Annotated in this window: 34 protein-coding genes, 7 tRNA genes and 2 other annotated features; of the genes, 3 read left to right on the forward strand and 38 right to left on the reverse strand. The window is 44.9% G+C overall.

Going from position 1 to position 43,822, the window contains the following annotated elements:
- The first annotated feature begins 550 nt into the window (after nt 1–550).
- Nucleotides 551–1,525, forward strand: coding sequence for a tryptophan--tRNA ligase (gene trpS, locus VB077_RS06545; RefSeq protein ID WP_323414425.1), 975 nt, complete (start codon nt 551–553; stop codon nt 1,523–1,525).
- Between the two features lie 147 nt (nt 1,526–1,672).
- On the opposite strand, the gene tyrS is transcribed toward trpS, so the two are convergent.
- Nucleotides 1,673–2,938 (reverse strand): tyrosine--tRNA ligase, encoded by a 1,266-nt coding sequence (gene tyrS, locus VB077_RS06550; protein ID WP_323414426.1) that lies wholly within the window; start codon nt 2,936–2,938, stop codon nt 1,673–1,675.
- Nucleotides 2,939–3,197: 259 nt separating this feature from the next.
- On the opposite strand from tyrS, the gene VB077_RS06555 reads away from it, so the two are divergent.
- On the forward strand, nt 3,198–5,834 hold the full coding sequence (locus tag VB077_RS06555; RefSeq protein ID WP_323414427.1) for a PBP1A family penicillin-binding protein: 2,637 nt from the start codon (nt 3,198–3,200) through the stop codon (nt 5,832–5,834).
- A 452-nt stretch (nt 5,835–6,286) separates the two neighbouring features.
- On the opposite strand, the gene VB077_RS06560 is transcribed toward VB077_RS06555, so the two are convergent.
- The 27 genes from VB077_RS06560 to VB077_RS06690 all read right to left on the reverse strand — a co-directional run bounded on the left by VB077_RS06560 (nt 6,287) and on the right by VB077_RS06690 (nt 30,872).
- Entirely contained in the window at nt 6,287–8,665 is a 2,379-nt protein-coding gene (locus VB077_RS06560; RefSeq protein ID WP_323414428.1) for an endonuclease MutS2, read from the reverse strand.
- Between the two features lie 32 nt (nt 8,666–8,697).
- Complete coding sequence (locus VB077_RS06565; RefSeq protein WP_323414429.1) at nt 8,698–11,280, reverse strand: DUF3656 domain-containing U32 family peptidase; 2,583 nt, start codon at nt 11,278–11,280, stop codon at nt 8,698–8,700.
- A 17-nt stretch (nt 11,281–11,297) separates the two neighbouring features.
- Nucleotides 11,298–12,188 (reverse strand): metalloenzyme, encoded by an 891-nt coding sequence (locus VB077_RS06570; protein ID WP_323414430.1) that lies wholly within the window; start codon nt 12,186–12,188, stop codon nt 11,298–11,300.
- Between the two features lie 391 nt (nt 12,189–12,579).
- A complete protein-coding gene (locus tag VB077_RS06575; protein ID WP_323414431.1) occupies nt 12,580–12,837 on the reverse strand; it encodes a cell division protein ZapA in 258 nt (85 codons plus the stop codon).
- A 50-nt stretch (nt 12,838–12,887) separates the two neighbouring features.
- Nucleotides 12,888–15,290 (reverse strand): phenylalanine--tRNA ligase subunit beta, encoded by a 2,403-nt coding sequence (gene pheT / locus VB077_RS06580; RefSeq protein WP_323414432.1) that lies wholly within the window; start codon nt 15,288–15,290, stop codon nt 12,888–12,890.
- Nucleotides 15,291–15,301: 11 nt separating this feature from the next.
- Nucleotides 15,302–16,324 carry a phenylalanine--tRNA ligase subunit alpha gene (gene pheS, locus VB077_RS06585; RefSeq protein WP_323414433.1) on the reverse strand — a complete coding sequence of 341 codons (1,023 nt, stop codon included), beginning with the start codon at nt 16,322–16,324 and terminating at the stop codon, nt 15,302–15,304.
- Between the two features lie 431 nt (nt 16,325–16,755).
- On the reverse strand, nt 16,756–17,544 hold the full coding sequence (locus tag VB077_RS06590; protein ID WP_323414434.1) for an RNA methyltransferase: 789 nt from the start codon (nt 17,542–17,544) through the stop codon (nt 16,756–16,758).
- Nucleotides 17,545–17,613: 69 nt separating this feature from the next.
- On the reverse strand, nt 17,614–17,976 hold the full coding sequence (gene rplT, locus VB077_RS06595) for a 50S ribosomal protein L20 (RefSeq protein WP_323414435.1): 363 nt from the start codon (nt 17,974–17,976) through the stop codon (nt 17,614–17,616).
- A gap of 28 nt (nt 17,977–18,004) precedes the next feature.
- Complete coding sequence (rpmI, locus tag VB077_RS06600) at nt 18,005–18,202, reverse strand: 50S ribosomal protein L35 (RefSeq protein ID WP_323414436.1); 198 nt, start codon at nt 18,200–18,202, stop codon at nt 18,005–18,007.
- Between the two features lie 21 nt (nt 18,203–18,223).
- Nucleotides 18,224–18,739, reverse strand: coding sequence for a translation initiation factor IF-3 (gene infC, locus VB077_RS06605; protein WP_323414458.1), 516 nt, complete (start codon nt 18,737–18,739; stop codon nt 18,224–18,226).
- Between the two features lie 40 nt (nt 18,740–18,779).
- Nucleotides 18,780–18,920, reverse strand: a sequence feature (ribosomal protein L20 leader region).
- Between the two features lie 86 nt (nt 18,921–19,006).
- Nucleotides 19,007–20,929, reverse strand: coding sequence for a threonine--tRNA ligase (gene thrS / locus VB077_RS06610; protein ID WP_323414437.1), 1,923 nt, complete (start codon nt 20,927–20,929; stop codon nt 19,007–19,009).
- 39 nt (nt 20,930–20,968) lie between these two features.
- Nucleotides 20,969–21,199: a binding site (T-box leader), on the reverse strand.
- 30 nt (nt 21,200–21,229) lie between these two features.
- The gene (gene ytxC, locus VB077_RS06615) at nt 21,230–22,105 is read right to left on the reverse strand and encodes a putative sporulation protein YtxC (protein WP_323414438.1); all 876 of its coding nucleotides are present in this window, start codon (nt 22,103–22,105) and stop codon (nt 21,230–21,232) included.
- A gap of 326 nt (nt 22,106–22,431) precedes the next feature.
- The gene (speE, locus tag VB077_RS06620) at nt 22,432–23,286 is read right to left on the reverse strand and encodes a polyamine aminopropyltransferase (protein WP_323414439.1); all 855 of its coding nucleotides are present in this window, start codon (nt 23,284–23,286) and stop codon (nt 22,432–22,434) included.
- A gap of 3 nt (nt 23,287–23,289) precedes the next feature.
- Nucleotides 23,290–24,741, reverse strand: coding sequence for an aminotransferase class I/II-fold pyridoxal phosphate-dependent enzyme (locus VB077_RS06625; RefSeq protein ID WP_323414440.1), 1,452 nt, complete (start codon nt 24,739–24,741; stop codon nt 23,290–23,292).
- Between the two features lie 210 nt (nt 24,742–24,951).
- Nucleotides 24,952–25,176 (reverse strand): hypothetical protein, encoded by a 225-nt coding sequence (locus tag VB077_RS06630; protein WP_323414441.1) that lies wholly within the window; start codon nt 25,174–25,176, stop codon nt 24,952–24,954.
- Nucleotides 25,177–25,354: 178 nt separating this feature from the next.
- The gene (locus VB077_RS06635) at nt 25,355–26,170 is read right to left on the reverse strand and encodes a hypothetical protein (RefSeq protein ID WP_323414442.1); all 816 of its coding nucleotides are present in this window, start codon (nt 26,168–26,170) and stop codon (nt 25,355–25,357) included.
- Between the two features lie 209 nt (nt 26,171–26,379).
- Nucleotides 26,380–26,456 (reverse strand) — tRNA-Val (locus tag VB077_RS06640).
- Nucleotides 26,457–26,461: 5 nt separating this feature from the next.
- Nucleotides 26,462–26,550 (reverse strand) — tRNA-Leu (locus VB077_RS06645).
- A gap of 15 nt (nt 26,551–26,565) precedes the next feature.
- Nucleotides 26,566–26,639 (reverse strand) — tRNA-Cys (locus VB077_RS06650).
- A gap of 8 nt (nt 26,640–26,647) precedes the next feature.
- Nucleotides 26,648–26,722 (reverse strand) — tRNA-Gly (locus VB077_RS06655).
- A gap of 3 nt (nt 26,723–26,725) precedes the next feature.
- Nucleotides 26,726–26,801: transfer RNA gene (locus VB077_RS06660), tRNA-Phe, on the reverse strand.
- Between the two features lie 5 nt (nt 26,802–26,806).
- Nucleotides 26,807–26,882: transfer RNA gene (locus tag VB077_RS06665), tRNA-Asp, on the reverse strand.
- A 14-nt stretch (nt 26,883–26,896) separates the two neighbouring features.
- Nucleotides 26,897–26,972 (reverse strand) — tRNA-Val (locus VB077_RS06670).
- 94 nt (nt 26,973–27,066) lie between these two features.
- Nucleotides 27,067–27,954, reverse strand: a complete 888-nt coding sequence (speB, locus tag VB077_RS06675) for an agmatinase (RefSeq protein WP_323414443.1) — start codon at nt 27,952–27,954, stop codon at nt 27,067–27,069.
- Nucleotides 27,955–28,145: 191 nt separating this feature from the next.
- Complete coding sequence (locus tag VB077_RS06680; RefSeq protein WP_323414444.1) at nt 28,146–29,426, reverse strand: glycosyltransferase family 2 protein; 1,281 nt, start codon at nt 29,424–29,426, stop codon at nt 28,146–28,148.
- Nucleotides 29,427–29,561: 135 nt separating this feature from the next.
- On the reverse strand, nt 29,562–29,879 hold the full coding sequence (locus VB077_RS06685; RefSeq protein ID WP_323414445.1) for a hypothetical protein: 318 nt from the start codon (nt 29,877–29,879) through the stop codon (nt 29,562–29,564).
- Between the two features lie 336 nt (nt 29,880–30,215).
- Nucleotides 30,216–30,872 carry a TVP38/TMEM64 family protein gene (locus VB077_RS06690; protein WP_323414446.1) on the reverse strand — a complete coding sequence of 219 codons (657 nt, stop codon included), beginning with the start codon at nt 30,870–30,872 and terminating at the stop codon, nt 30,216–30,218.
- A gap of 333 nt (nt 30,873–31,205) precedes the next feature.
- Between VB077_RS06690 and VB077_RS06695 the strand changes: the two genes are divergently transcribed.
- Nucleotides 31,206–31,580, forward strand: coding sequence for a hypothetical protein (locus VB077_RS06695; protein WP_323414447.1), 375 nt, complete (start codon nt 31,206–31,208; stop codon nt 31,578–31,580).
- A 13-nt stretch (nt 31,581–31,593) separates the two neighbouring features.
- Here the strand turns inward: VB077_RS06695 and VB077_RS06700 are convergent, their stop codons facing one another.
- The 10 genes from VB077_RS06700 to VB077_RS06745 all read right to left on the reverse strand — a co-directional run bounded on the left by VB077_RS06700 (nt 31,594) and on the right by VB077_RS06745 (nt 43,659).
- Complete coding sequence (locus VB077_RS06700; RefSeq protein WP_416337037.1) at nt 31,594–32,385, reverse strand: prepilin peptidase; 792 nt, start codon at nt 32,383–32,385, stop codon at nt 31,594–31,596.
- A 162-nt stretch (nt 32,386–32,547) separates the two neighbouring features.
- A complete protein-coding gene (locus tag VB077_RS06705) occupies nt 32,548–35,979 on the reverse strand; it encodes a DUF5057 domain-containing protein (RefSeq protein WP_323414449.1) in 3,432 nt (1,143 codons plus the stop codon).
- Nucleotides 35,927–38,392 carry a DUF2572 family protein gene (locus tag VB077_RS06710; RefSeq protein ID WP_323414450.1) on the reverse strand — a complete coding sequence of 822 codons (2,466 nt, stop codon included), beginning with the start codon at nt 38,390–38,392 and terminating at the stop codon, nt 35,927–35,929. Before VB077_RS06710 ends, VB077_RS06705 begins: the two co-directional genes overlap by 53 nt.
- Before the next feature lie 23 nt (nt 38,393–38,415).
- Nucleotides 38,416–39,243: a type II secretion system protein gene (locus VB077_RS06715; protein ID WP_323414451.1), complete on the reverse strand. Its 828-nt coding sequence runs from the start codon at nt 39,241–39,243 to the stop codon at nt 38,416–38,418.
- A 5-nt stretch (nt 39,244–39,248) separates the two neighbouring features.
- The gene (locus VB077_RS06720; protein ID WP_323414452.1) at nt 39,249–40,583 is read right to left on the reverse strand and encodes a hypothetical protein; all 1,335 of its coding nucleotides are present in this window, start codon (nt 40,581–40,583) and stop codon (nt 39,249–39,251) included.
- A gap of 10 nt (nt 40,584–40,593) precedes the next feature.
- The gene (locus VB077_RS06725) at nt 40,594–41,145 is read right to left on the reverse strand and encodes a PilN domain-containing protein (RefSeq protein WP_323414453.1); all 552 of its coding nucleotides are present in this window, start codon (nt 41,143–41,145) and stop codon (nt 40,594–40,596) included.
- A 1-nt stretch (nt 41,146) separates the two neighbouring features.
- The gene (pilM, locus tag VB077_RS06730) at nt 41,147–42,160 is read right to left on the reverse strand and encodes a type IV pilus assembly protein PilM (protein ID WP_323414454.1); all 1,014 of its coding nucleotides are present in this window, start codon (nt 42,158–42,160) and stop codon (nt 41,147–41,149) included.
- A gap of 88 nt (nt 42,161–42,248) precedes the next feature.
- A complete protein-coding gene (locus tag VB077_RS06735) occupies nt 42,249–42,827 on the reverse strand; it encodes a DUF4860 domain-containing protein (RefSeq protein ID WP_323414455.1) in 579 nt (192 codons plus the stop codon).
- On the reverse strand, nt 42,793–43,176 hold the full coding sequence (locus VB077_RS06740; protein ID WP_323414456.1) for a type II secretion system protein: 384 nt from the start codon (nt 43,174–43,176) through the stop codon (nt 42,793–42,795). Before VB077_RS06740 ends, VB077_RS06735 begins: the two co-directional genes overlap by 35 nt.
- A 78-nt stretch (nt 43,177–43,254) precedes the next feature.
- Complete coding sequence (locus tag VB077_RS06745; protein WP_323414457.1) at nt 43,255–43,659, reverse strand: type II secretion system protein; 405 nt, start codon at nt 43,657–43,659, stop codon at nt 43,255–43,257.
- Nucleotides 43,660–43,822: the final 163 nt, after the last annotated feature.

Raw genomic sequence — 43,822 nt, forward strand, 5'->3', positions numbered from 1 at the left:
CCGCCAGCGTTCGTCCTGAGCCAGGATCAAACTCTCCATAAATTTTATGAAGAAAATTTGATTGCTCAAATTGTCTTTTACTCATTGACGAGTCATTGGCTGTTCCTTGTTGTTTAGTTTTCAAAGACCATAAGACTAAACTTGGTTTTTGTTTGCCGCAGTTACCCGCGACAGTTATTTATTCTAGCAGATTAACTCTTGCGAGTCAAGTGCTTTTTTCGCTTCCGAACTTCGTTTAAAAGTTTATCCGTTTCTCTCAAAGCTCATCGGCGAGGAGTTTTAGATTAACATTTTTCCTCTCTCGAGTCAACTGTTAATTTTATCCCCCGTGCGCTTGCCTGCATCTTAGCTGGCTTTAGGATATCTGTCCCTCGGCGCTCAATAAGAGTACCATAGGCTAGGACATAATGTCAACATAAATTTCATTATGTCGATTTTTAATCTTTTTTCAATATTTCCTTTATAGAAAAGGGTAAAAGCTGTTAAAATAAGTAACAGATATCTAGTGAAAACAATCTTCTACTATGGATATTTTAAGGAGTGTTTAGTTTTGCGTATTCTATCCGGAATTCAACCCTCGGGCAATCTACATCTTGGTAATTATTTCGCAATGATTAAACGTATGATTGATTACCAGGAAAAGAGCGACCTTTTCTGTTTTATTGCTAACTATCATGCTTTAACATCTGTAAGCGATCCAAATCTTCTTCGTCAAAAAACACTTGATGCCGCTATTGATTTCCTCTCTCTCGGACTTGATCCGAATAAATCACATTTCTGGGTACAGTCTGACCTGTCAGAGGTTCATGAACTGAGTTGGCTTTTATCGAATGTTACAAGTGTGGGACTCTTGGAACGCAGCCATGCCTATAAAGATAAAACTGCCAAAGGTATTGTTGCCTCACACGGCCTGTTTGCATATCCCGTTCTGATGGCGGCGGATATCCTTATCTTTGGTTCTAATAAAGTACCGGTTGGCAAAGATCAAAAGCAACACGTTGAAATCGCACGGGATATTGCCATGCGCTTCAATCATACCTTTGGAGAGACTTTTGTTATCCCTGATGCCGATATCGAAGCTGATATTGCCACCATTCCGGGAATTGACGGGCAAAAAATGTCTAAGTCCTACGGGAATGCCATTGAAATTTTCACTGATGAAAAAACACTGCGTCAGCGGGTGATGTCGATTAAAACGGATTCAACACCGGTTGACGAACCTAAACCGATCCAAGATAATCCGCTTTTTGAGATTTATTCTTTATTTCTTGATGAAAAGGGAAAACAAGAATTGAAAGAACGTTTTGAAACACCGGGATTACGTTATGGGGATGTAAAGAAGGAACTTTTCAGCGTCATTTGGGAATATTTTGCCCCCTATCGCGAAAAACGCGCTCAATATGTTCAAAATAAGGCTGATGTCATCGATATTCTTAAAATAGGGGCTGATAAAACGCGCGTAGTCGCCCAGGAATACTTAACTAAAGCACGCAACAATATCGGTCTTAATTACGCGAATTACTAATCCTCAATTCAAAAACTTTATACTATCAACCGATAAAATTCATACTTGCGATAGTATAGCAAAGGGGTTGGCCCAGACTGATAATTTCAGATCTAGGGACAACCCCTTTGTTTATTTGTTTATCATTTTATGATTTTATGATTTTCGCTAATTTGTGATTTTCACTAAAAAGTAGTTTTTCTTACCCCTTCGAATGACAAGGAATCTCTCATCCAGCTTGTCTAATTGGGCAACAGTAGAGGACGAATCCGAATGGCGAACCCCATTAATATAGATCGCTCCGCTTTCAATGGATTCACGCGCTTGTCGTTTGGATGAGACCGCCCCGACTTGAATTAAGAGATCTACCAGCGAAACTTCCTGATCGCTGATTGTTGTTGAAGGAACGTCACTAAATCCTTCCTCAACTTCAGCACCACTGAGGTTCTCTAGTCCGCCTGTAAAAAGGGCTTGGGAAATCTTCTCGGCGCGTTCCCTGGCTTCTTGACCATGCACAAGCTCTGTCATTTCCCGGGCTAAGACGCGCTGCGCATTTCTTTTCTCCGGTTGAGTCACAACTTCTTCCTCTAATCCTTTAATTTCGTCAAGGGGCAAGAAGGTAAAGAACTTAAGGTATTTAACGACATCTCGGTCGTCCGCATTTAACCAAAACTGATAGAATTTATAAGGGGAGGTCTTTTCCGGATCAAGCCAAACTGCACCTGACTCAGTTTTTCCGAATTTTGTCCCATCGCTCTTCGTGACAAGAGGAACGGTTAAGCCATGAACCTGTTTATCCTCACCTACTGATCTCCGGCGAATTAAGTCTGTCCCTGAGGTGATATTCCCCCATTGATCTTGACCGCCGACTTGTAATTCACAATCATAAAGCTCATTTAACTTTAAAAAATCATAGGATTGAAGAATCATATAACTAAATTCCGTAAATGAGAGTCCGCGGTCCATTCTTGATTCAACGGATTCTTTAGCAAGCATCATTCCTACAGAGAAGTTTTTGCCTACATCGCGGAGAAACTCAATCACATTCATTGAACCCAGCCACTCGTAGTTATTAGCTAAGATTGCCGGATTTTCAGAACTATCAAAGTCCAAGAACTTCGATAACTGGGCCTTAATTTTATTTGACCACTCTTCAACCGTTTCTTTGGGATTAAGAGTTCGTTCATTAAGCTTTCCGCTTGGATCGCCAATCAAACCCGTAGCTCCCCCCACTAAAGCAATCGGGTGGTGACCCGCTAATTGAAACCGGCGCAATACTAAAATGGGGAGCAAATGTCCTATATGTAAACTATCCGCCGTTGGATCAAACCCGCAATAAAGTGTTGTAGGTGTATCTAAACGCTTTCTAAGCATTTCCTCATCCGTATGTTGGTAGATCAGCCCTCGGTTTTTTAAATCATCCAAAATGTGCATATTTCCTGCTCCTCCTTCTTTTCAAGTCCGTATTTCTATATATTATACTTATATATCCACTTTATAGCAACCTCAGGCCCTTTCTCGGTCCTTTCTCAGAGCTGCATAGAATATTTGGCTTAAAACACGCTGACGATGAATAATACTAAGTCGGATAGTTTTATGGATAGTTTTATGGTTTAAACAAAGTATGTTATAATTCAACGTGATAAAATACACTTTATTTTAACGAATGGGTAGATTTATAGGAGGTAACGAGATGGCATCCCCAAGGAAACCCACCAGAACCAGGTCATCACGAAAAAAGCGCCGCGTATCAAAATGGCGTGTCTTTCTTCTGACCGCGGGTTCGATTCTTGCAATAGCCTTATCCGCACTCTTAATCTTTGTAATTGTAGCTATTGTGAAAACTCCAAAATGGGACCCTGCTGCCTTAACGAATCAAAAAGAATCCTCAATTGTTTATGACAAAGACGGCGAACAGATTGCCGTCCTTCATGCCGATGAAAATCGCCAGATGGTAGAATCATCGGAAATTCCCGATCGAGTAAAAGAAACCTTTGTCGCAGTTGAAGATAAACGCTTTTACAATCACTTTGGGGTGGATCCTATCCGGATTATTGGCTCGGCGATTGTCGATCTTAAATCCGGATCCGCCAAACAAGGAGCAAGTACCATCACCATTCAGCTTGCAAGAAATGCTTTCATTGAAAACCCTACCGAAAAGTCGTTAACGCGCAAGATTCAAGAAGCTGCTCTTGCTATCCAATTGGAGCATGAATACACCAAAGATGAAATCCTCACCTTTTATCTTAATCGAATTTACTTTGGTGAATCTTCTTTTGGGATTCAAGCCGCCGCTAAGACCTATTTTGGCAAAGATGACCTCACGAAGCTTACTCCTGATGAGATCGCGCTGCTTGCGGGTCTGCCTCAGGCTCCCAGCGGTTATGACCCTTATGTTCATCCGGAAGCCGCGGCAAATCGCCGAGCCATTGTCCTTGGCGTCATGAAAGACGCCCAAATTATCACGTCGGAGGAATATAACAAATATAAGGACGCCCCTTTTGCTTATGTTGATAAGGTAAAAGAACATCGATCCTTAACCAAAAATACATCAGCAGTAAGCTCGGGTTACAAATTCCCGTATTTTGTCGACTACGTTGTTCAAGAGCTTCAAGGAGAAAACTACGGACTCTCCCCGGATCAAATTTATAATGGTGGATTAAGAATCTATACTACCGTAGACTCAAAAATCCAAGAAGCTGCCGAAGCTGCTTTTGCAGACCCTGCCAATTTCCCCAAAAGTGTAGATAGCACTCCTGTCCAAGGTGCGATGACTGTACTTGACCCCACGACCGGGGCAATACGCGCGATCATCGGCGGACGTGAGCACACAACAGCTCTGGGCTTCAACCGTGCAACCCAGGGTACCCGGCAGCCCGGTTCAACGATTAAACCGTTAGTCGTCTATGCTCCTGCCTTGGAAAAAGGCGGCTACTTTACCGGAACTGTTCTTGATGATATGCCTGTCAGTTACAATGCCGGCAATGGAACGACTTGGTCACCGGTCGATTTCGATACCGAAAGTTCGGGATGGAAGGGCCGAATCACCATGCGTTATGCCGTTGAGAACTCGGTCAATGTATATGCCGTTAAGCTTATGAACTTAATCGGAGTCGATACCGGCTGGGAATTCGGCAAAAAGCTGGGTCTCCCGTTAGAAAATAATGACCGTGTTCTCAGCCTGGCCCTAGGAACCCCCGAAGTCTCACCTTTAGATATGGCCTCAGCTTACGGTACTTTTGCCAACAACGGTGTTCGGGTGACTTCTCATGCCATTGAAAAAATTCAGGATACCAATGGTAAAAACCTTATTACCCCTCAAATAACGCAAGAACGCGTAATGAAGGAAACCACGGCCTATCTGATTAACGACCTGCTCCGGAGTGTTGTCACTAACGGTACAGGTACGCGAGCCCAGATTGGAAATTGGGCAGTAGCCGGCAAAACCGGAACAACTTCACTTGATCCGGTTAAATACGGCAACAAAACAGGAAGTCCGGATGCTTGGTTCGCAGGCTATACCCCTAATTATGTCGGAGTCGTATGGATGGGTTACGATGAAGATCCCGACGGGAAACACTATCTCCACAATGTCTTTGGAGGAAGTTACCCCGCCCAAATCTGGAAAAAAGTCATGACTGCCGCTCTTGAGGACAAACCTGTTCAAACCGCTTTCAATCGGCCTCCCGGAATTGTCAGCGGAGCAATCGATACAAAATCCGGCCTCTTACCCAGCAGCTTGACTCCAAGCCAGTTTATCCGGACAGAACTTGCGGCTCAAGGAAATTTCCCGACTCAAGTCAGTGATGTCTGGGTAGAAAAGGAAATCGATGCTGACCATCCCACCTATCTCGCCGGTTCCAAAACCCGCAATAAAGTCAGTAAGGTCTTTCTTAATATTACCGATCGCAATCCTTCGCTAACCTGGCCAAGCGATGAGGCCCCTTATCGACCGCCTTTTGAAGTTTACGCAGGGGGCGGCGGTGAGGATACCGGCGGCGATCCCGCTACAGACCCCAGGCTGCCTATTCCGACTCTGGGACCTGTCTCTTATGACAGTTCGAAGGCAACCGCCAGTATGGCCGTCTCCTACCCTTCGGGCAGTGAATCACTCTCTTTGGTCCTTTATGTCAAGTTCCCCGGACAAGCAAACTTTCAAGTGTTTAATCCCCAAGCTCAGCCGGGGAAATCCGATTTGATTACCGTTCCTCTGGGGAAAGTGGGTGAAACACTTCCGGGTGAGTATATTTTCAAAGCCGCCTTTAAAGACCCCAAAACCTCGAAGTATTCGGAAACCTCCCCAGTTGCCAGACTTACCATAAAGGATTAAGGTCATAAATCACCTAAAATCAAAAAAGGGCTGTCGCAAAACAGCCCTTTTTTCGTGCGCAAAAGACCCAAAAGCGTAGTTTCGCGCATAGAAGTGAACGATTCGCGGAGGGACGTGCAGGTGAACAAAGCTTTCGTAGCGTAGCTCAGCCAGTGGTTCACATCAGGTATTGCCCAGAGGTTTGGCACGAAAGTGTCCAGTGGACATTTTCGCCCAAGGCGGCATTCCACAAATGATTCTTATCCGCCGCAGGTAGCTGCTACGAAGGCGGAGTGAACCGACGGCACATGGACGTGCCTAGAGCAGAGTCTCCAAGGATGGAAAAAGACTCTGCCAGTCCCGGAGCGCCAAAGTACGTGAGTCTCCGGTGGAGATTCACGCCCGAAGGTACGGATATGCGCGAAACTACACGACCATAGGTTTTGCGACAGTCCTCTTCTTGACCATTCATTCTATTTTAAATCTACGACAGTAACCCCCAGATCACCTTCTCCATGCTGACCCAGGCGGAACGATTGAACATGAGGATGACCCTTTAAAAAGTCCTGAATCCCGGCGCGCAAGGCTCCGGTTCCTTTGCCGTGAATAATATAAACGAGACCTACTCCGGTTAAAACCGCATCATCCAGGTACTTATCCAACGCTTCGGTCGCTTCTTCAACCATCATCCCCCGCAGATCAATTTCGCTCCGAACATTTTCCGCTTTGCTCTTGCCGATTCGGCCCTGTCCAAATGTCTCCGCGCGTTGCGGCATACTCACCTTGTCCTCTTTCACGAGACGCACCTCACTCAAGGGGACATTTAATTTCATTACACCCACTTGAACCAGAATTTCCCCGCTCACCGAAGGAAGTTTAAGAACATGCCCTTTTTGGCGAAGTTTAGTCAGATAAAGCGTTTGACCCAGCATAATTTCCTCCGGTCTTAACCCGCCGCCCGAACTCGTTCCGGCCGTTCTTTCCTGAGCACCCACCTTACTTGATAATTGTTTGATTTTTTGGCGGGTCCGTTCAATCGCATGCTGATCCTTATGCTCTTCCTTGAGCGCCTGTTTAAGCTCATCAATCAAGCCCTCTGCTTCACGGCGCGTTTGGCGCAGAAGCTCTGTTGCTTCATCCTGAGTCTTTGCCAATCGTTCTTGGTAATCTTCCTCAAGCCTTAATGATTTCTCTTTCAGTTTACTGCTTTCCAGTTCAATAGAATGACGTTCTTCCTGGATACGGCTCTTTTCACGTTCAATATCGCGTTGGGTATCCTCCAGATTATCAATCAAATCGGCCACTTGCATATCCCGCTCCGTGACAAATGATTTTGCCTTTTCAAGCACAGCGGCGCCAAGCCCAAGACGTCCTGCGATATAGAATGCATTGCTTTTTCCCGGGATACCGATCAAAAGCCGATAGGTCGGACGCAATGTCTCAATATCGAATTCGACGGAAGCATTCTCAACCCTCGGCGTATTATAGGCAAAAGTCTTGAGCGCCCCATAGTGGGTTGTGGCAATGATCCGGCAGCCCCTTTCATGGAGTTCGGTAATGATCGACATCGCCAGAGCCGCCCCTTCTGTAGGATCTGTCCCTGCTCCGATTTCATCTAAAAGGATTAAAGAGCGGCTGTCCGCTTCTTGGACAATCTCAACGATATTCTTCATATGACCGCTAAAGGTACTTAAAGATTGCTCGACACTCTGTTCATCCCCAATATCCACGAAAATCCGGGTGAAAATTCCCATGCGTGAATTCGCCTCGGCCGGAATGTGTAACCCTGATTGAGCCATCGCTGCCAGTAAACCGACCGTTCTTAAGGCGACAGTCTTCCCTCCCGTATTGGGACCTGTGATGATCACCGTATCAAAGCTCTTCCCTAATTCAATATTTAAAGGGACAACCTCACCGCTGAGCAAGGGATGACGGGCTTGGACAAGCTTAATTTCCTGGCGGTCGGTAAGTTCCGGAGCTCCGGCATTCATACTTTCACTGAGATGTGATTTAGCCACAATAAAATCGACTTGAGCCAGACCTTCATGAACATCAGCAATCCGCTCCGCTTCCCCCTCGACCTGCGCCGAGAGCTGCAGAAGAATCCGTTGTACTTCACGCTGTTCCTTCAAGATGACTTCCCTTAATTCATTCCCCATGTTCACCACGGCCATCGGCTCAATGTAGAGTGTAGCCCCGCTGGCCGATTGATCATGGACAATTCCGGCAAACGCCTGACGGTATTCCTGCTTAATGGGGACCACGTAGCGATCAGAGCGCTGGGTTATGATCGGATCCTGCAGGATTTTTTGATGAGAGGGATTGCGGATAATTCCTTCTAAAGAATCCCGGATCCGCTGCTGCAAACGCATAATCGACCGCCTATTTTCCATCAGTTGGGGTGAGGCTTGATCGGCGACAAACCCATCCTCCGTAATACAGCGGCTGATTTCATCCTCAACAGCCTTCGGAGAATCCATGCTTAGAGCAATCTCTTGAAGGTGGGGTGCCTCCGTCTTACCCTCAAGAAGGCTCTGTTTAACCTGGCGAGCTGCTTTAAGGGTATCCCGAATCTGTAAAAACTCTTCCGGAATCAATGTTCCTCCCCGAAGACAACGTTCTAATAAGGGGCGCACTTCTTTGGCTCCGCGCACGGAAAATAAAGGATTAACCCTTAGCAAGGCTCTCCCCTCATCCGTTTCCGCGAGTGCATCCCTCACCTGAGCCTGAGTATCATAAGGACTTAGTGCTTCTGCGATTTCGCGGGCACGGGGCAATAGACAATACCCCGCCAACCGTTCCGTAATTTTATCAAAATCTAATTTGCGGATAAGCCGTTCATCAATGACCATTCTTTTCTCCCTCTATATAAAAGTATCCCTCATTATAGTATCCCTCGGAAATAATGTCCTTTTGTAAATCCTTCCGGGAAGCGTGCTTCCAAATATGCGGCGGCATGCTCAGCATCCTGCTCCGTTATTCTTTCACCTTGTAAAACCTTTTCCCAACCCCCCAAGAAAACCCGAACGGTATCCCGAATTTGCTCAGGGGTTGCACGATTTAATTGAAGGCGGATGCTTCCAATGCCCATTTTGGCAATATCATCGAGTTCTTTATAAAGATTAAGACGTTTGGCATTGAAAAGATGCATCCGGCAATCTAGGTCAGTCTCAATCGGGAAATCGTACTTTAAACGATCTCTCAGATAATGGGGTTCCTGCACACAGGGTGCACTGCAGTGTTTTCCTTTTTTCCCGCCTAAAGTTGCTCCTACCGGACAGTATTCACTGACCATCATTTCCAGATCACCGAATACCAGAATTTCTGTTCTCCGCCAATTTCTAAACTTCTCGAGCTGCTGATGTTCTAATTCCGGTGATAATGTAACGGTTTGGGCCCCCTGCCTCAACCAATACGCTAAAGCGGCTTGATTAAAAACATTTAAGGAAAAATCCGTCTCAAAGCCCCATTCCGGATCAACCTCTTGCAGAAGCTCAAATTCGCCAAGATTGTTAAGCAATATTTGGGGGCGCGTTCCCCAGTCCTTGATCTTTTGCAAATCGTTCTGCAGCTTGTCACTCTGCTCCTCATTAAGGACCCTCGGCCATCGCCATAGCGCTTGTGCCTTATATTTTTGACAAAGCCTGAGGCCTTCCTGAATCTCCGCCAATGTCATTCCCTTGCGTGAGCGCCAGCGTTCCCCGCCCATAGCAATGCGCCGTGCACCGCCTTGCAACGCTGCACGTACGGATTCGAGATCGCTCACAGCGACGGTCAGCCGCTCCGCTGCCGCAGGCGGACGGTTCCCCTCCATAATCTGCTCCCGCTCTTTGGCGAATTGCTTTTTCCAATCCCGAATACGCTGATCATAGACTCCTCGTACGAGTTGTTTTTGCGGAGTCTTTTCCGGCAGGAGTGCTTCGACCGCCTGCCGGCGCATTTCATTCAGCTCGCTTACGGGAAGCATGACTTCACCCTTTAGGTCCAACTCCAGCTCCTCAAGATAGAACGGCGTCGTACCCAAGCGATTTAACTGCCGGAAAGCATACTCCTGTGCTAACGGACGCTTGAGTGCCTGCTGTGCCGGAATGCCTGATTGCGCTTTGCTTAAGCGTTCTCCATCCCCTATTTCCAGAGTAAGTGGCTCCCCTACCGAGCCGCTGAGTCTAGCCCTCAGCGGGCGTTTGCGCTGTTCCTTTCCCTCCTGGAAACTTAAGCGGGCCTTATTCATTAGGAGTTCATCATAGGTCTTAAAGACCCGATCCCCCGGTCTAACCTTGTCTCCGACAAATTCTATCCAAACATGCTCACCGGGAAGGCCCTCTGTCACTTCTTCTTGAGCCCGCCAGATCGTGCCGACAGTAACCCCTTCATGACCCCGACTGGTCCAAAAATCAAGACCATCCCCGGGATGAAGAGATGCTTCCAGTTTAATTTCCAATCGGTTGTTTTGAGCTTTAAGGACTCGCCCTAAACGAATCCCACGGTTATTGGGCCGCATATAACTCATCAGTTCTGCACCCGGATGTTCCTTAAGATAGGCTTGGGTAAAATCACGATTAAAAATTTGCAGCAGTTCTCTTCTTTCCCCTTCGCCGATCGGTTTTAGACTGCTCCGGGATGAGTCTTCAGCCAAGACATAATCCAAGGCTTGACGATACACGCGAATGACTGTTGCCACATATTCCGGTCGTTTCATCCGGCCTTCAACCTTTAAGGAATAAACTCCGCTTTCTTTAAGAAGGGTAATTTCATCGACTAAGTTCATATCGCGCGGGCTGAGTAAATGCTCCCCAAGGTTAGCATCCTGAAGGGTATCCGCACGTTTTTCGTTAATGAGCTGATAGGTCATTCGGCAAGGCTGGGCACACCTTCCCCTGTTCCCGCTGCGCCCCCCAATGAAACTTGACATCAAACACTGACCCGAATAGCAAACACAAAGCGCCCCATGAACAAACACCTCAATATCCAAAGGCGTCTTTTGGGCAATCCTTTTCATTTCCTCGGCCGAGGTTTCCCGAGCTAACACAACACGCTTCATCCCCAATTTCTCAATGTGCTGTGTTCCCCAGGAAGTATTGACAGTCATCTGAGTACTGGCGTGTCGTTCAATTTCAGGTAATATATGCTGAATCACATCCGCCGCTCCGACATCTTGAAGCAGTACCGCATCAACCCCGGTGTTATAGAGAAAGAAGAGATAATCGAATAACTCGGGAAACTCCTGATCGGCAATGAGAATATTGACGGTAACATAAACCTTAACCTTCCGCTCGTGAGCATATTGAACCGCGCGGCGCAGTTCCTCTTCATCAAAATTAGCCGCACTCGCCCGCGCGCCAAAGCTTTTTCCTCCCATATAAATCGCGTCTGCGCCGTTTTCAACCCCGGCTTTAAACGCTTCAAAGCTTCCGGCGGGTGCGAGCAGCTCCATCGCTTCTCTGCCGGAATGAATTTGCTTGTTCATCCTTAAAGGCCTCATTTCTAACTTAACAGTTCTAATATACTCGGTGTTACATCTTCCAAGGTCGTCCACTGCGGCCATTCCATCGGTCGATTTGACGAGGATAAGGCCGGTACTGAATTTTTTGTATGCCCTTTGACTGTAAAATCTTCGATATTGCCATGGTCACTGGTTAAGAGCCAGGCCACATCTTCATTTTGAATGACCTGCAAGAACCCCCCTAAGAATTTATCAATTTGTTCAATCAGTTGAACCGATTCTTCCCATTTTTGTTTATGCCCTAAAATATCGGTCAGGAAAGTCTCATAGAGGGTAAAGTCATAATCAAGAGCCAATCTTCCTAAATTTCTCCCCGCTTGTTCCGGTGGAATTAAAGGAACATCCTCCCCCATTTCCCGCGGAATCTGATTCGTCATATCGTAATAAACCGCTTTTCCCGCTTTTAGATCAGGGATACGCCTTAACTTCACTTTTCCCGCCATAGCCGATAAGGTCGAAGCCGAATGACGTCTTTTCCCGGCCGCCACAAGCGCCTCATATTGGGAAGTAAACGTATTGGCGAACATCCCCTGTTGTCCGCGGTCTGCTAATTGCTTAAAGATACTATTCTCCTCAATCACCTGAGCTAATTGACCATTGGGGTAGGCATTCAAATGATACCCCAATACCTTTGGGGCATTTACCCCTGTCCATAATGTGGTCTGTCCTGTCGCACTTTGGGGTGTTCCCGGCACACCCAGCGTCGCATCTAATGGCGTTAACCGTGTCGTTCCCCTGTCCAGCGACCGCTCCCCCCAGAGCAAATGTCCCCCCAGCAATTGATCAATATGGGGAGTCCTCGCCGTCATGAAAGGGTTATTATCCTCTGAACCCAACCCAAAACCATCTAAAAAAATCATCACAAAATGCATTGCTTATCTCCAAACTCTACATCGTTTATCCGTTTCCTTTATCATTTTCTAGTTTATCCAAATTTCACTCAAAAAGCCAGCAAGCATCTAAAGAAAACCCGTCTTTCGCCACGTCAGTCCATAGTATGGACTGACGCACTTGTTGCCTTAGCGTAGGCGGCCGCTTCCCGCCGTCCCGATAGTCTCCAGTGGAGAGTATCGCACTTATTTGGCTTCAGCGGCACTTGGCCATCCATGGCCTTCGGAAGCCTTAGTTGCACTTAGAGTTTATCCGTCCAAAACTTATACTTCTGACAGTATTAAAGAAGCGGATTCCTCACCACAGGATTAAAACGTGATGCGGAATCCGCTTCTTGATTTTTGAGTTGACTCTTTGACTTAATCTCTTGGTTTAATCAGATTGTTCCCCTAACAGCTCCATTAAGGTTTCTTGTTCCTCCCGGAGTTTCTGCAGATCATCTTCCAGATTAAGTGCGACGAGAATTGCCACCTGATGCGCTGCTAAACGTGGAAAGCGCTGAGCCGTAAGCTTCATCTTTTTATCGAGTTCGTAGGCTAACTTTTGAATATACTCCGGATCGTCACTCCCGCGAATGACTTGAGTCTCCCCAAAAATCTCCACAGTTACTCTGCCATCTTCTTTCGACATAAGCCACCTGCGTTTCTCACATTTCTTAAGCTTCTTAGGTTCTTCTACAATTATTTTCTCGACTCAGCCCCAAATTCCTGCTCAATTCCCTCAAGAATCTGTTTATTTAAGGTGGTTACTTCCTCATCTGTTAATGTTCTTTCTAAGGATTGGTAGCGCAAGGCGAAGGCTAAGCTCTTGCGATTTTCCGGAATAGGTTTGCCGGTATAAACATCAAAAATGTCCACATTATCCAAAAGCTCTCCGCCCAGTTCACGAATCTTGGCCATTACAGCCCGAGCCGATACATCCTTAGACACCACCACCGCTAAATCACGCTGGACTGCCGGATAACGAGGAATCGAAGTCGCCCGAATGCTCATATCGCTTGCCGCAAACAAAGGCTCAAGCTCCAACTCAAAAACAAGAGCGTGATCCAGGTCGGCTTCTTTGGCCCGCACGGGATGAAGCTCGCCCATGAAACCTACTTTCTTACCCTGAAGGAAAATCTCAGCCGAGCGTCCCGGATGGAGCAGCACCGTCTCCTGTGGAACCTCATACTTTAACTTCAACCCAAATTCTTGAGCCAGCGCTTCGATGATCCCCTTCACCGTATAAAAACTGTATTCCGCTTCAGACTTTAACCAGTGCCGAGAGGGCTTGCCATAGAGAAGCCCTGCCGCCCGCAATTTTTCATGGGGAAGCTGGGTTAAAGGTTGTTCATCTGCCCAAAAGACGTTGCCGATCTCAAAAAGACGGACATCCAAATTTCTTCGTGCCACATTCCGTGAAGCCACTTCCAACAGCCCCGGAATCAAGGTCGTACGCATCACGCTTAATTCCTCACGCAACGGATTCATCAAGGTGATCGATTGATCACTGCGTCCCCATAATTCATCGGCATTAGGACGGTTAAAGGAATAGGTAATCACTTCATTCAGTCCTAAGTTCACCAATAGATGACGAAGCTTGCGTCGGAATTCCTGTTCCGATGTCCGGCGGCCCTGGGTTTGATCTCCTTGCGGAAGAGTAGTCGGAATCCGATCATAGCCGGTTAAACGCGCGACTTCTTCGATCATATCCTCCTCAATTTCGATATCCGAACGATAGTTTGGAATATTGACGATAAATCCTTCGCCTTGCTGCTCATAAGGGAATTGAAGACGATCCAGTACCTCCGAAATTTCCTCCGGTGTAAAACTCATTCCTAAAACAGCACTCGTTTTAGCTGCGGTCAAAACAACAGTCCGTCTTTCCAAGACGGCTTTGTTTTCTTCAACGAACCCTACCGGCCGCCCGGCCCCTAATTCAAGGATCAGCTCAGCAACACGCCCCAGTACCGCCGCAATTGCGGCAACATTGATGCCCTTTTCAAAGCGGTTGGAAGCTTCCGAGCGCAATCCTAAGCGGCGGCTCGTATGACGAATGCTTACACTGTCAAAATGGGCAGATTCCACCAAGATCCGAGTCGTTGCGTCCGTGATTTCACTATTGAGTCCTCCCATCACGCCGGCTAAACCCAGTGCCTTTTCGTCATCGGCAATCAAGAGCATTTCGGGATCGAGGGTCCGCTCGGCATTATCTAAAGTCACTAACTTTTCACCTTGAACAGCGCGGCGAACATGGATAGCCCCCGATACTTTGTCTCGATCAAAGGCGTGCAGCGGCTGACCCATCTCCAGCATGCAGTAGTTGGTGATATCCACAATATTGCTGATGGGGCGAACGCCTGCCGCGCTTAAGCGCTTCTGCATCCATTCCGGGGAAGGCTCAATTTTGACATCTTCCACCAATAGTGCCGCATAGCGATGACAAAGCTTGGGATCTTCAATGACGATTTTGGTATGCGGATCTTCGGGATAATCCGGACCTTGCTCGGTTTCAGCCCAATGGTTCAAACAGACCTTCTCCCCAGTTAAGGAAGAGACCTCTCTCGCCACATTGACCATCGCTAAGCAATCCGGACGGTTGGGATAAAGGTCAAGGTCAAGAACACTATCCCCTTGAATAAACTCGGCTAAGCTATGACCAACCGGTGTGTCCGGGTCAAGAATCATAATTCCGCCTTCACTCCGAGGTTCTCCTAAACCGGCCGCTAACAAAAGCTCATCTGTAGAACAAAGCATACCGTTGGATTCCACTCCGCGGAGTTTTGACTTGCGAATTTTTTGACCGGTCGGAAGCGTTGTGCCATGGGTAGCTACCGGTATTTTATCCTTAACCAGAAGATTCTGAGCACCCGTTACGATTTGCAGGGTTTGATCCCCGATATTAACCTCGCAGATCCACAGCTTATCGGCGTTCGGATGATGCTCCATGCGTACAATTTCACCGACAACAATCGGCCCAAGTCCTTGATTTAGCTCTTCTATGCCCCCGATTTCAATCCCGCCGCGCGTTAGAATTTCACCTAATTCCGCCGCAGGAACCTTAACATCAATAAATTTGCGTAACCATTCTAAACTAACCTTCATGACCTGCCTCCTTAAAACTGTTGCAAAAAGCGCAAATCGTTATCAAATAAGAGCCGCATATCTTCAATTCCGTATTTGAGCATGGCAATCCGCTCGACACCCATCCCAAAAGCAAAACCGGTGACTTCCTTCGGATCATAACCCCCATTTACCAATACTCTGGGATGAACCATTCCGGAACCTAAAATTTCAATCCAGCCGGTTCCTTTACAGATTCGGCAGCCGCTTCCCCCGCACAGCATACAGGAAACATCAACCTCCGCACTCGGTTCTGTAAACGGAAAGAAGCTGGGGCGCAGCCGAATTTCACGGGACTCCCCAAACATTTGCCGTGAAAAGTTAAGCAAAATTCCCTTTAAATCCGACATGCGAATTCCTTTATCCACCACTAAACCTTCTACTTGATGGAACATCGGAGAGTGTGTTGCATCATCATCGTTGCGATAAACTTTTCCCGGACAGATGATTTTGACAGGGAGCTGCGGATTCAGCCGCTCCATGGTCCGTACTTGGACCGGCGAGGTTTGCGTTCTCAGCAGGATTTCCTCAGTGATATAGAAGGAATCCTGCATTTCCCGCGCCGGATGCTCCTTAGGAAGGTTCAGGGCTTCGAAGTTGTAATAATCGCTTTCAATTTCCGGTCCCTCGGCAATCTGAAAACCCATTCCCAAGAAGATGTCTTCCATTTCCTCGATAACTTGTGTTAACGGATGCTGATGTCCTCTCATCGAACTGACTCCGGGAAGAGAGATATCCAAACGTTCTGACTCGATCTGTTTTTGCAGGGCAATTTTTTCTAATTCTTGGATACGCTCTGCCCAAGCCTTTTCCAAAACATCTCGTGCCTCATTCACGACTTGTCCGAAAATAGGTCTTTCCTCTGCACTTAAGCTTCCCATCTGCCGTAGAAGCGCGGTTAAGGACCCTTTTTTGCCAAGAACTTTAACCTTTAATTCTTGGAGTGTCTCTAAAGAGGTTAACCCTTTGAGTTCATCCAATGTCTTTTCTTGAATATGACGGATTTCTTCTTTCACATTAACCCTCCTAAATATATACAAATCTAATGTTCATTAATCAATAATATAAAAAAACTCATCCCTTAGAAAGGGACGAGAATTACCCGCGATACCACCCTGATTCAGTCCGAATAGACTGCAGCTTGTTTTCCTGATAACGGGGGAACCGGACTTACCTTGTCATAAGTCACTCACAGGGGAAATTTAACATTCACTGCTGAATGGGGAGCTTCACTTGGTTGGCTTTCAGTCTTTGACCAACCTCCCTAACAAAGCCTATACTCCTTTTAGCCTGTTCATCGCGTTTTAACCAGATTGACATACCTTCGATAAAGCAGATATACGTTCGGCGAGCCGGTTGTCTCGAAGAGTTCCCAAAGCCACTCTGCAGAAAACATCGCTAAGCCCAACTTTCTCTGATTTTTTCAACCTATTTTATGAAAATTATATCATAACCCTTTGCGGCGCGCAATTTCATATAAAATAATTCCGGTGGCAATTGCGACATTCAGCGATTCTACGTCATGGCTCATCGGCAAAGTCACACGAGTCAGCTTGGGAGAGCGAAATATCTCCGAAGGCCCGTTCCCCTCATTACCTACAACTAAAGCTAGGGGGAGTGAAAATGGGGTTTCATAGAGTGGTTGGCCGCCGATATCCCCGGTCAGAATATTTAACCCTTTGGACCGGGCGAATTCAATAACTTGCTGTGGAGAACAATCGGTCAATACCTTTAAGGAGAATATCGTTCCCATCGTGCTTCGCAATACCTTTGGATTATAGAGATCAACGGTTCCCGCGGTTAAACAGACCTGCTCAACCCCTGCCGCTAAGGCCGTCCGCAGAATCGTCCCCAGATTTCCCGGATCCTGAATACCATCAACAATTAAAAGTACCGTTTTAGCATCAATATCCAGATCGCTCCAGTCCAGAGCCTTCATCCCGACAACCGCGAGTATTCCTTGGGGCTGTTCAGTCTCGGTCATTTTACACAGTACTTTTTCATCAACCTCGATAATCGGAATTCCCCGCTCCTTAAGAATTCCTTCTAAGGATAACCAGGATTTCTTTTCCTTCGCCGGACAGACATAAATCCGACGAATTTCCGCTTCGCGCCGAATGGCTTCTTCAACAAAGCGCCATCCTTCAATAAGAAATTCCCCATAGTCTTTTCGCGTCTTGCGTTTATGTAAAGAAACGACATGCTTTACGTGGTCATTTTGCAAGGAGGTCAACATGACTTTCACCCCGATATAGGAAACTTGGTTATAAACAAAAAGGGTGCAAAATGCACCCTTGGTTTTAACTTACTTTACGTTAACTTGTTCTTTAGCTACATTCACTAATTCTGTGAAAGCCGCTGTATTATTAATAGCAAGGTCAGCTAACATTTTGCGATTAACTGTAACTCCTGCTTTTTTCAAACCATTCATCATCCGGCTGTAAGACAGACCGTTCATGCGGGCGGCTGCATTGATACGAGCGATCCATAATTTACGGAAATCACCCTTTTTATCTTTACGGTGAGCATAAGCATAAGCTAGAGATTTTAAGACTTGTTCATTAGCTGGGCGGAAGAGTTTACTCTTAGCACCACGGTACCCTTTAGCCAGTTTTAGAACTTTTTTATGACGCTGATGCTTCGTTACCCCTCTTTTTACACGGGCCATAGCGAAGACCTCCTTACTTCTTTATCAATTATAGATAGGCAATCATGCGAGCAATACGCCTCGCATCGGTCTTATGCATAACCGTCGTTTTACGAAGATTGCGTTTGCGTTTGGGTGACTTTTTCTCCAGGATATGGCTTGTATAGCCATGGGAACGCATAATCTTGCCTGTTCCGGTTTTCTTAAAACGTTTCGCGGCTCCGCGATGAGTTTTCATTTTTGGCATATGGGTGATCCCCCTCTCGTGTTAGTCATGTTTAGTAGGCGTCAAGATCATGATCATATTGCGCCCTTCTAATTTGGGTTCACGCTCTATATTAGCCTCAGCTTTGCAAAACTCAGCAAGACGAACGCATAACTTTTTCCCTAAGTCAGGATGTGTAACCTCCCGACCTCGAAACATAATTGTTATTTTCACCTTGTCTCCATCTGCTAAAAAGCGTTGGGCGTTGCGTGCTTTTGTTTCAAAGTCATGGTCCTCAATATTAGGACGCAGTTTGACTTCTTTGATATCCACAACCCGCTGTTTTTTACGGGCCTCTTTGTCACGCTTAGCCTGCTCGTATTTGTATTTCCCATAATCCATGAGCTTACAAACCGGAGGTTTAGCGGTCGGGGCAATTTCCACTAAGTCTATGGATTTCTCCAAAGCCATTTGTAATGCATCCCTAAGTTGCATAATCCCGAGTTGTTCCCCTTCTTCACCGACAAGACGAACTTCCCGAGCCCGGATTTCATCATTAATCCGTAAATCCTTGCTAATAACAAACCACCTCCAAAACGATTTTCCAAGAAGAAAAAACAAAAATAAAATAAGACGGGCGCATTACCACCCGTCTTCCATACAAATCATGAGCACTAAAAAATAGAATAAGCTCAGGACCCGAAGATACCTCATCGACTTTAGCCATGAGGTGAGAAGCGGATGGCTTCTTCTTGAACATCATTATTATATGGGGTTGCAAGAGCTTTGTCAAATTAATTTCGCTTGCTACAGATTTAAAAAGTTCATCTTGGGTCGTGTAGGTCTTTAAGATTTAAGCAGGATCTTTTTGCTGGCGACTTCTTCCTGAAGCATAGCGATGAATTCGGAAACCGTCATCTTCTCGCCGGAGTTGCCTTGTCCATAGCGGCGGACGGCGACAGAATCTGTTTCTGCTTCTTGATCCCCGATGACGAGAGTGAAGGGGATCTTCTGGGTTTGCGCTTCCCGAATTTTATAGCCGATCTTTTCGCGGCGATCATCCACTTCGGCACGGATATCGAGATCATTGAGGCGCTTGAAGATTTGGTCGGCATATCCCTGATGTTTCTCGCTGATTGGCAGAATGCGAGCTTGAACCGGAGCTAACCAAGTTGGGAAAGCTCCCGCATATTGTTCGGTTAGGAGAGCAATAAAGCGCTCAATACTGCCGTAGATGACCCGGTGAATCATGACGGGACGATGTTTTTGTCCGTCTTCGCCGATATAGGTGAGATCGAATTTCTCCGGCATTTGGAAATCTAACTGAATTGTACCGCATTGCCAGGTCCGGCCCAGACAGTCCTTGAGATGGAAGTCAATTTTCGGTCCATAAAAGGCACCATCTCCGGGATTGACCTTATACGCCATTTCTTTAGCGTCAAGCGCTTCGATTAAGCCGTTTGTGGCCATTTCCCATGCTTCATCAGAACCCATGGAGTCTTCCGGACGAGTCGAAAGCTCAACCTCATATTCAAACCCAAATACTTTATAGAAATAATCGACAAGATCAATGACACCAATGATTTCTTCCTTGATTTGCGAAGGAAGCATGAAGATATGCGCGTCATCCTGGGTAAAGTTGCGAACACGGAGTAAGCCGTGAAGGGCCCCGGATAATTCGTGACGATGGACAAGCCCCAACTCACCCATTCTTAACGGCAGATCACGATAGCTTCTCAGTTTCGTTTTATACATGATCAATCCGCCGGGGCAGTTCATCGGTTTGATCGCATAATCCATATCATCAATTTTGGTAAAATACATATTGTCTTTGTAATGATCCCAGTGGCCCGATTGCTCCCACAGGCTACGGCTTAAAATCATTGGGGTTTTAATTTCCTGATAGCCTCTTTTACGATGCTCTTTACGCCAGAAATCTTCGAGCTCATTGCGTAAAATCATACCCTTTGGGTGGAAGAAAGGAAAGCCCGGTCCCTCATCATGGAGACTAAAAAGATCCAGCTCTAAGCCAAGTTTCCGGTGATCACGGCGTTTTGCCTCTTCCAATTTGAACAGATAATCATCAAGATCAGCTTGCTTAGCCCAAGCTGTAGCATATACCCGCTGCAGCATTTTGTTCTTTTCGTTGCCTCTCCAGTACGCACCCGCAAGGTTAAGAAGTTTTAATGCTTTAATCTTCCCTGTTGAAGGAATATGCGGCCCGGCGCAAAGATCCGTAAAATCACCTTGGGTATACATGGAGATTGTTTCCCCAACAGGAAGGTCTTCAATCAGTTCGACCTTGTATTTTTCTTCCCGTTCGGCAAAGAACGCTATGGCTTCACTCCGGGAAATCTCCCGACGCTCATAGCTGTAATCCGCTTTCACAATCCGGCGCATTTCTGCTTCGATCTTTTCTAAATCCTCAGGTGTAAAAACATGTTCGGAATCAAAATCATAGTAAAAACCATTGGCGATAGCCGGTCCAATACCAAGCTTCGTGCCGGGAAACAGTTTTTGTACCGCTTGAGCCAGAACGTGAGAGGAGGAGTGACGAAGAACTTTCAGTCCATCCTCACTATCCAAGGTCACGATTTCAACTTCGGCATCCTCATTTAAAACATAAGATAAATCCTTTTCCTCACCATTGACCTTCCCGGCAACCGCCGTTTTTGCCAAACCGCGCGAGATTAAAGCAGCCAAGCCTGCAAGCGTTGTCCCTTGCTCTACCTCGCGCACGGAGCCGTCCTTTAATGTAACTTTAATCATCCGATTCACTCCCTAAAAATAATAAAAACTCTCATCCCGCAATGGGACGAGAGTAATTCCCGTGGTTCCACCCAAATTCATAACATTAAAAATCATTTTAACATCAGACTTTGCCCCTTAACGCGGGAAACGTTTAAGCTTACATAATTGTTCAGCTTAACACTCCAGGCTGGTCTTCCCCTGTCTACTCCTGAAAAATGCTTTCAGCCCATGGCATTTTCTCTCTGGCACGAGTTTAAAGCAAGGTACTCTTCCTATCATCGTTTTACGTTAAAAGTATATTACCCTAAAACCGCTTTGTCAAATCTTATCACAGATAAAACAGCCGTCACTGCAATAGCTAACCCGGCCTTCAAAGACTTGGAGAATCGTATTTAGGGTATCCTTATAGCCTTCATAACGAATATGCAAAACAATCTGTCTCGGCGCAACAGCAATCAAAGCACTGATCAGCATATCCTCATAACAGTACTCATCCCCGGGACTTCCGAAGGCAAGGTCGTCCATATATTCATTTGTCACTATTTTTCCTTCTTCATTATAAAGGTGAAATTTTCCCTTAGATGTAATTCCCACATGCAAGGTATGCATTCGCGGAGTTTGGCTATCCACAAAATGTTTTAGAAGCTGAATAAATTCAATGTATTCCTTTTCGATGATATACTCATCGACAACATGCGTAACCGCTTTCTGGACCTGTTCCTTATAATCCTGAGCCCGAAAACGCAAAAATCCTTCGATATCGAATTGGGATTGATGATCCAAACAGAGCACAATTTGATTAACAAGTGCTGTCTTGCGATTACCCGAGTAACTCTTTCGTTCGGCCGGCGTATCATTTAGATATTCCATCGCCTTGCCTAAAACCTGTTCAGCTTCACTTTTAAAATTAAATTTTTTTTTCAAAAGCCGGTGCACATAGTCTTTTTCCCATTGATTGAGTATCGTCTCCGCTAAAGCATTTGCAAGATAATAACTATGAATTCGTTTAATTGTATCTTGCCCTTCCCCCTGCTCAGGTGAGGGGAGTTGAAATTGACAATCAATCAGCCAGCGTTTCCCTTGTTGATGCTCGTAAAACACGACCGGAAGCTCCTCGTGTTCCCGAAGTTCCCGCAAACGCCGGCAGATACTTTCATGATAGTATTGAGTTCCAAGCTGTACGGAATGCTCCAACCTTCCATCCCTCCATAGTAGAGTATATGACCTGGTTGTGGTCATAATTTCGGTTGAAGCCCCTTTTAACGATTTTTATTTTAATAATGAATCTTAAGGAACTTCTCCGACTCTTCCTACTATTTCCAGGATAAAATCAGCTTATACTTCTATTGAAAGCGAAATATAAAAAGCAAAAGAAGCAATCCCAAGTAAAGCTGATCACTTGAAATTGCTTCATTGTTAAACTATCTCAGTTAAGACACCCGCCTTTGCAGGCGGCGTTAATGCAGGTGGAGTAAACTTTCCACCTGCATCTTCGATGTTTCAGCTATGCCGAAACAAGTTTACTCTCCTGCTTCCGCTAAAAGCTCTTTAACGTAATTGGGCAAAGCGAAGCTTCCCTTATGGATGTCCGTGTTATAGTACCTCGTTTTCAAGCCCAGGTTGTTCCAAGCTTGCTCATCGAGGTCAGTTAAAGGATCATACTTTTTGGAGGCAAACCCAAAAAGCCAGTGTCCTGAGGGATAAGTTGGAATATGGGCTTGATAAACCCGGCAAATCGGGAAAAACTCTCTGATCCGTTTATGGGCTCTTTGCATTGATTTGGCATATGCATCATAATAGGGGCTTTCATGCTGATTGACGAGAATGCCGTCTTCTTTTAAGGCCTTAAAGCAGTTCCCGTAAAATTCTTTTGTAAACAAACCTTCTCCGGGACCAAAAGGATCGGTAGAATCAACAATGATCAAATCGTAAATATTTTCTTTGGTGCGCACAAATTTCAACCCATCCTCAAAAAACAGGTTAACACGCGGATCGTCCAGCTTGCATGCCGTCTGGGGCAAGTATTCCCGACACACATCCACAACCATTTTATCAATTTCCACCATGTCAATGTTCTCAATTCCTGCATAGCGCGTTAATTCACGCACTGTGCCGCCATCCCCTGCCCCAATGACTAGGACATTTTTAATCTTGGGATTGGTTGCCATCGGAACGTGAACAATCATGTCATGATAAATAAACTCGTCCTTTTGAGTAACCATCATTAAACCGTCAAGCGTAAAGAAATTTCCGAATTCCTTAGAGTTAAAAACATCAATCCTTTGGAATTCGCTCTGTCCTGTGTAAAGGGGCTTATCCACCTTAATGGAAAAGCGAACATTATCCGTGTGTTGCTCAGTGTACCATAATTCCATGATCTATTCCTCCACAACTCTGATATTTTCAATGGTCATATCCTCTGTACCTGTCAGAGAACTGCCCTTGGCCTTAGCATAAGTTATATAGTCAATGATTTCCTCAGTGATCCGTTCGCCCGGCGCTAAAATCGGAATTCCCGGCGGGTAAGCCATAACAAACTCCCCGCTGACATATCCAACGCTGTCCTTAATCGCAATAGAACGTTGCTCAGAATAAAAAGCCTGCTGCGGTGCTATGACTAACTCCGGATTAATGTACTCATGATCCAGCATTCCCGTTTTGTCTTTTGAATATCGTCTTTTGATCTCAGACAAAGACGATACTAAACGTTCCAAAGCCAAAGCACGGTCCCCCACTGAAATAATAGCCAAAATATTTCCAATGTCTCCGAACTCGATCTGAATTCCATAATCATCGCGGAGAATATCATAGACCTCAATACCCGCGAGGCCTATTTCCCGAGTATAGATCGAAAGCTTAGTCGGATCGAAATCAAAAATCGAATCCCCATTGACAAGTTCTCTGGCAAAAGCGTAATACCCTCCAATTTTATTGACCTCTTCCCGGGCATAGCTTGCAAGAGCGGTTACCTTTTGGAAAATTTCCTTACCATGCAGAGCTAGATTGCGTCTGGAAATATCGAGGGAAGACAGGAGGAGATAGGAAGCACTCGTCGTCTGGGTCAAATTAATGGTTTGTCGTACATGTCCTATGCTGAGATTTTTGTTGATCAACAAAAATGAACTTTGAGTTAAGCTGCCTCCTGTTTTATGCATGCTGACCGCTGCCATATCGGCCCCTGCTGCCATCGCATTCACAGGCATATTTTCTCCAAAGTAAAAGTGGGTTCCATGCGCTTCATCCACTAAAACATACATATTATGCTGATGTGCAAGCTCTGTAATCATCCTTAAATCAGAACAAATCCCATAATAGGTTGGATTATTCACTAAAATTGCCTTAGCCTCCGGGTTCTCCGCAATGGCTTTTTTTACTTCGGCAAGAGGCATACCCAGTGATATTCCTAACGTATTATCAACACCGGGATTCACATATACAGGAATTGCGCCACTAATGATCAGCGCATTAATCGCACTTCTATGGACATTACGCGGCATAATAATTTTATCGCCCTGTTTGCATACGCTCATAATCATTGCCTGAACAGCCGATGTGGTACCATTAACTATAAAAAAAGCGTGCTTTGCGCCAAAAGCATCTGCAGCCAATTCTTCAGCCTCTTTAATGACAGAGACCGGATGAACCAGATTATCGAGCGGTTTCATTGAATTGACATCCACAGAAAGGCATTTTGAACCCAGAAATTCCGTAAGTTCAGGATTTCCTCGCCCCTGCTTATGTCCGGGCACATCAAAGGGTACTACCCGCATCGACTTGTATTCTTGCAGTGCTTTATAAATAGGGGCCTTGCTTTGATCCAGTGAATGCATGAAAATCACCACCTTCCAGTTAAAAAAAGGAACAAAGTTACTATATTCGACATTTATATTAATGTCAACATTATTGCTGTGGTTCGGTAATTTATGTTATGAAAAGAGCTGCCATTTTCTTCATGACAGCTCTTAGAACCTATATATTCGTTTATTTAATTCCAAATCTTCCACCCTTCTTATACGCATTTACGCTTTTATTTCGGGGAATTAACGATTAAAACGACATCCACCCATCGGGAATAGGATATCTTCTTTTGATTCTTTATTAGCACGTTTTTTGCTGTTTACATAATGATTGAGATAGCATCCACCCATAGGAAATAATATAGCCTCCTTTGGATTTATTTCACGATTTTTCTTAGTCTCATTTTTTTCGAGATAACATCCGCCCATTGGGAAAAATACAGTATCCTTTGAATTAAGTTTCTTCATATAAATTCCTCCTTTGCCTTCTATTGTGATTGTGAATTCTTTCACTCGCTTGTTTAATTTATTATAACATTTCTATATCATAATGAAAAGTCCTTCTTACTTTTTTGAAATAGTAAGTTTTTTCTTAATAATTATGTTATTCCCTTTTTATACAATCGAACACTAATATTATCTACTGTCACATAAAGATAATTAGAAATACTAAAATAATGAATGCGAGACTCCCCCATAGAAACGCTCTTTTTTGTATTTTTCTCTCATAAAGAACATCACGTTTAGGAACCGAAAAATCGCCGGCATTAGAAAAATTCCGGATTCTAAGCTTAAAGATCGCTTCGCTAATGACATAAATAATCGTAGGGAATATAGTAGAAAAAAATACTACTGTTGCCGAAAGATTAAAGACGATCGCGATGGCTATACCCACTATGGCGGTAAGAATAGTCAACAACAGCAACTTCCACCATAACTTATAAAACCTAGCCCAGCCCTCGTCAGAGAAAGTAGCCGTCTTGAGGAAACGAAAAAGCTTTTTAGCGTTATATGTGTTGTTCATACCCCTGGTATCAAGATTAGCTTTTAGAATTTGGAGGAGACTTTGAATATTTTCTACCACCACAGTTAACCTTATGGTTTTCTTATTACTCTTAATTTTGATCCATCCACCTAAATATCTGATAGATCGTACCTGAATCTTTGTGATTTGATCATAAGGAATTATGGTTTCTCGTTTACCGCAAGTGTAAAAAATTGAATCTTTGTCCATTATCACTCTTGTATTGATAAACCGTCCGTAAACAGCCCAAATAACAGCACCCTCTAACACAAATGGTATGGCTAAAAACAACAACTCATAGATTCCGCTTATCAAGGCACTGATAATAGAAATGATGATACTAATTAAGCAGAGAATTGTAACAAAGGTTCGAATGTGTTTAATATGCTTCCTGTACCTAAATTGTTGAACTACAAAAGTCTCATCACTAATCGCCACTATTTTACCCCCTTTAGAAAAGAAAAAGATCAAGCACTTAAAACGTAAACTTGATCTTTAGTGAGTTTATTTTAACAAGTTTAATGACAAATATCCGCAAGCAAATATTAGCAGATGCTCCAGTATAATGCTAAAATCCCCCGGAACCTGCTTTAACACAAGTTTTAGGGGATAAAAAAAGCTCCTCAATCAAGGAGCTAGATGTCATATGGTGGGTTTGAGAGGACTCGAACCTCCGACCCCCACGATGTCAACGTGGTACTCTAACCAGCTGAGCTACAAACCCATATGTGGTGCCGATGACCGGAATCGAACCGGTACGGGCTTTAGGGCCCGCGGGATTTTAAGTCCCGTGCGTCTGCCAGTTCCGCCACATCGGCAAAATTAATGAAATTTGGAGGCGGCACCCAGATTCGGACTGGGGATAAAGGTTTTGCAGACCTCTGCCTTACCACTTGGCTATGCCGCCAGGAAACATGGAGCGGGTGACGAGATTCGGACTCGCGACTTTCACCTTGGCAAGGTGACACTCTACCACTGAGTTACACCCGCATATGGTGCCTCAGGGCGGAATCGAACCGCCGACACGAGGATTTTCAGTCCTCTGCTCTACCGACTGAGCTACCGAGGCATGGATGGCGACCCCGATCGGAATTGAACCGACGATCTCCTGCGTGACAGGCAGGCATGTTAACCGCTACACCACGGGGCCATTATAAAAATATCTGGTGGGCGATGACAGGATCGAACTGCCGACATCCTGCTTGTAAGGCAGGCGCTCTCCCAGCTGAGCTAATCGCCCGCCACAACTGACGAATTTTAGTATACACAATAATTGCAAGACTGTCAAAGATTTTTTATAAATTATAGGCGTTAAATTCCGGGAACGGTGGCAATTATTCCTTAAGGGCCTTTGTAAAGCTTAGAATTGCTTCTCTTACAAGCTTAGCCGCCAATAATGCCGTACGTTCACTTGAGTCAGTTGCCGGAGAAACCTCTACCAGATCAAAACCGACGATATTTAACCTCTGCAGCGCATGAATTGCTTTAATAATTTCACGCGATGTGCAGCCCCCGGCTTCCTGGGTTCCCGTTCCGGGTGCAAAGGCAGGATCAACGACATCAATATCTAAGGTAACATATACAGGTTTGCCTTTAAGTTCCTCTAAAACGGCTTTTAAGGGCTCTAGAACCTCTTCAATGACAAGGTGCGTATTTTCCTTAGCATATTGAAATTCTTCCTTGATTCCGGAACGTATGCCAAATTGGTAGACACGTTTCGGTCCGAGCAGTTCAGCCACTTTATGCATTACCGTAGCATGGGAGTTATTTTCCCCATAATAATCTGTCCGTAAATCGGCATGAGCGTCAAAATGAACCACTCTTAAATCCGGATATTTTTCGGCAAAAGGCTTGATGAGGGGATATGTGACTAAGTGCTCCCCCCCGAGAAAGATAGGGAACTTATTATCCTGAAGAATTTGTCGTGAAGCCTTTTCAATCAAAGCAAGGGATTTATCGACATTGCCAAAAGGCAGTGCTAAGTCTCCGAGATCGCAATAGGCATAATCACCGAGATCACGATCTAAATAGACGCTATATTCTTCGATTCCAACTGAAACATTACGGATACTTAAAGCCCCCATCCGGGTTCCCGGCCGAAAGCTTACGGTAAAGTCCATTGGAATTCCTAAAATAACTGTATCTGCCGCTTCATATGGGGTATCCGCACCCATAAATATTCCCGGTTTCTCAACCAACTCTTCAAAATCCATTTTGCTCATCAATAAACTCCTCTCTCTGCTTTTTAGTATAAAGAAAACCCGGCTTCGCCGTGCCTTTTAAACACGCATTCAGAAAGGCGAAGTCGTTGGTTGCACTTATGCTGGAGGAAAGTATGCAACAAAGTTATACTTCTGACAGTATAAAAAAAGAGGGAGAATTTCCCCCTCTTTCCTGCCGGACTCAGTAAAACCTAATTGGTAGACACTTTCTTTTGTCTTAACTCAACTTCCTCGATAGCAATTGAGCGTGTATGAAGTGTATGTGACCATTCCTTATCATTGCGATTGATGAAGCCAAGGAAACAAATGGGAATCCAGCTATAAATAAAAATTGGGTAGAGAATCAATCCGATATATGCTTTCCAAGGCAATTTATCCAATGCTAATACCGCAAGAGGATAAACAAGCGAAATCGCCGATAAGATCTGCCATCCTGACCATGGCATAACCACAGAGAAGATTTGGGAGTAATACGGTTGTAAGGCCGAAATAATATTTACAAACATAAAGAAAGTTGCGATCAACGTCAATGCCGGTTGAAATAGATGAACCGCCGCATCGAAATACATGATTCTGCGTTCTTTAAATGCCTTTATCAATAGCGGAATTAAGTACCGTACTGCGCAATCCACCTGTCCCTGAGCCCAGCGTTTCCGTTGACGCCACGATTGAGCAAAGGTTAACGGTTTTTCGTCATAAACAACGGCATCATGAGCCCAAGTCGTCTTAATGCCATAGGATAGAGCTTTCATCGTAAACTCAAGATCTTCTGTCAGAGAGGTAGCGCCCCAACCAATCTTTTTGAGAACATCCATATCAATGCACATCCCCGTTCCGCCGAGGATATTGGATAAGTGTCCTGTATTATAACGCGCGAGTTGGAGCATCCGATTTTGAAGCCAAAAGGCAATTGAAAATGAGTTTGTAACCCAAGTATCAAATGGATTCTTCGAATCCAAATAACACTGAACAATCTTATGACCTTGACAAAGTTTACTGTTCATTTCAACGAGAAAACTCTGATTGACAAGATTATCCGCATCGAAAATGATCACCGCATCATATTTACCTTCCATTTTGAAAATGCGATGAAACAACCACTCGAGAGCATAACCTTTACCCCGTTTTTCAGCGTTAAAACGTTGATGTACTATTGCCCCTGCTTCCTTGGCAATAAGTGCAGTTTTATCCGTACAATTATCGGCCACTACAAATACATCATAGAGTTCTTTAGGATAATCCAATTTAAGTAGATTTTCGACGAGCTGCCCTATTACGGCCTCCTCATTGTAGGCGGAAACAACTAAAGCAAAGGATTTTTCAGGAGTTAATATCTTTTCTTCGTGTTTTCGAAAGAGACCAAACATCGATAAAACGAAATAATATAAGGTGAAAAAGACAATCAAAACCTGAACCGGAATCATTATCAGATTAAACAAGTGAGAACCGGTCACTCCGGACATGAACTCCACGTTTCAAACCTCCTTTTAATCTCCACAATTCTATCACAGGGCTTTTGGGTATGCAACATAAATTGTATACCCGAAAAGTTCCAAATTATAGGTTTGTCCACTTTATAAATATGAAGATTTAAGCCGATTATTCCATTAGCGTCGATGAAATATTTTTAGTAAGAAAAATAAGGTAATAGAAACGGAAAAAGCAATAAAAATCAAGCTGATTTTCAAAGCATACCCGAAAGAACTCCAATAAATTGATGATACATTTGATCCCGCTACCCAAGGAATTGCCCCTCGTATCACTGCTGCAATTCCCTGAATCAGAGATAATAACAAAAGTGCACCTGATATTAAAGCTATTATACCCATAATTCCAATCGGAGTATCCATTCTAAATCGTCTGCTTAATTCCTTTTTAAACCAATATAATTCTATTTTAATCTCATGAAGCAATCTATGCAGCATATCACAACACCTCTCTCATAACATCGTATGTAACGATGTTACTCAAAAGAATTGGACATAATCTGTATAATTAAGGAATATAGTACAGCGAAAGGCTGCTGAGAACATGAGTCTAACCCCATATTCCTCGCAGCCTCATTTTATGAACCCAAAACAGTAACTACTTCGCTACAGCAATAAGAGACCCTACAGCAAACCCTAATAAAACTAAGATGAAAATCAATGATTTTACATCCAGATGAATCTTTTCCAGCATGATTACTCCTCCTCCTTTGAACGGTATGGAAATAATCCGCTGCACAGCGACTGTTCATTAGTACTAATAGTCTATTCTATTCATCTTCTTTGCAATTTATGTGAAATTGTAATTCTATGAATTTTATCAATAAGCCGATCTTTATAGAAATATCCCAGTAAAAATAGGATTACAGAAATGGCGAATAACGTAAAAGCGATAAAATAATTCTGCTCCTGAAGGTTTGCCCCGATATATGTCGATACAAAAAGAGCAGGAAACCTGGCAACAGTGGCTATAGTAAAGAATTTCAAAGGTTTTACCGGGGTAAGACCTACAATATAACTTAAAATATCTTTCGGAAGTCCCGGCAGCAGAAACAATATAAATAGTACGATAAGGGCCTTTTGGCCTTTGAATAAGAAATCTAGGCGATTCAACTTATCTTGTGAGACTAGAGCTTTTACGAGGGGATATCCTAATAGACGTGAAGCATAGAATACGATCACAGTGCCAATAACAACACCGAAAATCAGGTACAACGTCCCCAGCCACACTCCATAAAGGTATCCTCCTGCAATTTGCACAACTTCTCCCGGAATTGCGGCAAAAACCACTTGCAAAATCTGCAGAGAAATAAACACAAAGACACCGCTAAATCCGTAAGAGTCTACCCAATTTCTAAACTGCTCCGGTTCGCTTAAGATTCTCGTGAATTCAGGGGTATATCGAACAGTTATATAGGTAGATGCAGCCAAAAATATCACCAGCAATATTATATTGATAATCGGAATTCTCTTATTATGAACGTAAACGTTCCTCACCCTCTTAAAGATTTTGCGTCATTCAATCCCAGTTTGCTATTACAAGTTTGCTATTCCGAATAAAAAGTTTTAATAATTATATCAAAACAAGCCCTTTATTCAAAATATTTTTATCCCTTACAACAAAATAAAATTGCTTATATTGCGCCTTATGATTTTTTAAGGGCTGTAGTATAATGAACTGAAGGGTTTGCTATATTTCAGCCCTCTTAAATATGATTCTATTATTTAAGAATCAGCAAATTCGAATGAGGAAGTGCTATTGCAATGGACAAGCCGGAACGCTCGAAGTATGTAGCTTTTTATCCTGATCATGACGGTAAACTCCTGATCCAAGAAAACGTTGGAATCAATGAACTGACCACAATATATCTTGGGGTTAAATCCCTTAATCGAGAGGATGAGGTACTTGTCTTTAATATGAGTGGTATTTCCGAAGTCAATGACATTAAAAACCACCCGGAAAATACATATTATCTTATTACAATTAGCAATGAACAACCCCAGATTTATGAAAATGTAGGCCCAGAAATTGATAACTTACTCCAGGGCGTAGAAAAATATTATATTGTTGATGATATATATTTTGTCACTAAATTAGCTCTCAATGAACTGATCACATCCAAAAATATATATAAATAGCTAGATACGATATTCATATCTCCAAATACCAATGCACAATTTGCCAGCCCCAGAGGATGCTGATCCACGTTCCGAGCACGATGAAAGGGGCAAACGGAATAACGCTTTTCCGGGTCGCTTTCCCAAAGAGAATTAAAACGAGACTGGAGAGCCCTCCTAAAATAACAGCCATAAAGAGGGCCAATAGCGTCATGCGCCAGCCCAAAAATAAACCAATCGGTGCTAAGAGCTTTACATCCCCCATGCCCATCACTTCATCACTCTTGTACAAAGCCAACCCGAGCAACGAGACAGCCAGCAGGAACCCCGAACCGACGGCCAAGCCAAGCAAAGGATTCCACCAGCTTCGGTCACCGTAAATCGGAAACGGCTGAAACAATTGGTAAACAAAAAGGACCGCTCCGCCGCCAAGTCCGGCCATGACCAGTTGATCCGGAATAATCATGTGTTCGATATCGATAAAGAAAACGGCGATCAGGATATACGTTAAAAATAGAAAAGCCACAAAGTCAATCGTCCAGCCAAACCGCAGCCATAAGACCACCGAAAGTACTCCGGTCAGCAGTTCAACCCAAAAATACCGGGGTGAAATCGGCTGCCGGCAATACCGGCATTTTCTTCTTGCCCATAAATAACTGAGGAGCGGAATCAGATCCACCGGCTTTAAGCAGGTATGACAGTTGGGGCAATGGGACGGCGGAGATACCGTGGACTCCCCCCGCGGGATGCGATAGATACAGACGTTGAGATAAGACCCGATCACCAGGCCTAAGATAAAGACGAACACACCATACGTTATCTCCACACCATTCATCCTTCACACTTCAAGATTTTTAAGCAATTTTGAACACGATGCTCAAAGACCTCCGACAGTTCGAGCGGGATGCTTAACCAAGCGTACCCCAAACCACCGGAGGTCTTTCGGATGTCTTTGCCTATCCTGCCCTAGGCAAATTAAGCCAATAAATTAATGCAGTCGCTGTGATGAGACGACATTAACCTTCAATGACGGCTCCGTGGTGATGCTATCTATACCTCCATTAACCGCATCCTTGGCCGACGTCAGATGGGTTAAGGTGACCGTAAAACTTTGACCTTCCTGCAGATCCGTGCCGCTCAAGGTTAATGTCGCATAGACCGTATACGTCCCGCTGTGGAAAGACGTGTCCTTAGGATATATCTTCCCCGGGTTGTTCTGATCCACATTAAACTCGATAGGTGTTCCATTGCATAGCACTTTCGTCAAATTGACGTTCATCGTACTGCCCGGTAAACTATTCGCTAAGTCTAATGTTATATCTGCCGCAGGCCGGGCAAGCGTAAAGCCAATATTGGTCTGAAGCGCCTCATTCCTAATCTCAGACATTTCGGAATTCCCGCTTCGCGATGTGAGACTGGGATTCTGAATGATACTGCCGTCGAGTCTATACGTGATTTCCTGGTAGCTTTGATTCTTATCCAAACCTACGGTTTGAGTGGTATTCCCCACTAAGCTCCGCCCCTCCGGCACTTCAAGGTTCACCGTATAATTTCCTGTTTTCAAGCCGGCAAAGGTTGCCGCACCCGTATTACTCGTCATTTGAGAACTCCCGCTGCTGGAAGTCACCTTCGCATTCGGAATCGCTCGATCCTGCGTATCCAGGACTACAACTTTAATCTCACCCGACTTCACATGAATCGTAAAGGTCTGATCATTCTCCCGTGTCGGGGGAGAATTGATGGGATCGTTGAGCACATTGTAGGTTAATTGATTCACGATCCGATAGGTTCCCTCCTGATCGAAAGTCCAGGAGTACGGGTATGATTGTTGGTTACCGCTCCAGGAAGAAGCCGGATTAAACGATACGTCCGGAACATCGTAAGAATTAATGTTGGAAGTTCCGTCAGGCGCTTTGACCGTACTTTGCAGCTTAATCGAGTGAAACGATTCATTGATATTCGTAGCATTGGCCTGCACGTTTAAGGGAATGTTGAGCTTATCGCCGACGAGGCAGCTATCATTATAGCCTTCAACCGCGATCTGCGGCTCGAACACATTGTTCAGCGAAATCTCCTGACTCACCTGGGCGTTATAATTATCAAAAACAAGCACTTTGACTTTATACGCCTTGATACCGGTGTCAGGCGCTTTATCAAGGCGGACAGACTTTGTCACGCCGCTTGTTAATCGTGCACTGGGATCATCGGTCGTCCGAAAAGACTTAAGGGGTTGATAGTCACTGAAATTCGTTCCATCCTGACTCGTTGCCAGATAAATATCCGCATTCAGATACTGATCCGTAAGATCGATGTCCGTGGCTTTAAAGGAAAAGTCAATATGATCCGAGGCATTGGAAATATTCATCCCATTGCTGATCCCGTAAACCTCCACGGTGGGTGCATGATTGGCTCCCCGCGAAGCCTTAAAAATGGTATTGACAAACATTTTCATTTCTTCAACCGCATTCGGCTTGCTATGACCGGTTCCGGAATACGTGATCGTTCCTTTGGTATACGTATAATAATCATTTCGCCCGTCACCCGGATGCGTATAGATGGTGCTTCCGGATGAATTATTCAGGGTATAAACAGGCACTACGTTTTCATCTTCTAAGTCCAATTGAAAATACTGAAAATGGGTGGGCGCGACTTGAATATCTCCCAGGATATAGGGGAATTGTGTCACCAAATTATCGTTGATTTTATGGGTTTGCGTTGTCGTTTGGAACGTATTGCTATTCGCCCGGTCCAGTGTCAGATTGCTGAAACCATAGGAATCCTTGCTCGCATCCGGCATCCGATCGTAATACCGACCGGAGTCCGGCGCCGTGCGATAATAGCGCTGCTGACCTACAAGGCTGCGGAAATTTTGGGTCAAATTATAGGCCCAACTACCCTTATTTTGAACATCAAACGTCTGGGTGTCATGGGTAAACATGACACTTTGGTTCGTTTGAATAAAGTTCTGCAAAGCCTGAAGCGCATTCGAATTTAAATCATTGCCCCCATAGATATCGGCAAATCCCACAATAACCATATCATAATACTTATTCAATTGGGTGGGCGCCGTTTTGTTCTGACCATTCACCCTGGCCGGTTTGCTCTGCGGCAGCTGGTTCGACTGCAAATTAGCATAAGCCGCATTAAAATCGTTCACATCCATCTCGGTGACCTGAATATCATAAACCCCGTCTTTAAACAGTAAATTTTGATAACTTCTGGTTGAATTATCGTAAACATTTTTCAGGTCGTCGTAAACGGAAAAGGTGTTTCCGTCCGGTTTTAGCTGCAAAACGCGAATTTTTAACTCATTGCCCTTTGCTGCTTTGAGCGCAGTAGCCCCCGTAACATAGGTCTTCGCCCCTGTGGCGTTATCCGTTACTTCCAGCTTCCAGGGCAAAAGCCCGATCAATAAATCCGGCAAATGATAATTAATCGCATAACCTGAACCGCCGGGCCGATGATCCAGGGTAAAGACCTGTTCCGATTGGCTGTCATTCGTTGCTTTGAAGATGCCGTCCCCATTGATATCCAAATAGAGTTTGACCGTCAGATCATTCGCCGTGCCAGAACTTTGCATATCAAAATTATACCCGAGCGATTTATTGCTTCCCGTTTGATAACTTCGGTCCGTTCCATCATATTCCTGCGGTTTTGTCGTAATCGTAAGCTCAGGTCTTTTGGCAATCGCACTGCTGGAGGTATACCCCGCAAAAGCGGATTTAAGATTTGACTTTTTGGCATAATTATTTGATGTATCGACCAAAACAACATTAGCATATTGGGTATTGTTAACGTAGCTGTTCAAGTCTTGATAAAGTTTGGTCAGTTTTAAGTTAGGCACGGTCCTAATATTAAAAATGCTTTGATCGAAAACAGTGAGCTGCTTCGATTCGATAAATTCCTTCAGAACTGCTGCTCTTCGATTGGTGATGTCATTGTCACTGTAATACTCCTTCGAACTATTCCCGCCTTCAGGAAGTCTGCTACTGACTTTCCCCAAATAGGTATATGAAACATTATTTTTCGTATTGTTGCCGATATAGACAATGTCATATTTTCCGTTGATTTCATCCACTTTACTGATAAATTCCGGCATCGACATCTGCGTTACATGCACTGTTCGGTCAGGGATACAAGACGACCAATCGGAAGTTGTCAAAGCTGACAGATCATAGGACGTTCCCGGCTGCACTTCCAATACTTCCAACGCCGGTTTCTGAGGCTGAGCCGGTGTTCCCCCATATGCCGGCACGGGGAGCAGCATCAAGCTTAACAGGAAAGCGAGTAAGACGGACCCACACTTTCTCATTCTTTTCATCATACGCTTCGCTTGTAGCCGATCTACAAGCACACCTCCTTTTTTATTAGTTCTGTTGTTCCTTCCATTCGACAATAGAGTAACGCCGGACACTTCCATCGCGCACACCTCCGTCAAAAGTGGTTGTGCTATCATTCGTCGTGAACCCTGGGCCGCCCATTTCACCCGGAGTGAAAAACGCCCTGGCCAGACTATTGGCCACCAAAACAGATACGATTGTTCCCTCATCATAGGTAATGGTTGGGTTCCCGGATAGTGTCACATTGCCCTCGCAAATGATGGTCCCTTTAAACGACCCATTGCCGGAAATATCGGTAATATTTAAATTTCCTTCACAGTAGATAATACCGCCGTAGGAGCCATTAAGTTCCAAATTATAGGTGCTGTCCGCATTTTGTTTAATATAAGTAAAGGAATTTGACAAGCCTGAGGGAGACCTAGCCACTCCAGAGCGCAGCGTATTTGTATTGGGATCAACCACCGCCGCTTTATGGACAAAGCTTGTCTTGACATCGCCTGTATCGAAGGCGGCCCGCTGATCAGAAGTGGCGGCCGATTTATCGGCAGTACCCAGCTTTTGGGTCTTCGCAACAAAAATCTTGCTCAACGAGTCTTTAAACGTATCGTAAGCCGACTGATTCTCCCTGTAGTTGGTAATTGGGTTTGGACTAAAGTTTGAACCAAAAGCAGTAGCATGCGGGCTGCTCCCTTGATGTACAATTGCAGCCCCCAGGGAATATCCTTTGACATCGGATCCGGTAAAAACATTGGTTACTGCAGTGTTATTGGCAAGGGCCATGATCTGCAGTATTTTAGCTCTTAAGACATCCTCTAGAACATCCTCATTCGATCTACTCTTCTCCTCTCCCCGCAGCAAGGAGAAAGAGTTGATTTTGCTCTCGTCTGTTGTCTGCGGATCGGTTGTGTACTGGTCATAAAAATAATTGTACTCTCCAGCGTTAGAAGCGGGCACATCGGCCATATAGGCACTGAAGAGCGCATCGCTTTTCGCCGTGACACTTTCCCCAGTCTGGTAAAACAGGTTATTGCTGTCCCAAACATAGTTTTCTTTCCCGCTTTTCTTCACGCCGTTAAACTGGGCGTAGGCCGTTCCCGGGACGATAAACTGACCTTTTAAGTTTATCTTGCTTGACCCGGTCACATTATTTATGATGGCGCTGCTGGCGTTGGGATTCCCATCTGCGGCCGTTGAATTAACGCCGATAAAGTTTCCGTTAACCGTAATTTCGGAATTTGAACCGTCCATTTGAATATCGTCAAAGGTGCTGACATTCCTCGCAACTTCGATTTGGCCACGATCAACATTCCTATCCACTCCATGATCGTTATATTTTTCGTCCACAGACAGGCTGTTGCAGTAAACGTTTCCTCCGTTCGAATCCAAATACACAAAGGGAATGTAATTTGGTTTCCAATCCGAATTCTCTTTCTCAGCATAGTTCTCCAATACTACCTGCGGATTACCGTCAACTATTGTACGATCAAAAAACCATTGATTATTAAAAATTAGTTTTTTTATATCTATGCTAAAATTGGTTGGGTAGGGATTTACCGCTATCTTGCCGCCGCTGGCCATGATATGCAAATTGCCTTTCGTATTGACATTGCCGTTGATCGTCACATCCGCACCGGCACTATAGATTCCTGTCTTAGCCACTTTATTGTCGTCAAGGGGAAGTGTTTCATCCTTATCCGCTGCAAACAGATCCCCATTAATCGTGCTTGCCCCTTCCTCAAAGCCAATACTTCCCGCAGCCGTTATGGCATTGGCCCAGACCGGATTTCCCTTCGTGGTAAACTTTTTCTGCGCCAGGGCCTTATAGGTAGGAAACAGCACATTCAGTCGAACGGATACCGATTTCCCGTCCACCGTATCGGCGGTGACATTCATTTTGACCGCTATACCGCCCGGGGCCAAAGGATCATCACCGGTATAACCACTGCTAAACAAAGCACTTTGGTAATCGCCCAGCTGATCTCCGCCAGGATCAAAGGTAACAGTATACCCTCGGCCCGAGCTATTATCGGTCAGCAGCGCTGCCGCATAAAAGAAATAAAGTCTTTTTAAAGTCAGCTGGGTAAAATCCCGTAAGCTCTTTTCATTCGTGCCGCTTTCCGCGTCTAAGCTAACCCACTGGTTATAAATATCATTCTGATAGCTGTGATGTTTCTGAGAGTTGTAAACTTGTAATTCATGCGGAATGTCTGTATTATCCTCTTTTGAATAATATTGCGCATTCATATAATCCTGGGCCTGTTTTTCTGCCTTCTCAAGCAAAGTATTCACATCGTTGACCTGTTTTTCGGCCTTCCCATCCAAGGTATTATAATCGTTGGACCAACTTACATATTTGCCACCCATCTGGACACTGGCCAGGGCCGTCATCATGGAAACCGCTCCAAAGGTCATCAGCACCATGATGGCACCAAGCGTCAGGAGCATAGTACTCCCTTTTTCATTGGCAAAAATGGTACAACCCTTTCGTTTCATGATGGACATCTCCTGTCTTTGGCTTAGTGATGATCATACTTATTCACCGTATACGACGTCAGCAGCTTTTCACTCGACTCATTGTTTAAACGGTAAACATTAAGCGTCAATTGATAGTTCGTGTCCTTGGAACTGTCCGCGGGAACAACGGATAAGCTTGAAGCCCCTAGGACATTAATGAGAAAATCATCGGCGGGATCGGCTTGGGCTCCAAAGATGTAAAATTCCGCCTCTGTACCCGCTAAAGTATTAATCACACATAAATGGGGAGAATAGATTCCCTTATCGGGATCGGGAAAATTGACACGAATGGGAATCCTGTTATGGATCAGTGTTGAGGGATCCACGCTGGCTAGTTCGGTATAGGTTGCGTCGCTGGCAGCTTTAGCCTCTATTTTGGCCACTATTTTGATGGGGTTTGCTGGATTCGGAACTTCGGTAATCCGTACATCACAGTCTCCGTTAATATAATCTGCTAAATCGATCGTCGCCACAAAACTGGGATTATACCCATTCCCCGGGGCATTGCCCTGAGCAGGACCCGCATTGCTTGGCGTAACCTTACTTTCAACCCTAAACGCTGCGCCCGTCGCATCCGATTGGGAAACCCCAGCCCTGTCGTAATAGCGCGGACTGCAATATTGCGGATCTGTCGAGTAGAGCACCGGGTCATTCTTAAATTCTTCAGCCTGATGCACCACCAGCACATTCACGATGTCCATCTCTTTGGCTTGGTGATTGAAATTGCCTGACAACACAAACATCTGGAAAATGGCCGTCGAAAGAATGGCCACAATCGCTAACGATGCAATGGTTTCGACGAGCGTAAATCCTCGATTGTCCATTTTCATAAGCATCACCTGTTTACGGTTACGCTTCCGCTTGTATTGGCCATCTTAAAGCGGGGGTTATCCTTATCATCGTTGATCACATTGACAACCAACGGATAATTGGTTTGATTCGTGACTGCAAAATTGATGCCGACCTTATCATCGCCGTTTTTATGGTGCTGAGAAATGACATCAAGCCTCAATTTTCCCCCGTCCAGAAGCAAATTTTCCTCCTTGCTCTGGCTGGTCTTGCCGAGAGCGTACGTGTAGGAGAAATGGCCCTCGCTGCCACTGACCGTTAACTGGCCATTGATCGTGTCATTGGTATTGCTGTACAGTTCGGTCCCATCCTTGGTAAAATCGCCGATGATGACTTTCGGAGCATTATCGTCGTACGTATTAAGAATGAGATAAAAACTGGGATTCGATGTTTTCACCGGGGCCCGGGTTGGGACTGAGGCCGGACTGGTCGCCGGCCCTGCATTTGCGGCCCCGCCAAAAGCGGCAAAAATATCAAACTTGCCCTTGATCGGAGGCGTCTCCATCTTAAAATTCCCCTGATCATCCGGATCTTTGTAGCCCAGATACTCAACGGCCAGTTCACCGGTCAAATCGTTGTTGTCCCCCTTGGCAATGGTGATTCCCTTAATCAAAATCCGGCGATTGCCCTTCTCTAAGTCGCTGATAAAGTTATACAAAGATTCATAGCTCCCGGCAAAGCTGATATTGATATCATCGACCAAAAGCATTCCCGAAGCGTTTGGGGCCGGGGAATTGCTGTTATTGGCCGAGGGTGAAGCGGGAGCGGGGGATGTAGGTGTTGGTGTTGGCGTGGGCGCGGGTGATGCCGCATTGTTATTGCCGCCGTTTTGTGCCGAAGCGGATGTCGTTTTTCCTGCCGCAAAATCTTGTTTGCTGACCGTCGCCACATTCGTAAACGTTATGCCCTTAATCGTCAGTTTTCTGTCGCCGGCAACCTTGTTCACGTTGAGAAGAATATCCTCTTGAACTAAATTAGCCGGTAGTTCCTCTTTTAGAGTATTCAGCTTATAATCCAAAAGTTTAAGCTCTTCATCAAATGTATTCTTGTTCTCCGTATCCTTGATTAAATTATTCAAAACCATTTGTTGACTGCGGTAATGCTCGGTCTGCGCATTTATTTTCTGCCACTTCGGGATGATCCAGTAATGGGCGAGAACGTAAATCTCCACCACAATAATTAAGGCGGCTACAAAAATAAACTCACGATTGGAGAGATTTAAGTTCTTTCGCTTGGGCTTGACTTTGTCCCTTGCGAAAAGTTGACTTTTTTTATCTTTGAGAAGACCTGAAATTTGCTTAAATGATAGATTGAGCTTCATGGTTTTCTCCTCACTTTTTAAGCTTTAACACGGCCGTGAAATCATAGATGCCCGTTTCGGAATTGGAATTGTTCCCCTTCGAGCCGCTGATACTCGTGAGTGATACATCCGTGAAAAGTCCTGTTCCCTTCAGTTTATATATAAAATAGGCAATATTGCTCATATCTTGCGATTTCCCCACCAGATTTAAGTTCCCGGATTTATCCGCCGCATAGTTAACGATGAACACATTTTCCGGCATCACTCCGGAAACTCCATCCAAAATCCGGGTATTGATCGTGGTACCGGCGACAATCGTTTGAATAATACCTGACATCTGAGTAATTTTGTCCTGTTTGGTCTGAATCTCTTTCTTCTCCGTTTCAATATCCGAATAGGTGATGATCTTTTGGGCTACCGCCTTTTCATTCGTCTGGGTCCTTCCATCGATGAACATCAAGACTCCATAGGTTGCCAAGGATACCAATAAAACACCGGCTAAGATGAAATACAAGGGTTTGATGTATTTGAAATACCCGCGGTCACTTTTTCTTTCACTTTGCAGCAGGTTAATATCTCTCATGCTACCAGTCCTCCCTCAAAGCTGCACCAATAGCCGGCATCAGAACCTTAAAACACTCTGTGACTTCCGGACGAAGATGCTTGGGTTGGGCCGCATGCACAGGGAGATTGAACGTTGTGCTGAAATAGTTCTCCAAACCCTGAAAAGCACTGCCACCGCCGCAGAGGCAGATGCTGTCGATCCCTTCTTCAACTTTGTTATAGCGGCAGAAATCAAGCGTCTGTCGGATCAGATCCCCAAGGGCACCATACCCTATGCGCAGGCAAGCATTCAGTTCCTCCGAACTGAGGGGCAATTTCTGATAACCACTTTGTCGGGCCGCCGCTACTTCCCCCTGATCCATTTTGAAGTACTGAACAAGCAGACTTTCTAAGGACGCCAGCCCACCCGTGATATTTCGGCTTAAAACAATCTTTCCTTCCTGTAAAACATTGACCTGGGACATGTTGGTACGGATGTCCACAAGCAAAATGGATTTTCCCGCCTGCGGGGCCTCGACGTAACAATTGTAGGCCTTCGCCAAACTATTGGCATTGACGTCCATGTATTTAACGGGAATCCCTGTTTCTTCACAAAATTCCCGGTAGAAATCGATCATCTTGCGTGGACATAAGGTCGTAATACCCTCAAGCTCATCGCCAGTTCGGTGATAGATCTTAAAAGCCGTGGCATGGGTCTGGACCATATCGGGAAAACTCTTCGTCAGTTCAAACCGGACTGCCGCTCCGATTTCCTTATCTTTAAGTGCCGGAAGCGCAAGCTCCCGGACAACGATGCCGGATGAGTTCAGATTGACAGCAGCCTTTTTGACCATCAGCTTGTGCTCTTTGACGGCCGTTTTGAGCTGCTCGGCCAGGGCCTGCTTGTTCAGGACCATCCCATCCTGCAGGCAATCTTCCGGTGTCGGCACGATAGCCCAGGCCAACAGTTCCGGTTGTCTGCCCTGTTTGACCAAAGCAAGCTTAATATGGCGCGAGCCGATATCAATTCCTAGAACCTTTTTATCCTCAAACATGCTGCTCCTCCCGCTCCGTAATTCTCATCTTTCTCATCTGTCTCATTCATAGCCGAGTTCGTTATCTGCCCCGCCCCATGCTGCATTATCATGGCGTTAAAGACGAGCGCAGAGTCACGATCTGGGTTAAATTCACCGAGTTATCGGAAGACTTAACACGCAACGTAATTTTCGCCTCTTCTTTCTGCACATCCAAATCACTAATATTGGCAATCTCCATTCCGGAAGAATCCAAATGGGCACCGTCAAACCCTGCAACGTCTGCGGCGTATTGCTGTCTTAACTTTCCATCAGCACAATAAATCCAAAAGGAAAAACCTGTATTTTGGCTATCTTTAATCTGGAGGGCTTGAAACGATCCGGTGTCAGAAACGATGACCTTAATCCCATCGGTTCCATCGTTTGGCCGGGCATCATTTTGCCTGATCTTCACCGTCAGATAGGACATTGCCACGCGGGCATCATTTTGCGCATCCGCCATGTCATAGGTGCTCCTATACGTTATGGCCCCAGTGTGGATCATCGATACGAGCATGCCCCCCATGATCCCCATGATGGCCAAAACAACGATCAGCTCAATCAGGGTAAAACCCTTGTTATTGATCTTTGGGACAGACCTTTTTCTTACGGGGTCATCTTTTATCCGCCCTGAGCGCATTCGTTTCATACACTCCGTCTCCGTTTGTGTCTTTATAGGCTTCTTTATAGGTGTATTTATAATGGGAAAGATCCATATTCACCCCGGTTTGATTTTGTAAAGCATCCACCAGTATAGTCATTTCATCCGGACTTAGATCACGCTTAGAAGAGTCATGACTCGGATTAGGATAACCACCCGTTAGGGCGTAATATTGCTGCAAAGCCTTATTCACCACATATTCCTGGCGGGCACGCTCCGTTTCTTGTGTATCATTACGCGTACTCACCAGACTGGGATAGGTAATGGTAAACAAAATACTGATGATTGCCAGGATGATAATCATTTCCATTAAAGTAAACCCATTGTGCTTTGACAATGTCCATTACCCCTTGGGGAAGTACCCATATTGCCCAATCGGGCAATATGGGCACTTCTTTTTGAATAAACTTTTAACTTATGGTGTTACATTACCGTTAGCATCACAAACAAAATTATGAGTCAAATAATTATTTTTCTCATAAGTAAACGCACCGTTGGAAAATCCTGATATTGTCCCTTGGAAAACGTAGGTTTGCGCAGGCGTTGTTGTTGTAGTTAGTGTTGATGTAGCAGTAGCAGTGTTTGTGTTGGCTACTGTTGGAGTTATCCAAGCGCCCGTTTGAGCGTAATTTGTCGTTTCAATAGAATAAATATTTTTTGCTTCAGCTTTTGCCGCATTTGCTCTGGCATCATCCGTAAACCCAAAAAACCTCGGCAGCAAAATGGCCGCCAAAATACCAATAATCGCAATAACTACAATTAATTCAATCAAAGTAAACCCATCTTTTTTCTTTTTCAAGTTCATAAGAGCTTTCGTCATCTTTTTTCCCTCCTGAATATTTAAATAGCCTCTCGGCATTCGCCGAGGTAGATGGTTCAAGACTTTGCTTGAACCATCAATATTGAATTCCTCCTACTTTTCGGTAGGGGGTTTTCATTTTTGGAAACACCAAATTGGAAATTCCCTCAGAAAATTTTTATTG

It is taken from the genome of Desulfitobacterium sp., from assembly GCF_034927245.1.
GTDB lineage: Bacteria > Bacillota > Desulfitobacteriia > Desulfitobacteriales > Desulfitobacteriaceae > Desulfitobacterium_A.

What these genes read in the sequence shown, in the direction of transcription:
- tyrS (WP_323414426.1), bottom strand. Translation starts at nt 2,938, where the DNA reads ATGCACATTTTGGATGATTTAAAAAACCGAGGGCTGATCTACCAACAT.
- VB077_RS06555 (WP_323414427.1), top strand. Translation starts at nt 3,198, where the DNA reads ATGGCATCCCCAAGGAAACCCACCAGAACCAGGTCATCACGAAAAAAG.
- VB077_RS06560 (WP_323414428.1), bottom strand. Translation starts at nt 8,665, where the DNA reads ATGGTCATTGATGAACGGCTTATCCGCAAATTAGATTTTGATAAAATT.
- VB077_RS06565 (WP_323414429.1), bottom strand. Translation starts at nt 11,280, where the DNA reads ATGAACAAGCAAATTCATTCCGGCAGAGAAGCGATGGAGCTGCTCGCA.
- VB077_RS06570 (WP_323414430.1), bottom strand. Translation starts at nt 12,188, where the DNA reads ATGCATTTTGTGATGATTTTTTTAGATGGTTTTGGGTTGGGTTCAGAG.
- VB077_RS06575 (WP_323414431.1), bottom strand. Translation starts at nt 12,837, where the DNA reads ATGTCGAAAGAAGATGGCAGAGTAACTGTGGAGATTTTTGGGGAGACT.
- pheT (WP_323414432.1), bottom strand. Translation starts at nt 15,290, where the DNA reads ATGAAGGTTAGTTTAGAATGGTTACGCAAATTTATTGATGTTAAGGTT.
- VB077_RS06590 (WP_323414434.1), bottom strand. Translation starts at nt 17,544, where the DNA reads ATGTTGACCTCCTTGCAAAATGACCACGTAAAGCATGTCGTTTCTTTA.
- rplT (WP_323414435.1), bottom strand. Translation starts at nt 17,976, where the DNA reads ATGGCCCGTGTAAAAAGAGGGGTAACGAAGCATCAGCGTCATAAAAAA.
- rpmI (WP_323414436.1), bottom strand. Translation starts at nt 18,202, where the DNA reads ATGCCAAAAATGAAAACTCATCGCGGAGCCGCGAAACGTTTTAAGAAA.
- thrS (WP_323414437.1), bottom strand. Translation starts at nt 20,929, where the DNA reads ATGATTAAAGTTACATTAAAGGACGGCTCCGTGCGCGAGGTAGAGCAA.
- speE (WP_323414439.1), bottom strand. Translation starts at nt 23,286, where the DNA reads ATGGAATTATGGTACACTGAGCAACACACGGATAATGTTCGCTTTTCC.
- VB077_RS06625 (WP_323414440.1), bottom strand. Translation starts at nt 24,741, where the DNA reads ATGCATTCACTGGATCAAAGCAAGGCCCCTATTTATAAAGCACTGCAA.
- VB077_RS06630 (WP_323414441.1), bottom strand. Translation starts at nt 25,176, where the DNA reads ATGAAGAAACTTAATTCAAAGGATACTGTATTTTTCCCAATGGGCGGA.
- speB (WP_323414443.1), bottom strand. Translation starts at nt 27,954, where the DNA reads ATGAGCAAAATGGATTTTGAAGAGTTGGTTGAGAAACCGGGAATATTT.
- VB077_RS06685 (WP_323414445.1), bottom strand. Translation starts at nt 29,879, where the DNA reads ATGCTGCATAGATTGCTTCATGAGATTAAAATAGAATTATATTGGTTT.
- VB077_RS06695 (WP_323414447.1), top strand. Translation starts at nt 31,206, where the DNA reads ATGGACAAGCCGGAACGCTCGAAGTATGTAGCTTTTTATCCTGATCAT.
- VB077_RS06705 (WP_323414449.1), bottom strand. Translation starts at nt 35,979, where the DNA reads ATGGAAGTGTCCGGCGTTACTCTATTGTCGAATGGAAGGAACAACAGA.
- VB077_RS06710 (WP_323414450.1), bottom strand. Translation starts at nt 38,392, where the DNA reads ATGAAACGAAAGGGTTGTACCATTTTTGCCAATGAAAAAGGGAGTACT.
- VB077_RS06715 (WP_323414451.1), bottom strand. Translation starts at nt 39,243, where the DNA reads ATGAAAATGGACAATCGAGGATTTACGCTCGTCGAAACCATTGCATCG.
- VB077_RS06720 (WP_323414452.1), bottom strand. Translation starts at nt 40,583, where the DNA reads ATGAAGCTCAATCTATCATTTAAGCAAATTTCAGGTCTTCTCAAAGAT.
- VB077_RS06725 (WP_323414453.1), bottom strand. Translation starts at nt 41,145, where the DNA reads ATGAGAGATATTAACCTGCTGCAAAGTGAAAGAAAAAGTGACCGCGGG.
- pilM (WP_323414454.1), bottom strand. Translation starts at nt 42,160, where the DNA reads ATGTTTGAGGATAAAAAGGTTCTAGGAATTGATATCGGCTCGCGCCAT.
- VB077_RS06735 (WP_323414455.1), bottom strand. Translation starts at nt 42,827, where the DNA reads ATGAAACGAATGCGCTCAGGGCGGATAAAAGATGACCCCGTAAGAAAA.
- VB077_RS06745 (WP_323414457.1), bottom strand. Translation starts at nt 43,659, where the DNA reads ATGACGAAAGCTCTTATGAACTTGAAAAAGAAAAAAGATGGGTTTACT.